A 57,671-nucleotide genomic window follows, 5' to 3' on the forward strand; every position below is an offset into this window, starting at 1 on the left:
TACTCCCACGGGCAAATAATATATAAAGCCCACCTTAACTTATAAAAATTTGTGTCTTGACAATGGGGTCCACTTTACCTACCCTAACAGCCAATATCGGGATAGGTTATGGAAAAACTGTCTTTGGTGCTGAACAAAATGCATATATTGCGCTTGATTATTCAAAACTACAGGGGAAAAATATTGCCATCTTAGCAAATGAAAATGGGGATTTAGAGGGGCCATTGCATAATCATGATAGTCTTTCTTTTAGTTATCGTTCTGATAATTTAGCTATTATTGAAAAACTTAGAAATGCAGGTGTAAACCTAAGCACTTATAATAAAATCATTTCCATACAGGATAAGATGGGACAAGGCCCAGTCAGCGCTAATGATCTAGCAACTTGGCTCGATATGACACAACGTAACGCACGAAGAATTTTGAGCGACCTAGAAAAACATAATCTTGCTAAGGTTGTCGGAGCTGAAACACCTGGAACAAGGGGAAGACCTAGAAAAATATATAGGATAGGAGCATTACAAAACACTCAAAATACAGACCATTTATAATTAAGGTTACATGTTTATTTAAGTATTTAATAAGACTTATAATCTAAATAGTATTCCGAAACGTAAGTAGCAATAATTTAAATAAAGTATAATCAAAACCATTTAATGACCCTCATGAGCGAGGAATGGTCCAGGAAATGAATAATGCGGAAATTGGAAGTTTCAAAACACTGTCATTGCCAGTTCAATTTTCAAAGATCCCAAGACAAATCCAATCGTTTCCACCAAAATTAGGGGAACATACAATTGAGATTTTGGAACAACTAGGGTTGGATAAAGAAGACATCGAGCGGCTTATCAACGAAGGAGTGGTGAATTCGAGTAATGAACGCATTTTAATTAAGTAAAGGGATAATGGGAGGTAGATACCCTCCCCCTTATCCTTAATTATCAAACGCCGCTACTGCCTCCTCGACATTAACGCTATGCCCCATCTCTTCCAATGTCACACCAATCAACCGCACTGCTTCTTTTAACATATCTTTCGTGGTATTTCCCATATGCCCAATGCGGAAGGCTTTTCCGGCTAAGTGTGCTAAGGCACCTGCCACGACAACTCCTTTTTCCGCTAGTTTGGCACGAAATTCTGCGTCATCCACCCCTTCAGGATACAAGACACATGTCAATGTAGTTGCCGCAACATCCTCGCTTGCCAGAGCTTTCATGCCATATACTGCAAGGCCTGCCCGTACAGCCTTGGAAAATTCCTTATGGCGTTCGATTCGTTTTTCCATGCCTTCCTCAAGAACAAGTTTCATTCCCTGTTCATAGGCGTAGACTAGGTTTACTGCAGGTGTTGCAAAATATTTCTTTGGATCGTGCATAATCGGTATCCAATTGTTAATGTCCGTATAATATGCAGGTACATGTTCCAATTGTTTACGAACATCCAACGCACTTTGATTGAAAGCAACAACAGCGAGGCCGGGTGGTACGCCGATTGCTTTTTGCGATCCAGTTAGAACAACATCAATTTTTGCATTATTTTCGCCATAACCCTTGCTCATATCCTCTTCCATGGCCGCAGTTGCACATACCCCATCTACAATCACCAGTGCATTGTGACGTTTAACAACTGGAACCAGCGCATCCAAATCGGCAGCGACCCCGGTGGACGTATCCGCATGGGTGATGGTTACTGCTTTAAATGTATCTTCCGCCAATTTTGCCTCTAGCTCGTCTGCAGTGACAGATTTTCCCCATTCGGCCTGGATTACTTCAATTTCAATACCAAACGCCTGCCCCAGTTTAATGAATCGATCACCGAAAAATCCATTACTAACGATCAATAATTTCTCCCCAGGAGCTACCGTATTGATTACTGCCATTTCCATCGCCAGTGTTCCGGAACCTGCAATTACAAAAACCTCACCATCTGTTTTAAGCATGTCCTTTGTTTGATCAATCGCATGTTTATAAATTGCCGCAAATCGTGGATCGGTATGACTCCAGGTTTCTTGTGCCATCGCATCATAAATCGAATCAATAACTGGTGTTGGCCCTGGAATTAATAACATTTCCTTATTCCTCATGTTACATTCCCCCCCAAAATATGATAGTAATACTATCATATTTTATGTGGCGGTTGAAAGCAAATGAATTGCCCTAGGTGTAGATACTATTCTAAAAATTATAATTGATATTAAAGTGCACGAGATTAATTGCATCCAATCCATAACATCAAAAAAAGGCCTCGCAGCATTTCTAACCACAAAGCCTTAATCACTCGTATATCTAGATCAGAATTATGTCCGGGAAGTTTTACTTTTGCCCATCATTTAATCTTCTTGCTTCTTCAGGACCAGACATTTTGGTCGCTCCTTTATAACGCAATCCCACATCACGGTCTGATTCTACTTTTCCGCTTTCTTTTAACTTTTTTTCCTGACGATCTCTACCCATGGTACACACCTCCTTCACTTAACATGCGTTTTTTGGAAGATTTTATGCATCGGGGATCTATCGTAATTAGTTTTTCCGCATTTATTTGTTTTATCCCTGAAACCCCACAAAATTCCTGTTATAATCTAACTACAATACGACAGAAAGCAAAGGAGCGAACACATTGATTGAAGTATACACAGACGGAGCAGCCAGTGGTAACCCCGGCAAAAGTGGTGCCGGCATCTATATCAAAGCGGCCGAAGAGATATATGCATATACCTTTCCATTGGGCATGCTCTCCAACCATGAAGCGGAATTTCATGCGGTCATCAAAGCATTGGAAATTTACAAGGAACAATTTCCCGGTGAAATCCTGTCCTTTCGATCCGATTCACGGGTTGTTGTCGATGTGATCGATAAAAACTTCACCAAAAACCAAACCTTTCACCCCTTACTCAAAAAGATTCAGCAAGAAGCAAGCCACTTCCCCTATTTTTTCATCAAATGGATCCCCGCAAAACAAAATCACCACGCCGACCAACTCGCTCGAAAAGCCCTTCATCAATGAGACACGAGTCTACTATCTCAGATAAAGTGCTAATTATGGCGACTACTTAAAGGGCGCTTTCGATTGGGAACAAACATAAAATAAGCAAAATGTGGGGTTAATTGAAAGCAAGTCCGTACATTAGAGGATTAAGGACAAATATATCCGACCAATCCAGATTCCCTTCCAGCGCAAATTTAATCTTTCCCTGCCATTGACGATACACGCTTTTGTCGCATGTTAGGATAAAAATAAACCTCATAACAACCACTCTAATCTAGTGCTAGTATGAACGAGATCAGTTGAATTATATATGTGAATAAAAAATATGTAAAAACAAAATTCATCGTATATTCTCATAGAAAAAGTACTTTGTAACAGCAAAGCCCTTTTTTCAAACAAATTTAGTTCTCATCACTTTATTTTTCCCGTTTCTAATCCAATTTTGTCTAAACTTGCAGCACTTTCCTCAAAACCAATTATCGGTTATAATCGATTTAACAGAAAGGAGGCCATCAAAAATGGAAGACTCACAGTTAAAGGAAATTTTAAATGCACTTCATTTACATTCTGAGCACATCGACAAGAAATTAGATGAAAGGTTTCAAGCACATTCCGAGCAATTTGACAAAAAATTGGATGAAAGATTTCAAGCACACTCTGAGCAATTTGACAAAAAATTGGAGCAGGTGAAATCGGATTTGGAAAATCGAATGAATGAAGGTTTTGAGCGCGTTGATAAACGTTTTGAACAGGTTGACAAACGTTTTGAGCAAGTCGACAAACGTTTGGATAACCTTGACAAAAAACTTTCTGGTCATCGGGTTGAACTCTCTGAAACCCAGGAAACTGTTAACTTCTTAGCAAGTAAATCCGCCCAACACGAGAAAAAGCTACAAAACATCTCCGGATCGCACTATTCATTTTAAATTTTCCTAGGATGCCCCCATGTTACGCCTATTTAAAATAATAGAAGTAATCATGGAGGCATCTGTATTTGGAGCTTTCTTTTATGACTTCCATTTCGTTTGCTTATATCCTCCGACAAAATATCTTTCTATATCTTTAGATAACTTTAGATAAACAAGTTGCTTTTTATCAAACCATAAAGTTCATTGTTAGATATATTACATTAAGTAAATGTCACTATTTCCCGGGAAATATAAAAAAATGCCTCTAATTGTCTAAATCTGCATTTTTTATATTATGTATAAATCTGTACTCATGAAAACGGACCAACTCTACAATTTATCGATTATTTCCTTCTTTTTAACCTCCTCACCACTAGTAAAGCCATACCAATCCCGACACATGCACCAGCACTATCAATCAACACATCTCTAATTTCACCAGATCTCCCCGGTACAAATAATTGATGTACCTCATCCGTTGAAGCATAGAGCACAGAAGTTAATAGAGCAATCAAAGTAATCCGATATCCATACATACCGCTTCTTCGCAATGCATGAAAAACCAACATGCCAAGCAGCAAATAAGCAAGGAAATGAGCACACTTTCGTATGATATGGTGAAATTCGACCATGTTAAATTCCGAATGTGGAGCAACCTTTTCGACAACACTTACTACAGCATCCAATACACCCGTACTAAGCTCATTGGAATCGGAAGCCGGTTCATGTGATAAATAAAAAATAATAGCCATCCAAACAACAACAGCCGCCCAAAATAAAAATCGAGCCATTAACCTCATACTCCTTTTTGAAACATACTTCGCTTCTAGCGATGAGATAAGAGAACATAAGAGAGCCTAATCTGCTGAAAAAGTACTCTGGTATTTGTCATATAACTCACTTCACGCCCATCTTCATCAACTTCGCGCCACTTTTAGTATACCACTGTTTATCAGTTTTAGGATTTTACTACTACACTCCCATCCTCTGTCACGATAAAAGCGGTGAATTCAGAATCACATGCGCTAGAAACTAAACATGGCTTGAAATGCGGAGTCTTCCCGCCTTCCAAGCCACAAATCTTCAATTAAATGGAACTTTATGGTGTTACAATGCCCCTGTCCCCAGGTCACATCACAACAACGGCACAATCAATCCGGCAATTAACAAGATCAATGCTCCGCCAAGCCTCGATGATATCTGTGCAAATGGCATGAGTTCCATCCGTCTTGAAGCAGAAAGTACAGCCACGTCGCCAGTACCACCCATGTTGGCCATGCACAATCCTGCAGTAATCGCTGCTTCAATTGGGTGAAAGCCAACCAGCTTCCCAACTAAACCAGCGCCAATTATCGCACCTAATACAACACTAACAACAAGCAGGACATATTCCAGTGTTAACGCGTGAATGACTGAATCCAAGTCGGTATACGCCACCCCAATACCAATTAATAGTGCAAGCGTCCAGTTTTTTGCAACAAATTGATACCATTGGGCCGCTCCATTTTCCACAATTTCGGGCAACCATCCAGCAAGTTTAAATATAGCTACAACAATAATCATCAGTGCATACGGATGCAATGGAATAAAATTACCCAGCAATTGACCTATTATATAAAAAGATAATGCGGCAACAACTCCTACTCCCATCTCACCAATATGATAATCCAACTTTTTCGTCTCTACATGAAAGCCAGCCATTAATTGGCCATTCCCAGTTAATTTAGGGTACTTATCGCCTAATTTATTAAGTAAACCAGCGAAAATAATAGCCAGAACGTTACCAAGTGCTAAAGCAGGAACCAATATGGAAATATAATAAGCTGGATCATGTCCAAGAATTTCTGAATACACTTGAGACATCGGGACAGCTCCTGCTCCCATTCCACCACCCATGATCGGCATAGCGATAACAAGGATCGCTTCCTTAAAACCATAACCAATGACAAGTCCGGTAAATCCAGCCAGTAACATAGAAACAATTACCGCAGCAAGCAATGGTAAGGCAAATTTCGCACCTGCCTGTTTCAACGTTTTCGAGTTCATTCCTAAGATACTACCTGTAATAAGTGCAGCAATATAAAAGTTTAAAAATCCACCTGACTTCATAAAATCCGTAATAAGCGTAACTGTGTGTTCTGGCATTAGATGCGAATAAACCATAAAGGCGGCACCAAAAATGGCCAGAATGGCACCTCCACCTAAATAACTTTTAATGATTGGGGTGTGATCACCAATCCAGCCAAACAACTCTCCCAATACCATCATAATTAACAGGCCGCCAATCATTCCAGCAGGCAGATTATCCGTATACATCGCAACCAATGCTAAAACTGTTATGACCGCGAACCAGATGATTGGTATATTAAAGATACTTACCCGACGCCAAAAAGACCTCGATATTGTATCAACTTGTTCATTCGATTGAACTTGAGTTTGTTCCATCCCAACTTACCTCCTAGTGATTTCATTTACTAGATTCATATGCATCAAGAATCCGTTGTGCCTTGTCAATAATCGGTTTATCAATCATTTTCCCATCTAATTGAAAAGCACCTTTTTCTTTAACAGCTTGTGCGATCAATCGTTTTGCAAAGGCCATTTCCTCTGCCGTTGGTACAAATGCCGTGTTTGCCATCTCAATCTGGGCTGGGTGTATAAGTAGCTTACCTCCAAAGCCCAACGATCTTGCAAATGCACAATTCTTGCTAAACCCCTCACTATTCTTAAAGTCTGTGTAGACCGTATCAATTGGCTGCCCAATGTCCGCACAACGAGAAGATACAATAATTTCTGAACGGGCATAAAGTAATTCTGTTTCGTCTGTAGTAACTTCTGCACCAATATCATTGGTGAAATCAACCCCGCCGAACGCCAGCCTTGTTACTCGTGGGTCTGCAGCGGCAATTTCATACGCGTTCTTTACACCTAGTGCACTTTCAATTAGTGGGATAATCCTCAATTTCGCAACTTGTCCAGCGGCCTCCAGATACTTTGCCAGTGTTTTAATGTCTTTTTCTGATGACGATTTCGGTAACATAACCCCTTGTAACGCCCCGCTATGACTTAATTGCTTAAGTAAAAGCATATCCTCTTGAAATGCATTCGTTTCAATGCTGTTTACCCGAATAAAGACTGGCTTTTTCCACTGATCAATATGCTTTCTAATCAGATCTCTGCCACTTGGTTTATCATCAATTGCAATCGCATCCTCTAAATCAATGAGAATAATATCGGCTGCTAATTGATTTATTTTCAATAACATCTTTTCTTTATCCGCCGGTACAAATAATAATGATCTATTTAGCATTTGAATCCGTCCTTTTAAATAACGTTGGCATCTTTTAATTTCTCTATTTTCATTTCAGTTAACCCTAATTCTGCCAAAATTGCCGTAGTATGCTGCCCCACGTCCGGTATAGGAGTATTTTTAATATTTTCACTACCTTTAGCAGCTGGGGGCAACAGGGACTTAATTTTGCCTACCGGTGATTCCACATCTATCCACCGATTTCTGGCATCAAGCTGTTCGTGCTTGGCAAACTGTTGCATCCCTTTTAATTGGGCATTGGCAATCTTATTTGCTTCTAATTCACGGATGACTTCCTGTACGTTTTTTTGCAAAAGAACCTGTTCAATTTCTCCTTTTAGACTCTCCTGATTTAACACACGCTTGGAATTTGTGTTATAGCGTGCATCGATGGCCAAGTCAGGATTATAGAGAATATTCTCGCAAAAATTCACCCATTCCCGCTCATTTTGGATAGCAAAGAAGACCGTTTCATCACCAGCCGTTTGAAACGGACCATACGGATATATTGTTGCATGCTGTGCGCCTGTACGCTTAGGCTCGGCATCGCCATACATCGAATAATAGAGCGGATAACCCATCCATTCCCCTAAAGCCTCTAACATGGATATGTCAAGCACTTCCCCTTTACCGGTTTTCGATCGCTTAATGATACTGCTAAGAATACCACTATACGCATACATCCCTGCTGCAATATCAGCCACGGAAATTCCAGCCTTGGCCGGCGTGTCTTCTGTTCCCGTTATAGAAAGTAAACCTGCCTCGCATTGAATCAGCAGGTCATATGCTTTCTTATTTACATAAGGTCCATCCGATCCAAAGCCTGAAATGTTACAAATGATTAACTTGTCATTTATATCGTGAAGCTCCTCATTACTAAAACCAAGGCGATTCATAGCACCCGGAGCCAGATTTTGAATAACAACGTCGGCGTCTTGCAACAAGTCTTTGAAAATAGCTTTTCCTGCATCCGCTTTCATGTTAAGTGTAAGTGATTCCTTGGAACGGTTAATCCAAACAAAGTGACTAGACATGCCATTGACAGATTGATCATAGTTTCTGGCAAAATCACCAACTCCAGGCCGTTCAATTTTAATCACTCGTGCACCAAGATCAGCAAGTTGCCTAGATGCAAAAGGAGCAGCAACTGCTTGTTCCAACGAAATAATTTTGATACCTTCTAACGGCAACATTTTATTCCTCCTCTTGGATATTGTATAATGTATTTTGTATCCAATTTTATTAAGGTAATTATATTCGCTATCTATTAAATTGTCAAATCGTTATAATATAAGAAAGCGTTATCGTATAAAACAAGCCGTCTGTTAAAGATAGCATATCGACAACTAGACGCTACCCCTTAACTCAAAATTAATATAAATCTAATTCATCATTACGAAAAAGGAGCATGATCATCATGGAAAAAATCAAGCGTTTATCAACGAAAGAACAAGTTCTTCAATCACTACGGCGTTCTATCTTTAATGGAACACTAAAGCATGGGCAGGAAATAACTCAGGAGGAAATTGCTGATTTGCTAGGTGTTTCGCGCATGCCAGTCCGTGAAGCCTTTCAAGTGTTAGATCGGGAGGGGCTTATCCATATTCAAAGTAATCGCCGGGTCGTTGTCATTGGTTTAACAAAGGAAGATGTCGAGGATCATTATGATATTCGTGCTTTTTTAGAGGGAATGGCAGCGGAAAAAGCTTGTGACCATCCGGAGTTTTTTGATGAACTGAAACAGATCCACCAAAAGATAAATGCATCGGATGGAGCGAACTATGTGCAATTAAATGAAGAATTACACCGATTAATCTGGAAAGCATCCAACAGTCCACGATTATATTCGCTACTGTCAGATTTATGGAATGGTCTGCAACCACAATTTCCAGATTTCGTTTCCTTCCAAACCAGTAAATCGGCTGGTGAGCATGAACAGTTGGTAAAGGCTATTTTAGAACAAAATAAAGCAGCTGCCCGCAACCATGCTAGCAACCATGTATTACGGACAAAAAAAGACTTTTTAACCACCATCCATTTACCAAAAGGTTAGAAAATCAATCGGGCAAGATAGATAGTACCTGTAACTGTAATCGCACTAAAGATCGTTGAAAATAAAACAATTTGTGCTGCCAAATGCGGATGATTATCGTATTCCTGGGCAATCACCGAACTATTTACCGATGTCGGCATGGCTGATGCAATTAATAATGCCTGTGCAGCAATGCCTTCAATATGGATAAGTGAAATAATTGCGATCGCAATTAACGGCCCGACGACCAGCCGTAATACGATACTAAGATAAACGGATGACAGTTCCGATTTGAATTGCAGCTGAGCCACCTGCGCACCAAGTAATATCAACGCAATCGCAATCATTGCATCCGCAATATAATTTACCGGCACCCAGATAAATTGAGGTAACGTAATGTCGAATGTATTTAATAGAATTGCCGCTGCTAAGGCGTATATTATAGGCATTTTAAAATATCCCAAAAACGCCTTCCACTTGCCGATTTTAACCGATTGCATAGCAAAAATACCAAACGTAAACGTTAAAACATTTTGCATGGTGAGAACGACCACCTGGATCGACATCGCCAACGGGTCACCTTTAAACACCAAATCATTAACAGGCACACCATAATTACCAGAGTTAAAGAACATGACACTATTAGAAAATGTTGTGCTTTTTGAGCGTTCATATCCTTGTAATTTGGCAACCCCTTTTGAGATAAAAAACAAGATGAGAATATATAAGATAAAAAATAGGATAACAAACGAAAAAACCTTTACAGAGAATTGTGTACTGTAAAGCTTCACAAAAATAAATCCCGGAACTAGAAAATAAATGTTTAGTTTAGCAAGTGTCTCTAAGTTAAGTCGGAATTTCTTTTGCATTAAGTAGCCAGTTCCCATAATTATAAATACAGGCAGTAAGATGTCTTTTAAAATATGTAGTAATTCTAGCATGTGTTTTCCCCCAGTATTCGGATATATTAACCTAGTATAGATTAAAACATCCGAATACTGCAAAGGGAATGGACTGTGTGAGGCACGGGACAGACCAGAACAGACCCGTTCTCCCCGTAAACCGCCCTCACTAATTAATTCCACGCATCAGTCCGTGAATTTTTCTCGATGCAACAAATAGTAACAGTCCAAGCACAATCGAAATTCCACCGATCACACCGAAATACACAACCTCAGTATCAAAAGAATATAAACGAACGACCTGAGCATTAATGGCTTGTGCGGAGGCATTGGACAAAAACCAGAGACTCATCGTTTGTGCCGAAAATGCAGCAGGTGCAAGCTTGGTTGTTGCCGATAGCCCTACCGGTGATAGACATAGCTCCCCTAGGACAACCAAGAAGAAACTTAGCACGAGCCAAAACGGATTTACAAGTGTATCTGTCCCGTTCATAAGCGCAGGTATAATCATTATAATAAATGACAGACCTGCAAAAACCAAGCCAATAGAGAATTTTTTTGGTGTTGTTGGCTGCCGATTCCCGAGTTTAATCCAAAGCCACGCAAATACTGGAGCAAGTGCAACAATAAATAATGGATTCAATGATTGAAACCAGGACGATTGGATTTCCAGACCAGCAAAATGAAGCTGTGTGCGCTGATCCGCATAGCGAGCCAATATGATTGACCCCTGTTCCTGAATCGCCCAAAACATCATCGCAGCAATAAACATCGGAATATACGCAAGTAACCGCGAACGTTCCACTTCTGTTGTTTTTGAACTTCGATACATCACAACGAAATAAATAGCCGGAACAATAATTCCCAAGACACTGACAACCATTGTAAAACGGTCAATCGTTAAGAGACCAGTTTTAATTGCAATAGCTCCTACAATAACGACAACTGCAGCGGCAATGCCAATTCGGCTGAATACTACTTTACGTTCCCCAGCTGTTAACGGATTAGGAACTTTTGTGCCAGCTGGCCCCAGATATTTTCCCTTGGTAAAAATAAAGATGATCAGACCGATAAACATGCCAATCGCGGCTAAACTGAAACCAAGGTGAAAGTTGTATTCTTGTCCAATTGTTCCGACAATAAATGGTGCAATAAGGGCACCCATGTTAATCCCCATATAAAAAATACTAAAACCTGAATCACGACGATAATCTTCCTTACTGTATAAATCACCAACAATATTTGACACGTTTGGTTTTAACAGCCCCGTACCAATCACAATTAATCCCATTGATACGAACAAACCGGTTATACTCCCCGGAAAAGAAAGAACAATATGGCCAAACATGATCAAGATACCACCGTAAAAAGTGGTGCGTGCACTTCCTAATAACCGGTCAGCAACCCAGCCGCCAATAATCCCCGACATGTAAACGAGCGAACCATATACAGCCATAATTGACGCCGCGGTTCCCTGATCCATGCCCAAACCGCCTTTGGACAGCTCGTAATACATATAAAATAACAAAATAGCGCGCATGCCATAATAAGAAAAGCGCTCCCAAAATTCCGTAAAAAATAGCGTAAACAACCCTTTTGGATGTCCAAAAAAACCTTTTTGCGGGATATCACCAATCCCCTGGTCATTTGTTGTCATTGTATAACCTCCTTGTTGACAAATACATTATACTATTCATAAACGACGATGAAAAATTAATATTTAGTTACAAAAAACTAAATTATCTAATAATCATAGAACGCATACAAAAAGCCTCACCATCTCACAGTGAGGTCTCTTCAAAACTATTTTATCTGGCGCATCCCAATTCGGCTTTTTGGTGTTAGGGTTTCACATTTCCTATGTTGACTAGTAATACTGACCACTACTCCATGATCCAAATTCATGCCTATTATTTCATGTAACTTAACCAGCTAGTATGCCTGCTCCATTTAACTCCACGGTATCCGGGCATCCTCCCAAATCAATACGCCTCAATCACACCACAACCGATACGTTTCCCAGAATTTCCCGACGGCTGTGAGCGAAAATCATCCGGGTTCTGGTGAATAATAACTGACTTACCAATGATATCTTTACTTTTAAATCGGTTGGTAAAAAAAGTCATTTTGGAATAACCATTATTGGAAAACAGCACTGGAAAATCACCGGGATGATTACCATGTGGCTGATTTTCCGGATTCCAATGTCCGCCAGCCTGTTTAAATGGATCCGTAGCATCGCCAACCGTGCAATCACCATGTTCATGAATATGGAACCCATGTGGCCCAATTGGTGCTTTATCATCCTGTGCAGGCTGATAACGCGGTAATCCATTCACTTCTACTGTTACTTCGGATCCACCAGGAACATCGGTAAACAGGACATAACCGCGTAAATTTGGAGCCAATTCACTTCCCACGATCTCCGCATACGCATGGTTCAGCTCGTTTCTTACTGGATAATACATGTACGATGGAAAATAAACATATGGATATATTTTAATCCCCTCCTCACATATACCAGCTTATGCCCAGCAAGAATATTTTGTGCGAAATAGAGGAACAGATCAAGATTGCTGAAAAAGTGAAATGGATTCGTTTTAAAAACTTCCTTGCCCGTTTTGGGTGGGCATCGGCCCGTTTCAAGTAGGCTCCAGTCCGTTTCAGATGTGCTTTGACCCACTTTCTACCAAGTGAGATTATATCAGGTGCTTTTTCAGCTATCTTGAACAGATCCATCATCCTATCATTTAACGGAAGCCCCGCGGACAGTTTTCTTCAATAATAATCGCTTCGACTTTACCGCATCTGCACCATAAAAATGATTCCTGTGATACCTTTAATGTATTGAAATGAAAAAAACAAAGGAAGCTCTATCCACAAGTTTCCTTTGTTCCTTGAAGCTATTATTTAAAAAAGTCAGTCAAAACACGATCAATCTCTTGAAAATACGCCCTGACCGGAATCGGCTCAAGCGTCACTTCATGGTTAACTTCCACGTTCTGATAATTCATATGCCAAACAAAATGATCACTTGGAAGCAAAAATTGAATTTCATCAAACTCCGACTGATCCTTTACATAATCGGACTTCATGAAGGATATATTATCAAATTCCTGTCCATTCTGTAAAAAGTCACCAGCAAACGCACGTAATGCCGTTGCCTGATTTTCGTCCTCTTTCATGGCAAGCAGTACTTCAGGCTCTGACGTATGTAATTCATCGATCAAATCATCTGTCATCTGAATCGGCTGCTGATCCGCAACCTCCATTTCGAAATCCTCCATACCAAAGTGTTTCCGAAGCATATCATAAAAGCCATCGCTATTCTGGTGAAAGGAAAAAGCATGCTCCCCTCCGCTAACTGCCTGCACTAGCGAATGTTTTTTATTAAGCGAATGAATCAGCAATACGTTTCGTTTGCGCATATGAATGCAGCGAATTTTTTTCTTGGCATGAACGAGCAAATAAAGTAAATCCTCCAGCCCCTTGGCAATGCCGTTTTTCCTATTATCATCCCAATATCCCTTTTGCCTGAGTTTCGTTTCCGTTTCCTGAACAAACCGGGTAAACTCTGATTCACTTTTAATTAATTCTTGCTCATTCAAAATCTGACTCGCCATTTTGTCATAACCACAAAGGGAAAGTGCAGCAACCATTTCGTTGAGGGTTAGTTTGATTTGCTCTGTTTTTTGCATAGAAATCCTCCTTTGTATGTACCTTCTTCTAATATGTAAAAACAGTACCAGCAATAATAAACTGCATGGCCAATATAAGCACAAAGATAACGGCAATCGGTTTATTAAAAATAAGCGGCAATTTTTGTAAGGTTACTTGAACACGATAATTGAAGCCTGAAAATAGTACTGCGATATATTTGAACGTATAATCCATGATTCCATCTTTTTCTTCAAAAACATTCTGTTCATATATACCGATAGCCACTTTATGAAAAATAATTGAGTAGACCGCAGCAAAAAAATTAATGGCTAACACAACAAAGATAATCGTACTCGGAAATGGAATGCCCGCAGGAAGCATAAAAAGTGATAATAATGATGTTGCAAGAAGTGCAATAAGCATCCCACACCATTCATTCTTGAAAATCTTCTTATCTACCTGATGCTTCACACTATCCTTCTCAGGTTTTAAACAGGCACATATGGAAAGTAACACATAAAAAGACATTCAAACAAGAAAATGAATGTATCAACCTTGTCCCCTCCATCTGATTTCCATTCGGCCTTATTTAACGTAAACAATGTAATTAGAATTGCCAGCATAATGTTAGCCTTCAGAAGAAACCATAAACCGTTCTTTATAGAAATATGAGTTCTCAACGTTTTATTGCCCACAACCTTTCCACTAAGAAAAAATTGATTCTTCACACAACCCACTTCATGTTAGAACCTATCAAAAATCGCAATTACCCCAAACCATTGCCATAGTAAAAAGAAGGCAAAAACAATAGCAATTACTTTATTGACCAGCAACGGAAGTCTTAACAATATCATCTGCACATAATAATTTATCCCCGATAAAAAAATAGCAACATATTTAAAAGTGTAATCCATCACGGTTATTTTTTCTTGAAAAACGTTTGCTTGATATATTCCTAAAGCAACCGGATGAAAAACAATGGAGTACAAAGACACCATAAAATTGGTCATTAATATTAAAAAAATTAATGTACTTGGATAGGGAATGTTTGCCCCTAAGAATAAAAGTGAAAATATAGAAAGTGCTATAAAGGTAATTCCAAAGCCTAACCACTCTTTGTTTCTTTCCTTTTTATTCTCTTCTAAATCCTTCCCAACATAAGGTTTAATGCATGCTAAGAATGACAAAAATACAATGAAAATTTCCGCAAATACAAGATACATCATAACGTAACCCAAGCCGTCGTCATAACGCCACTCACTTTTGTTAATCACCAAAACAAGAATAATAAGTATTAATAGCATGTTTGATTTAATAAAAGCAAAAAATCCGTGTTTAAATGAAAAGTATTTCTGTTTGCTCATGTGTATTCAATTCCTTTTATTTGTTAACCAAATGCATAGATAAAAATACACGTCATTCATATGAAAACCCAATCCCGAGAAAAACCATTATTGTTACCGAACTTCTTGATCCTTAACCAAATTGCTTTGCAACTTACAAAATCGCCTATAAATCACTTGTCAAATACAATAACTAACACACTCCCTTCCCACACTAAAAATAGTACAAAAACAACGGCAATTGGTTTATTTATCAACAATGGAAGTCTTAACAATATCATCTGCACGTAGCAGTTAATCCCCGATAGAAAAATAGCAACATATTTAAAAATGTAATCCATCATGGTTATTTTTTCTTGGAAAACGTTCGCTTGATATATTCTTAAAGCAACCGGATGAAAAACAATGGAGTACAATGATACCATGAAATTGGTCATTAATATTAAAAAAATCAACGTGCTTGGGTAGGGAACAACCGCACCTAAGAATAAAAACGAAAACAAGGAAAGGACAATAAAGGTAATTCCAAATCCCAATAACTCTCTACTATGACTTTTTTGTTTGTCCTTTTCAAAATTTTCTCCACCCTTTGTATTAAAACATGCTAACGAAGAGAATATGACTATAAAAGATTCAGCTACCAAAAGAAAAAGAATAACAAAGTTCACCCCATCATAGCGCCACTCATTTCTGTTAACCATAAAAATCAAGAAAAAAAGTATTAAAATAATGTTTGATGTAACAAAAGTCAAAAACCCACTCTTTAACGAAAATCTTTTTTGTTTATCCATGTGCTACTCCATTCCTTTTACCTAAGACACCATCACTTACTACCCGCACTATGGAATGCTTTTTATTGAGAAACAGATCAGTAGTACATTACGTCTTCGCTTATTAATACAGCGAATTTTTTTCTTGACATGAACTAGCAGATACAATAAATCCTCCAGTCCCTTGGCAATGCTCGTGTTTCTACCGTCATCCCAATACCTCTTTTGCCTCGGTTTTGTTTCTGTTTTATGCACAAACCAGGTAAACTCTGCTTCATTATTAATTAGTTGTACGGGGATTAAAAATTGCTTTTCAAATCATCTGTCAAAAATTTTAACTACACCAAACCATTGCCACAGCAAAAACAAGGCAAAACAATAGCAATAGGTTTATTTATAAGTAGGGGGAGTCTTAATAATATCATCTGCACATAATAATTTATCCTCGATAAAAAAATGGCAACATATTTAAAAATGTAATCCATCATGGTTGTTTTTTCTTGGAAAACGTTTGCTCGATAAATACCTAAAGCAATTGGATGAAAAACCACGGAATAAACTGACACCATAGCATTTGTTATTAATATTAAAAATATTAATGTGCTTGGATAGGGAATGTTTGCACCTAAGAATGGGAGTGAAAATAAAGAAAGAAAGATAAATATTATCCCAAATCCTAACCACTCTTTTTCATTGTCCTTTTGATTACCTTTAAGACCCTTCCCAACAATAGGTTTAATACATGCAAGTAGCGATAAAAATACAATAAAATTTTCGGAAAATACGAAAAATACGATAGCGTAACCCTTACCATCATATCTCCACTCACCTATGTTAATCACAAAAACAAGAAGAATAAGTATTAATAGCATATTTGATTTTACAAAAGTCAAAAATCCGTTTTTAAACGAATAGTATTACTGTTTACTCATGTGATATTCCATTCCTTTTACGTGTTGAATAAGAACAAAGATCATTTATTCAAAAACGCTGATCACCAAAATACTTTGCCACAATAAAAATAGAACAAATACAATAGCAAAAATTTTATTAACCACTAAAGGAAGATTTAATAGCTTGGTTTGAACATAAAAATTAATTCCCGAAAACAGAATAGCAATATATTTAAACGTAAAGTCCAAAACGCCACTTTTTTCATCATAAACATTTGCTTTATACAATTTCAGGGCTATGGTATGAAAAAGAATAGAGTATAAGGCGAACATAAAATTTATTACCAAAATTAATATTACGATTGTACTCGGGAACTTAATACCAATACCTGTAAAGCCAAGCGATAACAGGGATGTTTTAATAATTGTTAATAACAATCCGATCCATTCTTTATTAGAAAAACTACTTTTGTTTCCCGAAATCGCATGATGATTTTGTCGGTTAAAACAAGCTATAAATGACAGTAAAACTATAAAAATCTCTGCAAAGAATATAAATATAAAAATAGGCGTTTTCGATCCATGATTAATCACAAAAACAACTGCAGCAAAAACAAGTAGCAAATTAGACATTATGAATGACTGAAATCCCTTTACCAAAGAAAACCCCCATATTTTGGTACAATTAGCTTTCATATGTGTCAATGATTTGTCCAAAGATTTCCTGCCTATTCATAGTTCTCGTTCCAAATTAATGAAAAAACGCCAAGTACCAAAGCAACGTCTCATAATAAGGACAACACGTTTCTGTTTTACTGTATGCCTTGGCTTAAATAAACTACTATATGCTCTCAAATCACCTGTCAAAAATTTTACCCACCCCAAACCATTGCCACAGCATAAATAAAACAAAAACTATGGCAATGACTTTATTTACTAGCAACGGAAGCCTTAACAATATCATCTGTACGTAATAATTTATCCCCGATAAAAAAATGGCAACATATTTAAAAGTATAATCCATCATGGTTGTTTTTTCTTGGAAAACGTTCGCTTGATAAATACCTAAAGCAACGGGATGAAAAACAACAGAAAACACTGATGCCATAGCGTTTGTTATTAATATTAAAAATATTAATGTGCTTGGGTAAGGAATGTTTGCCCCCAGGAATAATAATGAAAATATAGAAAGTGCTATAAAGTTAACTACAAATCCTAACCATTCTTTGTTACTTTTTTCTTGATTCTCTTTCAAATCTTTCCCAACATAAGGCTTAATGCATGCCAGGAATGACAAAACCGCAATGAATATTTCCGCAAATACAAGAAATATGAGGACGTAACTTGATCCATCATAGCGCCACTCACTTTTGTTAATCACCAAAATGAGAAGTACAAGTATTAATAGGATATTTGATTTAAGAAAAGCAAACAATCCGTGTTTAAATGAAAAGTATTTCTGTTTGTTCATGTAATATTCAAATCCTTTTATTTGTACTAAGCACACATCTTTTTCAAATGCTTAATTGAAAATACCTGAAATAAAACTTCCAACTCCTGAAGTCAAATCGTCAACTTTATCACCTACCCAATCGCTCGCCTTTTCGACTACTTTCTTTGTATCCTCATAAGTATTATCAACCCAGCGACCTGCTTTTTCACCTAAGTCCTTAACTTTGTCTTCTGCAAACCAGGATCCTACAATCCCAACACCTGCGCCAATAGCTCCGCCTATAACAGTACCAACTCCCGGACAGATCATTGACCCAATAACAGCTCCGCCAGTTGTGAGTCCAGCAACCCCAAGGTCTAGTCCAATGCCTCCAGCAAATCTACCTGACTTTTCAGCAAATGTTTTGTGCTTATTTTCATCACTAAAATATTCACCCGAATTTGTTCCTACCGAAAATAGTATTCCGGCATACGGTATCCTCTTTGCAAACTTCATTACACCCTTCGCATCGGTAAATTGCTTTGCTGTGCTCTTCACATCCACTTTCATTTTATAATTTTTCAATTCAGTTTTATCAAACTCAAGGACACTAGAATAGCTATTGGCTACTTTTCCAAAACTGATTTTATTCGTTTTAGCATTAAGTCCAATGATTTCCCGCAAAACCCCACTAGGTGCCTTTCCCGATTTGGCAATATATCGTTTAAGTGGGTTCGCCGAATTTTTATCGCCATTTTGCAATAACTTATAAATGTTACCCGCTAGCTTTGATTCATATTTTCCACTCGACCCTTGCTTCCACTTAGAAGACGCTTTAACAATAAAATTCCCCTTACCGTCTTTTGCCAAATCAAGCATACCGCTATTCATCACTTTAAATGCTAGTGCCCCTTTGGCAACATTATAGGCTCCATTTGTTTTCCCTAAATCCGATAGCCACCCAGCGATATCTCCCTGAATGGTCGAATCACCTTGTTTAACAGACAATTCCATCGCACGATCGATCATGTCATCGATTACCTCTGATTCCATGAAATAATTTTCAACTTCACCAATTTGTGAATCCGTTAAAAAGACCCCATTTTTCGTCCAGCCTTGAATCTTGGTGATAAATTGAGCAATTTGATCGACTGAATCAGCAGAATCACCCAATTTGGAAGTGCTGTCTTCATCAAGTTCGGCAAATTTTGTGAGTGTATCTTGAATAAGAGAGCGTGCTCCAGACAAGTGAAAGTCAAAGTTCGTCGTTTCCACGGAATCGTAAGAAACTAAGTCACTTACCTCATTATAATGATTATTAATATCGTCCACGATTTCGTGTGTTAAGTCATCCAGTTTATTAAGAGCATTTGTTACATCATCCTCAATGAATTCTTCACGCACAAGCCCATTATCATTTTCAAACGATTCGACCGATCCTTTTATTTCTTTTAAAATAGTAATATATTCTTCCAAAAACAAGTTAAATAGAATGATTGCCGGGAAATGAAGTGTCATAAAATGTTCTCTAATTGCATTTCCGCCTTCACCTTTTAGTGCGTCATCAAGATCAATTAGTTTATTCATGGCATCGCGAATAGAGAGAATTTGTTCCTTTTCCTTCTCCTTTTGCTTGACGACTTCATCTATTCCATTTACAACCTCAGACACCTTGATTACCTTCATCATGTTAACTCCTTCTTACATACTGACTGTTTTTTATTTTACAGGCAGTGGTCCAATTTGATTGGCAATGTTTTCATCTGTTTCTACATACGCCTGAATGGATTCATCCACATTTGTTTCCACTTTGGTCAATGCTTGCTTATAATCATTTAACGCCTGATAGTATTTTTTCTCGATGGCTTGCATTTTTTCAAGGAAGTCTAGTGAAGATGTGGAAAAACTCGGGTTTGGATTTGTTGTTTCTAACTCCTGTGTTTTTGTTTTTAAATTGCTTAATACCGGGGTTACTTTTTCCGGCTGCACATTAATTTCTGGCATGCTTAATCATCATCCTCCATTGCTCTTAATTGCCTTATCCGGTGACGATTTGATTCAATTGAATCGGAAAGGTCCGTGTTGGCATTCTTTAATCGTTGGATTGCATCAGAAATATTATCAAGAAGGCGCTCTGTTTCAGTATTCTTAATGTTATTATATTCCTGTTTCAGACTTTCCTGTTTATCTAAGAAATCATCTGCATAATTACCCCGCCATGTTTCGCTCGAAAGTTCCGGCTGGTTTACGGCACCCTTCTGCATACTAAGCTCATCTTGGTCACCAACTATTTTTGTACTAGAATCTTTGAGTCTGTTGATTTTCTCATTATTAGCCTGAATCGTACTATTAAAACCCGAAATTTCATTTGACAATTGATTTATTTGAAAAGAATAATCCATCGCAAACCCCTCATTTTGTAATCATTAAGTCCCGCATCCGGACAATTGTAATATTATTTTATAGTATAGCGGATTTGGAGGAAGTATTGAATTGATATGTGAAAATTTGGTGCTTTTATCCTTGTTAATTTCCGGTAAATGGATAATATACAGGCTTGTCTCTGTATCTCAGGTCTTTTGATACTTTTTCGTGACTTTAGAATTATAATTTACGCTGTAACACATCGTACGCTTGGTGTGTTATAATATTGAGTTAGTAAAACGATTAGGGAGAGAATGAAATGCCAGAGAATATTTCAAGAACACTGTACCAATCCTTATGGAATTCTGCGGATATACTAAGGTCAAAGATGGATGCCAATGAGTACAAAAGTTACTTATTGGGTTTGGTTTTTTATAAATATCTATCAGATAAAATGTTATTTAAGGCATCTGACTTATTGGAGTTGCAAACGGATGATGTCAATGAAGCACAAGAAACCTATGAAGCAGCTTACAATAATGATGAGTTGCACGATGATTTAATTGAAGCTGTAAAAGATGATGTTGCCTATATTATTGAGCCAAAACTAACATTTACAACCTTGGTGGCAAACATACATAAAGGTATTTTTCAATTAGAAGACTTAGCACAAGGATTCCGCGATATTGAGCAATCCAGTGAAATCTTTGAAAACCTTTTTGAAGATGTGGACCTGTATTCAAAAAAGTTGGGAGCCACGCCACAAAAACAAAACCAAAGTATTTCTGATGTCATGAAGGAATTGGCTAATCTGGATATTGCGCATGAGGGCGATGTATTGGGTGACGCCTACGAGTATCTCATCGGCCAATTTGCCTCTACTTCTGGTAAAAAGGCCGGAGAATTCTATACACCTCAGCCTGTATCGGAATTAATGACACGTGTTGTACTGCATGGTAAAGAGAATCAAAAAGGCTTTACAGCATATGATGCAACAATGGGTTCCGGCTCATTACTTTTAAACGTCAAGAAGTATTCAAATGAAATCGGAACAATATCATACTTTGGTCAAGAACTGAATACTTCGACTTTCAACTTGGCCCGTATGAACATGATATTGCATGGGGTAGATATAGCCAATCAACATCTACATAATGCCGATACATTAGATCAGGACTGGCCAACGGATGAACCAACCAACTTCGATGCCGTCCTAATGAACCCGCCATATTCGGCAAAGTGGTCTGCCGATAAAGGCTTTTTAGATGACCCACGGTTTTCCATGTATGGTGTACTAGCGCCGAAGTCAAAAGCTGATTTTGCATTCTTGCTTCATGGCTACTATCACTTGAAAGACAGTGGCGTGATGGCGATTGTCCTACCCCATGGTGTACTATTCAGGGGAAATGCAGAGGGTAAAATTCGCAAAATTTTACTTGACAGCGGTGCCATTGATACAGTCATTGGATTGCCGGCTAATATTTTCTTTAATACATCCATTCCAACAACCATTATCGTGTTGAAAAAGAATCGCCCAACGAAGGATGTACTATTTATTGATGCGTCCAAAGAATTTGAAAAAGGCAAAAATCAGAACTTATTAAAGAGTGAACACATCGAAAAGATACTAGATACATATGTTGATCGCACTGATGTAGAGAGATACGCACATCTTGCCAGCTTTGATGAGATAAAGGGAAATGACTATAACTTAAATATCCCGCGTTATGTCGATACATTTGAGGAAGAAGAACCCATTGATATCGTTGCGCTGGGAAAAGAAATAGTCTCTCTCAATGACGAAATCAAGGAAGCGGAGCAATCAATTTTAACGATGCTTGATGAGCTTGAAGTTACCGATGAGAGTAGAGACATCATTGCAGCAACGAAAGAGGTGTTTCGGCGATGAATAAAAACGAAAAAAGGGTCCCTGAGGTGCGGTTTAAAGGGTATGTTGAGGATTGGGAACAGCGTAAGTTGGGGGAGCTATGTGAAAAATTACAAAGTGGAAAGAATATTAAATCGCAGGATATTTGGGAGGAAGGTAAATATCCTGTGTTTGGTGGTAATGGATTTCGTGGATACACAAACACTTACAACCACAATGGATTTTATGCACTTATCGGAAGGCAGGGCGCCTTATGTGGAAACATGAATATCTCCAATGGGAAGGCTTATTTTACGGAGCATGCTGTCGTCGTAAAAGGTAACAAAAACAATGAAACAAGGTTTTTATTTTATCTTTTAGGCAAGATGAATCTTGGTCAATATTCAGGTCAATCTGCACAACCGGGATTGGCAGTTAGTAAACTTATAGAACTAACCGCTTTTATTCCGACTTTTGCAGAACAAGCTCAAATCAGTGGGTTGTTCAAACAACTAGACGATACTATCGCTCTTCATCAGCGGAAATTAGATCTATTAAAGCTGTTAAAGAAAGGGTTTATGCAGGTGATGTTCCCGCAAAAAGGGGAAGATGTACCGAGGTTGAGGTTTGCAAACTTTGATTCAAAATGGAAACAGCGTAAGTTGGGGGAAGTATCCACTTTTATAAATGGAAGAGCTTATAAACAGAACGAATTGTTATCATCGGGAAAATATAAAGTATTAAGGGTAGGAAATTTTTATACTAATGATTCTTGGTATTATTCTGATCTAGAACTAGACGAGAAATATTATGCTCAAAAAGGAGAACTACTCTATACTTGGTCGACAACTTTTGGTCCACATATTTGGGATGGTGATAAAGTTATATATCATTACCATATTTGGAAAGTTGAATTATCTGAGGAACTTGACAAACAATTTGCGGTTCAATTGTTGGAATATGATAAGACCAAGATTACTAGTGATAAAAACGGTACAACAATGGTACATATCACAAAAAAAGGCATGGAAGAAAAAAAAGTAATCCTACCAAATATTGCTGAACAACGGAAGATTGGTAAATTCCTTAAACAACTCGACAATACAATCGTACTTCACACAACAAAAATATATAAATTACAGACGCTCAAAAAATATTTTCTGCAAAAAATGTTCATTTAGCCCATCTTTCCAAAAATAACAATCTTTCTGATAATAGAATTGGTGATTCATTTACTAACTATTATTAGGAGGTTTTTATTATGCCAAGAAGGAAAAAATCAACACAATTGTTCTATGAATATTTTGAGGAATGGATTGAATTGTACAAAGTTGGAGCAATTAGAGATGTTACACTGCAAAAGTATTATATCAGTCATCAACGAATTGAAGAGTTGGCCCCTACTTTAAAGATGAGTGAGTTAAATCGAAAAAACTATCAAAAATTACTCAACGATTATGCACTTACACATGAAAAGCAAACAACAATGGACTTCCACCACCAACTAAAGGGAGCTATTCTTGATGCAGTTGATGAAGGGATACTAGACACAAACCCCACTCGTAAAATCGTTATCAAGGGAAGAACACCAAAGGAGAAAAAAACAAAATTTCTTAACCAGTTTGAGGTACAGGCATTGTTAAAGGGGTTAAACCTTCACAATGAGATCAACTGGGATTGGTTCATTCTTTTAGTCGCAAAAACAGGACTGCGGTTTTCAGAAGCTTTAGCACTCACACCAAGTGATTTTGATTTCCCGAAGCAAAAGATTTTTGTCAAGAAGACTTGGAATTATAAGGTAACAAAAGGAGAGTTCCAGCCAACCAAAAATGAATCTTCTAAAAGAAGAATTCAGTTGGACTGGCAAACAGCGATGCAGTTTTCCCAACTAATTAAAAATATGGACGTCAATGAACCGATCTTTGTAAAGGATAGGGTCTTTAACTCTACAGTGAATAATCGATTAAAAGCGTTATGCTTAAAAGCAAATATTCCAGTGGTCACGATTCATGGTTTGCGTCATACCCATGCATCGCTGTTACTCTTTGCAGGTGTATCTATTGCAAGCGTGGCTAGAAGACTTGGACACTCTAGTATGACAACAACACAGGAGACATATTTGCACATTATTCAGGAGTTGGAGAATCAGGATAATGATAAGATTATGAGACACTTGTCTACTTTAATGTAAGTACTATCTAAAAAGGCACGCTGGGTGCCTTTTTAGATAAACATTTTCTGCAAATATGCTTTTTTAAAAGATTGTAGTCTTCTAAGCTTGATTTGGCAAAGAGCGATAGACTTGTCAAGTTGCTTAAGAAAATGTCCAATTTTCTTCTGTTCTATTAAATCCTTTGGTTTATTAATTTTCTTTTCTAAAACTTCATTCTTAGTAATCCCTTTTATTGATGTTCCCTGTACAGCATTAAGTTCCTTTTGTAACTGGTTATACAATGAATACACACCAAACCATTTATCCACTTTCAGATAACTTAATGATAGAAAGTCTTGACTAGTTGTGTATTCAAATGGTATTAACGCAACTTTGCCAACTCCTACTCTAGTTACTACGGCTATTGAATTTTTAGGAATTAATTTAGCAGGAGAGTTTTTTAATCCTTCATCAGTTATTTTTTTATTGGCAATAACACCAGAAACTTGATGTTCACGAAAATCAGAACTTTGAATCCAGGGTATCTCACCATTCCAATACGCATTAGTCGACGTCTTAGGGGTTCCTCCACCAAAAGATTTCTCTGAAAGGTCCATTACGTTAAGTTTTTCCCATTCTGAGTCAAAATCTAAAAATCTTAACTTCGGTACATTCTCCTCTTTTTGCGGAAACATCACCTGCATAAATCCCTTTTTTAACAGCTTTAATAGATCTAATTTCCGCTGATGAAGAGCGATAATGTCATCTAGTTGTTTGAGGAACTTGCCAATTTTCCTTTGTTCAATATTTGATGGAAATACCCCATAATACTTTAGGAGGTTTGTAGCGCTAATTCCAAATACTTTCATTCCAGTGCCAACCTTATAACCATACCTTTTAAAAGTAGGTGAATTGAATAAATAGAAGAGAAATAAAGAATCAGCTTTTCTAGGTCTTAAAGCAATTGTATGAAGTCCAGAAACTAGTTTATATGTCACATTAATGGTAATTACAGCAGGGGAAGCTATCCCTTTATAATCTTCTGAGGCATCAGCTAATACTAAATCGCCATTTTTCAAAAGTTCATAGTTTCCAATTTTTATATTTGGTAAATTACTAGATTCATCAATTATATGAGCAACTTTGGTATGGATATCACCATAATGTATATATTTATAACCTGTATAATCGGTTGATTCAACATTACGAGATAAGGCGTATGATTTTACTCTATTTACAACCTCCCCCAACTTACGCTGTTCCCAAGTAATCCTCCAACAACCTATGTTATACTAAAATTATCTATAAGCACAAAAATCGGGGTGTAAACATGATCTACGAAACCACACCAGAAGCAGAACTAGAAAACAATCTCATTAAACAATTAATAAATGGCGAATCACAGTGGACATATCGCAAGGATCTACATACAGAGGCAGATTTATGGAATAATTTCAGAGAAAAATTGGAAAACAACAATAAGGCCGTTCTGAATGAAATACCTTTAACAGAGCAGGAATTTCGCCAGGTGCAAAACCAACTAAACTTTGTGAATTTCTATGAAGCGGCACGTTGGTTGTCAGGCGAAAATGGAGTCGCAAAAGTACAGGTGCAGCGGGAAGATGCAGCGCTTGGCACGATTCGCCTGCGTGTCTTAAATCGTGCAGATATTGCTGGCGGAATGTCATCCTATGAAGTAATCAATCAAGTTGCAAGTTCAAAACGATCATCAGAAGATCAAAATCGCCGGTTCGATGTCACCCTATTAATCAATGGCTTACCCATGATACATATTGAATTAAAAAATCGAACCCGCCCATATATGGATGCTTTCCGGCAAATTGTGAAATATCTAAAAGAAGGAAAATTTACGGGGATTTATTCTTGTTTGCAAATGTTCGTTATTACTAATGGAACAGATACCCGCTATATCGCGACAGCTTTGGATACCAAGTTAAACGAACAATTTTTAACGAAATGGGTGGATAAAAACAATAAACCCGTGGACGATTATTTGGAATTTACACGTGATGTTCTATCAATTCCGCAAGCGCACAAGATGGTAACACAATATACTGTGATAGATAGCGAGAAAAAAGCCCTGATTCTATTACGACCATACCAGATCCATGCCATTGAAGCAGTGAAAGAGGCTTCAAAACGGCAGGAATCGGGCTATATTTGGCATACAACAGGATCTGGTAAAACGCTAACCTCTTATAAGGTAGCACGTAATCTCCTGCAAATTCCATCGATTCAAAAGACCATCTTTATTGTCGACCGTGTAGATTTGAATCAGCAGACCACGTCGTCATTTACTTCTTATGCCGAAAATGATGTGATTGAAGTTGATGAAACAGATAATGTTAATGATTTGATTAAGAAGCTATTATCGAATGATCGTACTGTCATTGTTACCACCATTCAAAAACTAAATCATGTCATGAAACGATTTAATGGGAAGGAAGAATCCAAACGTTATCGTGCCCTTACACAATTAAAGGTAGCTTTTGTTGTTGATGAATGCCATCGTGCTATTTCCCCACAAAAGAAACAGGAAATCGAACAATTTTTTGTACGTTCATTGTGGTATGGTTTTACGGGGACGCCTATTTTTGCGGAAAATGCCAAACAAGCAATAGGCAATCTGCCAAGGACAACGCAACAGCAGTACGGTAAAAGATTGCATGAATATACCGTTAAGGAAGCGATTCATGATCATGCTGTATTGGGATTTCAACTTGAATATAAGAGTACTTTTTCTGAGGAGGAATTGGATCATGTCGTTGTAAACTTAGTGAGTGAAAACAAGATGGATATCGATTCCATGTCGGTGTCCGAAAAAGAGAGCAATTTGCCAAAAGATGTTTACAAAGATGAAAAGCATATGTTGCAGGTCATTCACTCGATTGTTAATAAATCTCGTCAAAAGCTGGGTTTCAAAAAAGGAGCAGGACAAACATATGAAGCAATTTTGACAACTTCCTCCATCGAACAAGCACAACGTTATTATGATTTGATTAAAAAGGTGGAAGCTGGAGAAACGTCTGTTCAAATTAGTGAAGAAACAAAACGCGTTCTACCAGATTTTCCTAAAGTAGCGATTACCTATTCTATTTCGGAAAATGAAGAGGCCTCTTCGTTTAATCAAGACAAAATGAAAGAATCGTTGCGAGATTATAATGCAGCATTCGGAACAAGCTTTACACTGGAAACGATGAAGGCATATAACAGCAACGTGAATGATCGCTTGGCCCGAAAGAAAGAGAAGTACCTTTCCCGTTCTGAACAATTAGATCTAGTGATTGTTGTCGATCGATTATTAACGGGGTTTGATGCACCAAGTCTGTCTACTTTATTTATTGACCGGCCACCAATGAAGGCCCATGATTTGATTCAAGCATTTTCTCGAACCAATCGTTTATTTGATAAACCAAAAAAGTATGGCCAAATCGTAACGTTCCAAACACCCAAAACATTCGAAGAGAAAGTTAAGGAAGCGTTGGTTTTATATTCAAATGGAGGAGAAAACGATATTTTAGCGCCAGCATGGGACGAAGCCAAGCAATCTTTCTTAAAAGCCGTCCAAGAATTGCGGGAAGTAGCACCTTCACCAGAAGAAATAGAAATAGATGCAGATCATATTCCTTTCTTGAAAAAATTTGCGAAAGTTTATCAGGCTTTCGATAAAACCTTTTCTGCTGTCCAAGTATACAGCGAATTTGACGAGAACCAATTAGGAAGTGTTTTTTCCATTCAATTTGATGAAATCGAAAACTATCAAGGTAAATACCAAAATACATTAGAAGTAATCAAAAGCGAAAATAGAAATGATCCAGTTGAACCCGTGGAAATTGATATTGAATACGAATTAGAATCCATTAAAACAGAAGAAATTAACTATGAGTATATCTTGATGCTTATACAATCCTTTGTGCCATCGGGAAATGACGAATACGAATTAATTCCTGATATGAACAACAAAGCTATAACAGAAGTGAATAATTATATTAATAATTTGGAAAAAAGCAATCCGAAATTGGCTGGTTTAATGAGTCAATTGTGGGATGACATCAAAGAAAGTCCCGAAGATTACCGAAATCAAAATGTATCCGTATTGTTAGAAAATATGATCCAAACAACGAAATATGAACTGATTGAAGACTTTGCTCAAAAGTGGTGCGTGAATGAGGATGATCTTGATTATGTCGTTTCCAATTACAATCCTGGCCGCAAACGCCAAAATGGTGAATCAGAGCTGAAGGAAAACAGCGACTATGATAAATATAAAGAAACACATCATGATCCGGTAAGCAAATTGCGGTATTGGAAAACTGTGCGTCAAGATTTGGGTGAATTGATAAATAATGAAATATTGCCATTGAGAAAGAAGTAATGTGTAGTGGCGGAATTTATCTATTTCTGCCGTCCGTTCCCCTACCGAGCCTCTACTGCTATTTGGGGGATTAATCCGTAATTTTCGCAAAAGATCAACCCCCCAGATCCTTCTTAACTTGGTCTTGTGTTATCCATTCATCACCCGTTTTAATGGCCTTTTCAGCTTCCATAAGTTTGGATAAAAGTTTCATTGTAGCTCGGCCTTTTTCGTATTCTTTCATATCAAGAAGGGCGAATCTGCTCAGACCATTATTTGTTAGAAAAACTGGCTCTCCTATAGCGGCATCCTTAACACATCATTATAGTTTTTCAAATCATATACAGGCCTAATATTTGGTGTCATATCAACTCTTTTGAGTAAACTATTTTGATCGTATTAAGTGCAAAATCAGACATGTTGTTCTTCTGTTTATTTAAAGAGTAAAACACATGAAATATCATAATATTCATGTTACAATTTACCTAAATAAAAAATTCTGATCGGAGTCATAATGTTGCATATTAATTATAATCCTAATCTTCCTTTATATCATGGAACAATCAATTTGTATTCCGACAGTATCATTAAATATGGTGTAAAGATATTCCCACGCAAAAAGGTGGCGTGGATTTTGGGCCAGGCTTTTATTTAACAACCAATTTTAATCAGGCCAAAGAATGGGCAATGCGTAGAACTACAAAACCAATTCCAAATAAATCAGCATTAGACTTATTTAACATAACTATTCGTGATTTTCTAGCGATGAAAAAAGAGTTCCAGCCGGTGGTACTCCAGTTTGAGATTAAAGACATATTAAAATGGGAACAATTAAATTGTAAGGTATTTGAATATGATAATGATAACTGGAAACATCTTGTATGGAATATGCGTCAAGATAATGGACATTTATCACAACCTGTGCAACGCAATTTTGACTGGATTATGGTCCCATGGCTGATGGAGGGCTAGTATCACTTAATTATAAAGACATAAAAGCATATAATGATAAAAATCAGCTGGCTGTATTAACGAGTAAAGCTACTGAAAACATAAAAGTAATGGAGGCGATAAAATGTTAAATAAAAATGTTAACGCAGAACTTCGTAGTGAAATTGACTTAATAATTAATCGGATTGCCCATGAATTAGTTAATGAGTTTGGCAAAAGTCAATATGAAGCAATGGAGTTAATAAAAAAGTCAGGTGTAGAAAAATCTTTAATAAGGGATAGAATGGGATTTCATGAATCACCTTATAACTGGGCATTAAGTATTTTGACGGATAATGATGACTTTGAGGCATTAGAGAAATATTTATATCATTAAGGGCATAAACCCTGTCAAGCCTCTGTCTCCACTACCATTACCGGATTTTCCGCAAAAATGCGATGTAATAAATATTATTTTATTGCATTACCAATTGACTACCTCCCCCCCCATTCATTCTAGGCCACTGAAAAACTACCACCTTTTGAAAATTAATTCCTAAATCTAATTCAATAATTAGTATGAAGTGGGGATTGAAGTATATTTTCACATCCGATTTACTATAAACCTGCTTATAGAACTTGAACGCCTTATCAATTCTGATCACCTTTTTAAAAACGGCTATAAAGGGAAACCTTTTTCTGCATCCCCCGTGTTATCCTCCCCTTTTTGGACACCCTACCAAATAGGTGATTTAAAAATGAAAGCAACCGAATTAGAAACCAAACGATTTGATAAGGCCTTAGACGAGTTTATCGAGCTGTTCAATAATCTGGAACAAGATGAGCCGATCATTCATTTTGGCGAGGATGTGGTCAAAAATATTGAGCTTGCCAAGAAAAAGTATGGGGATGATATGGTGGATGGAAAAATAAATACCGTGGTGCGTGAAATGCTATCATGGCTTGATTTGGATGATGTTGACACGGAGGAAGAAGAAGGAAATCAGGAAAATCAGGATGGCGACGGGGAGGATTAGACCATTTTTAATGCTTTTTTTCATTGTGAAATCCATTTTGGAACAGGCTCCCTAAGTCTAATCCCTTCCATTGCCAACCCGCACTTTATATCAAATGCGAATCGTCAATAGACTTAAAAGCCTACACTTCATTCCTTATCCCAAACTGCATTCTCCTGTCTTTTCTCATTAACCACCAACTGAAAAACATCCGGTCGTGCATAATGCCCTACCACATCAAAATCAAATTGTGCCCCGGCGATTTTATCCATATCAATATCCACATAAATGATTTCTTCCTTGCCAAAAACCGGCTCCGCAATATACTGACCTAATGGATCCACAACGCAGCTGCCACCCCTGGACAATTCATCTGGCAACTTGGCAAATTCTTCACGAGCTGCTATGTCTTCGGGGAACATATCCTTTGTCGTGTATTGATTGCATGATAAAACAAAACATCTGCCCTCTGCCGCAATGTGTCTCATCGAAGCAAGCCAGGTATCACGGGGATCTGCAGTTGGTGCGATATAGATTTGCACGCCCTTCGCATACATAGCAGCTCTGGCAAGCGGCATGTAGTTCTCCCAACAAATGAGCGAACCAATTTTACCGTATGGCGTATCGAAAACCGGCATGGTACTGCCATCCCCCTCACCCCAAATCAATCGTTCCGAGCCAGTAGGTTTCAGCTTTCTATGCTTGCCGAGCAGCTCCCCATCCGGTCCGAAAAATAATGCGGTGCAATACAGGGTACCATGACTGGAATCGCTGTCTTTCTCAATCACGCCAATCACAACGTATGCGCCAACTTGTTTAACCGCCTTCCCGATTTGTTCTGTCTCAGGACCCGGAACCTGGATCGAGTTGCGCCAATACCTGGCAAAATCCTTCCTTCCCTCATCGGATCGGCTTCCCACCACCGCTCCAAATGACATGCCGCGGGGATAGGCTGGGATAAAAGCTTCCGGAAAAACAATGATCTTTGCGTTGTTTGCACCGGCTTCTCCAATTAAGCGAACGGTCTTTTGTATCCCCTTTTCCTTGTCCATCACCTCTGACCCTGCTTGTACGACTGCAACTTTGTATTTGTCAATCTCAATCAAGTGTGATCATCCCTTTCTGAAAACGTATGCATTAACATTTTCTAGATAACTTGCGGAATTTCCTTCCTACCGTATTGTTTTTGTTGGTATGTTTAGTTTGTGGATTGCTTTTGATAAGAATAAAAGACACGAAGAGAATTAGAATTGGAGCTAGCGGTAATCGATCGTTCGGGGGCCTTATCTAATTTTGACTTTTGATCTTACCTCCATATCCAAGAAATCCTTGGAATTTAAACAATCTAAGACAAAACCCTTTATCTCGTCTTGATATTCTTTACTATGATTCCTGTTTGTCTCTAATTCACGTAAAATAGTTAGTCTATCTTCCCAATTCACTTCTGTTTGGTGGGAAACTGGTTTCATCTGATCACTTCCTTTTGCTAATTATCTAATGATTACAATATCTAGTCAAGCATTAAAGCAATCATATTATAACCGTTGCACACAACCTTCTTCACACCCTAAAAAAACCTTTTGTAATCGGATTATAATACAACATCAGCTGCTCGCTATTCCCTCTGAAATGCCGGTCAACAGTATATTCCAACAATGGTACAAAATAGAGAATCGCATTATCCAGGCTAATTTCCACTTCTCCGTTCGCTTTGTTATAAATTTCATGTAGCTGCTTATCACGCTCTAATTTGATGGTTTCCGTTTTGCTGATAATTTCCTGTCGCTTTTCCTCACTCAGGCCCTTGCGATTGATACGCTTGTCATTTTCTGCTATAAGCGCAGCATAGTAATGATTGATACGCTCGATATCTTTGCCTATTTCCCGATCATTGATTTGCTCTCTTTTTTGTTGTTCGCTTTTTTTCTTTATCGTTAAGGTGGCGTTCTGAAACGCTGCCTCCATGTCAAGGGCAACCGGGATTGGATACGAAACAGGTGCATCCGATTGGTACATGATTCGATTTTGCTCCTGGTTCATGACCATATCAACATCGTTCGTTACCATGTTCATCCATATTTGTTCCGTGCTTTCTATGCGTTCATCGGCCAGAATGGCGACATGATAGTGAAATACTGCCCAGACCCCATAGACAGCCCTTTCCGCCTTCAACTCCAGTTTGCCATGCTCATCCTGTAAAAAGGCAGCAATCTTTTTCTCAGGATTGCCGAGCTCCAGCCGATCAACTACGGCATATCGTACAGCTGTTTTTGCCTGTTGGTGGACGATGGCCAATAATTGTTCCAGCACATAACTTCCAAAGGTGACGAATTCGGACTGCGGGTTTTCTTGGGCGACTTCAAAATCGAAGGAAAGCTCCATCTCTGTTTTATTCTGAAAATACGGTGCATACGCTTCAGGGATCAGCACATGACACAATGCATATTCCACGGGCATCACTACACCACCAAGGTTTTCGATCGTTTCCGTTACAAATTGCTGCAATTGCATACTTTTTTGTCACCTCCATTTAAAATAAGGTATCATCCAACTCGCGATGTTTGATTAGTTTTTGTTTGTTTTCGAGCATTTTGTCGCCAATCTCGTCCAATTCTTCTTCCACTTGCTGCTTGTTTTCCGATTCAACCCAAGCCTTCATCACTAGATCGGAAAAATCTTCTTTTTCTTCCAAGTCGCCAAGAATCGCATCCACTTCCCCTACGACAAGTTCAAACATATTAATTTTGCGGTCCAGCAGATCCAGAATGTAATATTCAATCGTATCCTTTGCGACCAAGTTGTAGACGAACACATCTTTTTCCTGGCCAATACGATGAATCCGGCCAATGCGTTGTTCAATCGCCATCGGGTTCCATGGCAAGTCATAGTTAATCATCCCATTGCAAAATTGCAGGTTCCGGCCCTCACCGCCAATCTCCGTACTAACCAGCACATCTGCTTCATCACGGAAATAAGTGACCTGTTCTTCCTTGTCTTTCCGCCTTAGTCCACCGTGAAATTCCGCAACCTTAAACCCTTGTTCCGTTAAAAAATCACTCAAATACCGCTGGGTAGAGGCAAATTTGGTGAAGACAATCATTTTCCCCTGAAATTCCTGCAAAATGGCTGCCGCTTCTTTTGCCTTTTCATGGCCACTATCCTGATCAGCCACAATCATCCGTGCCTCATCCAAAAATCGCTGCATCGCCTTCTGGTCAAACGCTGTTAGTTTCTCATTGACCACCAACTTTTCCAGCGATGGGATGAGCGCCGTTATCGTACTGCCAATTTGCTCCTGAAGCCGTTTCAAGCGGAAACGATTCAACACACTATGCTGGCGCTCATAATTGTTTCGAATATACGTGCTCAAGTTATCATACAACTGCTTTTCCCGCTCCGGAATGGTAACCGTTCTTGTATAAGCAGACCGTTTCGTAAACGTGATATCCACGTTACTTCGTTTGTTGCGAACCATAACATCCGCAAGCAAACGTTTCAGCCTGTCCGCATTTTTCACCTCAATACCTTCTTTATCTTGCACAAAGTTTTTCCGGAAATAGCTGTACGTGCTTAACTGTCCCGGTTTCAGCAGTGTAATCAAGTTATAAAGCTCCTCCAGATGATTTTGCACTGGTGTTGCGGTTAGAAGAAAAATATATTTTTTATTAATCGCATTGACAAACTGCCATTTTTTCGTCTGTCTATTTTTCAAATGATGGGCCTCGTCCACGATCACCAGGTCATAGTACTGTTCATTAATGGTAGCCTGATGATTTTTCCGTTTCGCCGTATCAATCGAAGCAATTACTTTCTGATAGTGTCCCCAAGCATCGTTACCCATCTTTTTAAACTGGGCATCATCCGCACGAATAAAGTCCTGATTAAATTTCCGCTTCATTTCGTTTTCCCATTGCTGCACAAGGGATGGCGGCACTAATATCAAAATCCGCCTTGCCAATCCACGCATAATATATTCCAGCATCGCCATGCCAGCTTCCACCGTTTTGCCAAGTCCTACTTCATCACTCAGCATGACACGTCCTTTAAAATGTCCCAATACGGACTGAACTGTTTTAATCTGATAATCAAACGGCTCCATCTCACGCGTATATGGCAAGCACAGTAATTCATTATCATTCGGATTCATCTGAAACTTCTCTGCTGATTGATAGAGTTGAAACCACGTATCTTTATGATTGACAAAGCCAGTCAAATCCTGCAATACGGACTGCGCATGGTCCGGGTTAAATAAGAACTGATTCTGATCGGCTGCTACTTCATTTTGTGCAGCCACCATGATTTGTCCATCCTCCTGGCAACCAATCCACAAATAGTCTGCATCATATTTAGCAAAGAATCCTTTAATCCCTCTGCCCTGTAGCAGTTTGTCGTCCCAGTTAATCGTGAACTTCCGGCGCAGCCCCCGATCATTTTCCATCTCAAAGGTCTTATCTGTTATATCCATTTTCTGAAAGAAGGCATATAACGCCTCATCCATCTCCATGGCTTGCAAATCAAGCAGTTCCCTGTCTACCTTAAATAGATACCGTTTCATTGGGCACCCCAGCCTTTTTTCGAGATTTCATACTATTATTCTATCATATTTAGTGAGAAGAGGAGACAAGTCCCGTATCCCACCTTTTCTGGAAGTAGAATTCACTTTAAAAACGTTTTTTAACGGAGTTTTCATGGCTTTTATCGGCGGCTTCGCTTTTTTAGCAATCCTGACAGACCGTGTCCCACCTTCTGGATATAAAGCAAAATCGATTGGTTCATTTTCAATCCTGACATCCGTTCTAAAAAGCAACTGATAAAGTGAAACCTGCATCGTGCCGGCTGAGAACAGAATCCGACCTTTGTCATGCAGCTGACCCCCATTTATCTTTTTTATCTGCCCCTCAAAATCTTGAAATGGGGGTCTTAGGCGGAATAGTTTACATTTGTTATATTATCTAAATATATTGACATATCAAATCACTAATGCTACATTTTATTTAACCAGGTTTACGCTAACGTCAACTTAAAACCTCTCGAAAGGAGAAACATATGAAAAAAACATACGCCATTCATGAAATCGCTTCTATGTTTGATATTACATCCCGGACAATTAGGTACTATGAAGAAGTCGGATTATTAAAAGCCGAAAACAGAAAACACCCGAACCAACAACGTTATTTTACAGATGCAGAGCGACGAAGACTGAAACTTATTTTACGTGGGAAGCGACTAGGTTTTAAGCTCGATGAAATTAAAGAAATGATCGACTTATATGAACAGAATCCAACCGGAAAGAAAGAAAAACAGCGAATAATAGAATACTCAGAGCAAAAGCTGCAGGAAATAGAAGAAAAGATAGACGAATTGGAAACATTAAAAGCTGAAATTCTCGTAAACCGGCAACGACTGATAGAAGACAAATAATAAGGAAAGGAAGTTGATTTATGAAAACAATACATGGCATGTTAGAAAATAACGCTAAAAAACACCCCAATAAGGATGCATTAATCACCGCGACGGTCCGAATGAGCTATCCTGAATTAAATGCAAAAGTAAACCAAATTGCCAGGTGCTTACAAGAATCTGGTGTCCAAAAAGGTAACCGAATAGCGATTATCTCAACAAACAACGAGCATTTCTTTTTTGCTTATTTTTCATTACTTAAAATAGGTGCCATACCTATGCCTGTCAATGTGAAATTAACATCGCCGGAAATACATGCAATTTTGACGAATGTAGATGCGGATGGAATCATCTTTGAACATGAATTCAACACCACGATCAACACAATTCTAGAGACATGGTCATCTGCACTAGTATTTACCATTAAACAGTTGTTAGATCAATCACGTATACAGGATCAGACCAACTTAAATTTGCCAATTGACACCAATGACATTTGTGAAATTTTATTCACCTCGGGAACTACCGGTGTGCCTAAAGGTGTTGTATTTTCACACAAAAATGTGCTAACGCTTACACAAGCAATTGCAACTGAGTTTAATTTTACAGCCAAGGATAAAGCACTAACGATCATGCCTTTGTCCCATTCCGCACCATTAAACAATTTTACATTGGCACCAATCTATGCCGGTGCATCTGTTGTTGTCGATAATTTTACCCCCCAGGCTTTTTTACAATGGATCGATGACGAAAAAACAACATTTACATTTGTAGCACCCGTCGCCTATTTATTAACAGCAAAACAGGAAAATATGAACGACTATGATCTTTCCAGTATGCGTGTTTTTGCGTATGGTGGAAGTGCCATGCCGCTTGCTACATTTAACTATGTCACAAAGCGCTTTGCTAATAAAAACTTCTATCAAGTCTATGGATTGACAGAAGCAGGTCCTAACGGGTCATTACTTAGACCGCATGAACACATAACCAAAAGTGGTAGTATTGGTAACAAACCCGTTATCAATATGGAACTGAAGATAGTCGCAGAAGATGGGAAGGAGACAGCCCCAAACGAGTATGGGGAGATTTTATTAAAAGGCGATTCTGTGATGGCGGGTTATTACAACAATCCAGAGGCTACCGCGAACGCCATCAAAGACGGCTGGCTTTATACCGGTGATATTGCATACAAAGATGAAGACGATTACATGTATATCATCGATCGGAAAAAGGATGTCATCATACCCGGAGGAGTCAATGTTTACCCACGTGAAATTGAAGAAGTGCTGACCAATCATCCAGCTATTTACCAGGCATGTGTGGTCGGTGTCCCTGATGAAAAATGGGGGGAAACCGTTAAAGCGGTTATTGTATTGAAGGATGATCAGCTTCTGACGGAAACAGAATTACACGAGTATCTAGCAACCTATTTAGCCGATTATAAACAACCCCGGATTTATCGCTTTGTTGACGAACTGCCACATAGTGCAAGCGGTAAAATTTTAAAACAACAAGTAAAGGAGATGTAACGCGATGAATAAAGCAGCAGTCAGGGAAAAGTTCGCCATTAATTACAGCAAATGGGAGAATGGGAATGATGCGAATTGGTATAGTGACGATCCCATTTTAACCCGATATGCCAGACGTTACTTATCAGAGAAAGTACGCGAATATGTGGAAGCGTCCTTTCAAAAAACAGGTGCCCTTGCATCAGGGCCAATGGATAAACGGGCTGTTCATACCGATCGGGAGGGACAACCGCGGTTAATTCGCTATAATAAAAAAGGGGAAGAAATTAATGAAATCTGGTACAACGAGGGATATAGACAAACCGTTAAAGATGGCTATGGCACGGGAGTAGTCGCCTATCGTTATGATGCGAATGCCCCGGAAAAAATCCCATTCGTGGTAAATGAAATCTTGCTTTATATGATGTGTCAAGCGGAATCCGGCTTTACCTGCCCTGTTGGGTTATCCCAATCAGCCGCTTTCGTACTCGAAAAGTTCGGTTCAGAACAGCAAAAGGAAGCATATCTATCCCGCCTGGCATCATGGGACCCTGAAACACATGCAGAAGGAGCAACATCGCTTACCGAAATTCAGGGTGGATCAGATGTCGGTGCTACAAAAACTACGGCTGTTAAGAATAGTGATCATTACTTGTTATCCGGAGAGAAGTGGTTTGTCAGCAATTGTGATGCCGAAGTATTAATTGCGTTAGCGCGTGTAAACGATAAACCATCAACAAAAGGGCTTGGCCTATTTTTGGTACCACGCAAATTAGAAAATGGCGGTAAAAATAATATAACCATTCGCCGTCTAAAGGATAAATTGGGTGTTCGTGCTGTAGCCAGTGGAGAAGTGATTTTCAATGATACCGTTGGCTATTTAATTGGTGAAGAAAACAAAGGATTTAAGTATATGGCCGAAGCGTTAAATGTATCCCGGCTAGGCACAGGTCTAGCAGGAATTGCTGTTGCAAAGAGAGCGTTCCTTGAGGCCGCAATTTATACAACACATCGGGAAGCTTTTGGAAAATCAATAAATAAGTTTCCAATGGTTCGAGAAACACTCGTTAATATGATCACAGCAATCGAAGCAGCCTGGGCTACTCTTGCACAGGTAATGACGTGCTTCGATAACGTACACACGTATAACAATGAGAATAAAGAAGACTATGATCTATTGCGGATATTACTCTCATTAAACAAATACCGCGGCAGTGAATTAGGCGTTCAAGCGGCTAAAGAAGCTTTGGAACTCCATGGAGGCAATGGTTACATTGAAGAATACGTCACCCCTCGTCTGCTTCGGGATGCCATTGTTAACCCAGTATGGGAAGGAACAGCAAATATACAAGCACTCGAAATACTAAAGACAATGCAAAAAGCTAGTGGTGAGCGATTTATTCAAGATCTCCGGAATACATTAAACCGTGTACACCATGAAAAACTGACATCGTTAAAAACGTTCTTCCAGGAAAAGGTAATCAAGCTAGAAGATCTAATTAACCATACCTTAAGTCAGGATGAATATACGCAAACCGCTTTAGCAAAAAAGTTATCTGACATGATGTATGATGTTTTTTCAGGTGTTCACCTGTTAGATGAGGCCCAGTACGATCTCGAAACGAACGATGACGGCCGACGTGTACTTGTCGTAAAGCATTGGATTCAGATGACATTGGATACATCAGTGGAAAAAGACATTTTATCCAATTTTGCAATTTCAGATACGGTGTTTGATTCTCTTGTTTGTTTTGAAAAAGCAGAAATAGAATAGAAATCTCCTGAACAGCTTGATGATTACGTGAGATGAGATGGGTCAGCGTAGATTAGCAAACCTGCAAAAGGTGATATTCCGGTTTTGCGGGTTTGTTTCGCTTTTATTCCCACTACCGGATGTTTTGCCTGTCTGGACTACTGAAAAGTGCTATCGATTACGGAGCAAATTTGTACTTTGGAGGGCTCTGGCTCGATTTGACGCGCTCTCTCCCGACTTTGATGTGCTCTCTCCCGTTCTTGACACGCCCTCTCCCGACTTTGATGCTCTCTCCCGATTCTGGCTCACTCCTACTTCTAATAATTAACATTCTTAGCTGTTCCTTTGTTCCTTAACGTGCTACACTTAATCATAATTAACATCTATTCCCAAGGGGGGGACTGTCATGAAGAGGTTAGGCTTTGCCATCACCACGTTTACAGCAGTAGCAGCTGCTTGTTGCGCGAATATCTACCGCGAAACGCATTATTTCAAACAAAAACACGTTACATTTAGCAGCAACAAACTTCCAGCGGGGTCCAGCTTTACCATTTTACAAATCAGTGACTTACATAACCACGTTTTTGGTGCGGATAACGAACGATTAATTCATACTGTGGAAACATCTGGCGCTGACATTATTGTGCTGACTGGTGATCTCATCGATAAAAAAACGAAAAACTTGAAACCAATTTTTTCGTTCATCAGTCAAATAACCGCCCACAATCCAAACGTCTTGTTTGTATCCGGTAACCATGAGTGGGCAAATAGCCGTACAGGTGAATTCTTCCATGGGTTGCACGAGCGTAACGTGACGATCCTGGACAATTCGAACATGCAATTCACAAAAAATGCAACGGCCCTTAACATAGCTGGTATCGCTGATCTCTCAACAGCACACGAAGATCTCCATCAAGCCTTTCATCATATTACCGACGAGCACTACACCATTTTACTGTCTCATTCCCCTGACATCACAGAAACCTGTCATACCATACCGGCCGACCTTATTTTGAGCGGGCATACACATGGCGGACAGGTACGGTTTCCTTTTATTGGTGCATTCGTGGCGCCTGGGCAGGGTTTTTTTCCAAAACGAACAAAGGGGACATATCCGATTGGACCGAATCAATATTTATATATTGACAGCGGACTTGGCACGACAAGACTTCCAATGAGGTTTTTGAATCAGAGTCAGTTGAGTTTGATTACGATTGTTGGAAAATGATTAATAGAAAAATCCGCTCTATTTTTCTTTTTTCGCGTTTATATTTCAATGCTTTGCCTATACTCCCATACTAAGAAGAATGATGGTGAGGGATTTGCAATGGCTGAAATAATCGTAATAGCGGCAATTTCTGCAGCAATAATTTTTTTGTTTAAAGAAAGTGATAAATATGTGACAGCCTACAGTGGGAATGAATCGGATTTAAGTGAGGCGAACAATTTTTATTGGTTGCTGCGAAACAACAACATCCCAGTTTCGTACGTGATTCCATATAACTGGGAAAATTTCTCCCGATTTGGCTACAAAAGAAGTTCTGTCTATATAAAGGTAGCTAAAAAGGATATAGAAAAAGCAAGAGAAGTAATGATGTATTATCGGGCAGAGAGATTGAAAATGAAACGAAATATGGAAGCAGTGAGAAATAGATAGAGATGGCGAGCTCAGGGGGGGCATTACTTGAAAAAATATTCGATTATTGATTACTTTTGCGTTAACAACCACAGAAAGCCGGCCTCCCCAGCCGGCTTTCCACCCCTGCTTAGTAAATAAAGTGAAACTTCATTCAGTAGAGGCTGCTGAAAAGTGAAATAGATTCGTTTTGAAAACCTCTGCACCTCGGACGTTTCAGGCCTGCTACCGCACGTTTTGAGTCTGTTCTCGCACGTCTCAGTCCGTTTTCTCCCAAACAATTATGAAAGGTACTTTTTTAGTGATCTCATTCAGTGGGGGGCGACGCAGGACGTGCTATGCAGGCGTGTTGTTACAGGACGTGACGGTTTTGGCCTGCCCTTTCACCCCCACTTAATGTTAGCCACTTCATGCACATTTCAGAGTATAACAATCCCCGATAGACTGTATTCCAATTATTTAAAGCCTCGAAGTATTAGCTTAATTTTATCTTATTCTACAACGAATCACTAATTTCAAACCATGCAGGAATTCCAGCCGTAAGAATACAAATATAACCAGTATCTGCTAATTCTGCTTCCGTTACACCGATAAGTCTTGCTTTATCTATCCAATGGACTGCATCTTTTCCTCTTAATTCCGTAATGTAGTTACCAACCATGTTTATATATTTTTGCTTGGAAGAAACCTGGCCATCCATAAGTATTTGTTTTTCTATTTTTTTGGAATCGCCCATTTTCGCCATATCCAGTAGTTTTTCTAAGAAGCTTGTATCTTCATCACGCAGCAAACCTATTATCGTTTCTAGCACTGCCTTAAGTGTTTTAAGTTCTGTATCTCCTTTTGCAACAGATACACCCTTTAATTCCAATGCATAGGATATTGCATCTAAAGACATGTGAAGTGCTGGAATTCCCTTATAAAGGTAAGCTACCATAAAGTACTCCACCAATTCTGGAACAGTTAAGCCATGATCAATGGCTCCTTTTGTATGATATAGCATACTGCGGGAATAGAGGCGCGCTGCATTCATACTGGCGATAAGTGTATCCTTTTCCTTACGCGTTAAAGCACTGTCTTGCATGACTTCGCTCCGTATATTTGTATAATGGTCCAACACATTCGGACTGTAATCATGCATTTTCTGGACCCATCGCGGTACTTCATCATATACCTCTTTAAAGTAGGCCAATCCATTACTCATTCGCTTTTCACTCCTGTCATCGATTACCGTTTATGCATACCATTACTTTAATAATTTCGCCCCTTCTGCCCATGCTGGCATACCTGCAGTCAACATGGCTATCAAATGACATTCCGCTAATTCAGCCATTGTTGCGCCACAAGATTTTGCACCCTCCGTATGAATCCTTACTCCCTCTGGATAACGCTCAGAAGTATTGATTGCCACTAAAGTCAGTTCCTTCAATTTTCGCGGAACGTTCCCATCATTTAAATTGCCATTCCTTAAATTTGTATAATGTAAAAGGGTTGCTGGTTGATAATTTGCAAGATCCATCACCCATTGCGGTTTTGAGCCAAACGTATGTTGATAATAATTCAGGCATTCATCAAGGTCAAAAAAGGCATCATCTCTCATTGCAGACGTCGCTTCAACAGTTTTTCCCTCGGCGACCTTCTGAGATTTCCCAGCAAAAGCCAATGCCTTGATCCCTTCCAGCCATGCCGGCAAACCACGTGAGAGAATACAAACAGAAAGAATTTCCGCCAATTCTTCCAACGTCGTTCCGGCTTCGAGTGCCGCTTTGGTATGGTGAAACATACCAGCCTCATAGCGTCTGGCCGCATTGACTCCAACAAGAATACATTCCTTTTCCTTCCTCGATAGCGCGCCATCTTTCAAAATCACCTGCTCTAGTCGGGTGTATGCCTCAAGCGCGTCTGGCGCATATTCCTTCATCTGGCGCACCCAACTTAGCAGTTCTCCATCCGCTTCTTGATCATAGGTGTGATGATTGATCATGTATGTCACCTCCAAAAAGTTACTATTTAAACGTAACTACCGTTTTGCCTGGTGCTTTATCTAATGCATTTTGAAAACCTTCCTTAACCCGCTCATATGGAACACTTTTTGTAATAAGATTGGCAAATGGGAATTCCGGATTTGCTGCATAGTCTACCGTTTTACGTAAACTGTCACTCGTAATACCGTAGCTTCCTTTTAGTTGGATTTCACCTCGAACAATTTGATCCATTGGTAACGAGACGTCATTCGTGGAGATACCTACTAACACCATTTCTCCACCTTTTTTCAAAATCTTGATCCCTGTTTTGGGAACGGAATGATGACCGGAACTGTCAATGATCGTATCATACCCATCAGGATTAATGTGAAGCAAATCACCTGCCCCATTTTCACTCAATAGGATCGTTTCATCTGCTCCAAGTTCTCTTGCCTTCTCTAACCGCTGTTCATCGCCTGGAACTCCAGCAACTACAAGCTTTTTCGCATGCAGGCCAACAAGGATACTCACAACGCCTAAGCCAATCGGACCTGGACCAAAGACGACTATTGATTTATCATGTATGGCGTCAATTTTATCAGTAGCTGTTACACCGACACCAATTGCTTCTAAAATGGACCCAACCTCGTTTGAAATAGTATCATTAATTGGGAGCACATTTTTCTCAGGTACGACAATATATTCCGACATCCCACCATTTCTTCTAAAACCGTATTGTAAGGATTTAGGTGGGAGTTTATCAACAAAAAGCTCCCCTGCATCACAACGGTTTTCCTCTCCTTTTAAACAGAATTCACATGTCCCACAGGGGATATATGGATTAATAATCACCCGCTTGCCGACCAGTTTCTGATCAGCATCAACACCAACCTCTTCAACCGTTCCTGTGACCTCATGTCCAAAAACCAATGGATAATGAATCCAATCATAGCCGCTGTGCCCGGCATACATATGCAAATCGCTTCCACAGATCCCTACAGCAGATACTTTAATACGTACATCCTTGTTCCCTACGGCTTCTTCTTCGATATCTTTAATAGAAATATCATAGGCTTTCGCTGAATTCTTTACAACTGCTTTCATTTATCAACACTCCTCTAGTTAAACTCTTTTTAGAATGGTTGCAATGCCTTGTCCGCCTGCTGTACATAACGTAGCTAAGCCTAGTTCTGCTTGTCGTTTCATCATGGCATGGAGTAACGTGACACAAATACGTGCCCCGCTATTCCCGATTGGATGTCCCAATGCAATCGCCCCGCCATTTACATTCACTTTTTCTTTTTGTAAGCCAAGCTCCTGAATAACCGCTAAGGATTGGGCCGCAAAAGCCTCATTTAATTCAATCAAGTCGATATCGCTTAATTGTAGATCGCCCATCTGTAACGCTTTTTTGGTCGCCTCTACTGGACCGATCCCCATACGATCTGGAGCCACCCCGGCAACACCCATTCCTACAACTTCAGCTAATGGTTCTAAATTGTACTTGTTCACCATTTCTTCTGAGACAACCAGTAACATGGAAGCACCATCATTTAATCCGGACGCGTTTCCCGCAGTTACCGTTCCATTTTCCTTAAAGACCGGCTTTAAGTTAGCTAGCTTTTCAAGACTTGTATCCCGCGGGTGCTCATCCACATCAAACTTCAATGCAGTTTTTTTCCTCTGTGGAACTTCAACCGGAACAATTTCATCCTTAAACTGCCCGGACGTAATGGCTTCTGCCGCTTTTCGTTGACTTTCTAAAGCAAACTGATCCTGTTCCTCTCTGGTGATAGAATAATCTTCGGCCAGGTTCTCCGCTGTCATGCCCATGGTAAGCCGTCCGTATGGGTCTTCTGGCTGTGATCCCGGTTGGCTTTCTTTATTAGGATCAAGTAATAAGGCATTTCCCGCTCCGTAGCCATACCGGGCATGACGCAAATAATATGGAGCTGTACTCATACTTTCTACACCACCAGCTATCACCACGTCATTCATTCCACTAACGATGGACATATAAGCATTTTGAATGGCTTGCATTCCTGATCCGCACTGACGATGTACGGTATACCCTGGTAACGATTCTGGTAAATTCGCCTTTAGTAATGAATATCTGGCAATGTTTGATTGATCTTGACTTTGTTTTGCTTGGCCAATAATTACTTCATCAATTGCCTCTTTGGGAAGACCACTTTTCTTGAGCGAATCTTCATACAATGGTACTAATAACTGATCGGGGGTGAGACTTTTTAAAGTTCCTCCCATCTTCCCTACGGCGGTTCGCTTTGCATGCGCAATAAATACTTTACGTCCCATTATTCTACTCCTTTCGTTTGGTTCGTACGTACGGATTCATCTATTTCAAACGTAAATTCCGTATGTTCCTCCACTTGTTCCAAGGTCGTATCGTTCATTAATTCAGCCAAATGCCATTTTCCGTCTCTTTGCTCAAATACAGCAAAATCGGTAATAATCATGTCGACGATTCGATTAGAGGTAATCGGATAGGTGCATTTTTCGACTAGTTTTGCTTCGCCTTTTTTATTGACATGGTTCGTGGTAACAATGATTTTTTGGGCACCAACAAGCAGGTCCATCGCTCCGCCTACGCCCATGATGTTTTTTCCAGGAATAGCCCAATTAGCGATTAGACCATCCCCATCTACTTGCAAGGCACCTAATATAGCAACGTCCACATGTGCGCCGCGAATCATGCCAAAGGAGGTTGCACTATCAAAATAAGATGCGCCTATTCCTTCATCAACCGGTAGTTTACCAGCATTAACTCTTAATGGATCATACGCACTTTCGTCAACTAATTCCGTTACACCTAGTAATCCATTTTCGGTATGGAAATGAATCGATTCGGAATCAATATACTTGGAAACCAATGTAGGAATTCCGATACCCAGATTTATAATCGAACCTTCCTTTAATTCAGCGGCCGCTCGTTTGGCAATCATTTCTTTGGACGTCATCATCTCTTTATTCATTTCGAAACTACCCCTTCCTTCGTTAACACTTTCTCGCTTGCAACAATGGCATCAACAAACAAATGCGGTGTCACAATTTCCTCTGGTGATAGCTCTCCATTTTCGACAATCTCGTCAACTTCAGCGATCACGATTTTACCCGCTGTCGCCATGATCGGATTAAAATTACGACCGGTTTTATAATAGGTTAAGTTCCCCAGTCGATCGGCCTGATGCGCCTTAATCAGTGCCACATCTGCATGTAAGGCTGGTTCAAACAAATAACGTTCACCATCGATTTCACGTACTTCTTTTCCCTTGCCAAGTTCTGTATCAACCCCGGTTTTTGTATAGTAACCACCTAAACCTGCTCCACCAGCTCTAATCGATTCCGCAAACGTTCCTTGAGGCAATAACTGCAAATCTAGCAACCCTTCATTATAGGCAGCTCCCACTTCACGATTACTTGTAAAATACGAGCCGACTGCTTTTTTGAGTTTCCCTTGCCGAAGCAATATGCCTAATCCCTTACCAGGTTCACCGATGTTATTACTCATAATTGTTAATCCATCTACGTTATGCTGTGTCAACGCCTCGATTAATGTCAGTGGTGCCCCAACTAAGCCGAATCCTCCGACCATAAGCGTTTGACCTGATTTTACTTTTTGAATTGCTTCCGCTGTATTCATTACCTCTGCCATATCAATCAATTCTCCTTCAACTATTTTCAGTTTATTCGCATACAAAAATAGCCCACCCCAGAAAAGAAATTTTCCTTCCAGGATAGACTATATAATCTTAACTTTAATAGAAACGGTAGGTCCCTATGATTAAGATTCTGGCTCTCCTACTAATCGGTTTACCATTCTTCTATCGCGATTGCACGGATTGGAGATCCTGTCATCCCCTTTAAATTTAATGGTGTTCCGAAAAAGTAAAATCTGTTTTTATTTAATTGATCTAGATGAACGATATTTTCCATAATCAGAATGTTTCTGCCTAATAACTTTAAGTGAACATCCCGACGCATGTTGTCATTGATATCAGCATTTGGCAGATCCAAACCGATCGCTTTTATGTGGTGATCGACAACCCAATCACCGACAGATCCATCCAGTGCTTTGCAATCAAAATAACCATCTTCCTGCCATTCCCCCGGCCAGCAGCGAAAGAAAACAATATCCCCCTCTTTAAGCGTCAGGTTATTTTCTTTCACTTTGGCTTCCACCATTTCTCGGGTAACCGGCTGATCAGGATCTTTGTCAGATACATCAATTAACACAGCTTCTCCAACGGTAGCATCTAACGGAATGCCCTCAATTGTTAACCCATCCTTAAAGAAATGATAAGGTGCATCCATATGGGTTCCCCCGTGATCAGACATCATGAATACTTTACTATTAAACCCTTCACACGGTGCAATATATCTTGCTTTTGATCGTTCCTGTGTTTCATAATCCATGATGGTAACCTTCGGATGAGATGGAAACGATACGAGCCCATCATATAATAATACAGATAAATCGACAATTTTCATTCTTGTCTCCTCCTTTTTTTCACGAATCATTAACCTAGATAGCCCCACACTAGCACAGCACCTATATAAATGATACCTACCCAGAACATGGAAACAACAGTATAACCCATGACATCTTTTAGTTTTAATCCTGACAACGCTAGGGCTGGTAAAATCCAAAACGGTTGTACTAGGTCATTCCAGGCATTCCCAAGCATGACGGCCATCGATGTTTGACCAAGGGATGCTCCGATTTGGTGAGCCGCATCGATCATAAACGGCCCCTGAACAACCCAATGTCCACCGCCAGATGGAGCGAAAAAGTTGATAACAAATGAGCTAAGTAATCCCCAAAATGGTAGTGTTGCTGCACTTGAAATATCAACAAATATTTTTGAAATGGTTACGACTAACCCAGAAGCAGCCATTATCGCCATAATTCCAGCATAAAATGGATATTGTAGAATAATACCTGAAATCGTTTTAATTCCTTCGTTTAGTTTGGCAACGTAATTCGCCGGATTCCCCAAAAGAATAATGCCAAGGAATAAAATCATGAAATTTATCAGGTTTAAATCCATTGAACCGTGAGAAACAAAATGATAAACCACATAAACGATTCCGACGATACCAATAACCATACTTAATAACCGGCTATTGTTTAGCTTGGTTGCAATCGTGTTATTTTCCAGAACTTCTTCAGATGCTGCAGCAGCTTCTTTGCCCTTTTCAACAGCTGGATCATATTCAATGATATCCTCCGCTTTCTTCGGATGAAGCCATGCGTTTAACAATGGCAATGTAATAATGACAATCAAACTCGTAATAACCATCGGCAGTGAAAAGATCGTATGGGATAGGCCAATCACACCCATTGCCTCTTCCATCGGGTGCCCCGGTGTTGAGACCAAAACAGGAATACTTGCCGATAATCCCAATCCATACAACGTAAATCCGCTATACGCAGCAGCGATGATCAATGGATAATGCACGCCTTTTACTTTTGCAGCCAGTTTTTTAGCCATGATACCACCAATGACAAGTCCAAATCCCCAGTTAAGATAACTGCCGATCCCGCCAACCAAAGTTGCAATAATAATTGCCGTTCTTGGTTTCTGAACTCGATTGGCAATTTTTGATAAAAACTTATCCACAATTGGTGCGCTGGCTAAGACATAACCCATGGCCAGGATAACCGCCATCTGTGTTGTGAAGGCAAGTAAATCCCAAAAACCATCTCCCCACGCTTTCGTAGTATCCAGAAAGCCTTTTCCTTCCACTACCATTGCTAACACTAATGTTAATAATGTAAGACCTATCGCAAAAACAAATGGATCAGGTAAATATTTACGCATTAGATTTGTGAAAAATTTTGTAACCTTTACCATCTCTAAACCCCCTGTGACAAACTATTTTTCAAGCCAATGCATCAATTCATAGAGTTGTGCATTTTTTCGTTGTAATACTGCTTCTGGCTCCTCATCCCATTCATAGAAGCCCTTACCTGTTTTTATTCCCAGTTCGTTATTTTCCACTTTCGAAGTTAGAAGATCAGAGGGACTGCTGCGATTTTCTAGATTGCCATATAAATAATTCGCAATATCATAATGAATATCCAATCCGTTTAAGTCTCGCTGTTCCAATGGCCCAGTGAATAATAGCCTTACTCCTAAACTATAACGAACAACGGTATCAATATCTTCAGCAGAAGCTACACCAGACTCGGCCAGGTACAATGCTTCACGCATCAAGGCATGCTGAATTCGATTGGCAATAAATCCCGGAATATCCTTATGAATAAGTACAGGCTTTTTATTGACTTTTTTTAGTATGGCCATGATACGATTTGTCGTTGAAGATGACGTGTATTCACTTTTTATTACTTCCACCAAAGGTATTACATCCGCAGGCATAAAAAAGTGTGTGCCTATTGCTCGTTCCGGATGCTCTAAAGCGCATACAATCTGATTAATAGATAGTCCCGATGTATTGGTTGAAATAAGTGTTTCCCTACTGCAATAGCTTTCAATTTCTTTAAACACATCTTGCTTCAATGACAGCTTTTCTGGAACAGCCTCGATAACAATATCTGCTGTTGAGACGTTCGAGATCCGTGTGGATAACGTTAAGTGCTCCATCGTTTCACTTATCATATTTTGATCAAAGAGACCATATTGCGATAATTGTTCCAATTGACCAATTATTTTTTGTCTTCCTCGTGTAAGTGCACTTTCAGATGCATCAATCATGGTAACGTTAACATTACCTTGTAAAAATAATTGAGCAATTCCACTTCCCATCGTACCAGCTCCGACAACGGATACATTATTAATTTCTGGTACCACTTTACTCCCTCCCTTTTTTAACGAAAAGCTTTAAAACATAAAAATAGCTTTCCCATTAATAAATAAAGGTAATAGAGTCCACACCTTTATCGCTAATGGAAAAGCTATAATTTCCTAACGACTATAAAAGGGTTGCTTTTATAATTAAGAAACGGCTTTTCGTACGAATTTATTGAACATGTAATTTATATTAAGAATTCTACCAAAGCGTTTATTCATTTGTCAATGCCTATTCCTTGCTTTTTCAACAAAGTTTGACATGTTTTTAACGCTAATCAGGTTGTTATATTCCTTTTGCCCTCTGTTCCCGATATCGTTGAAAAGCGGTTTTTAACGCAATAATAACAGAATTTGTCGATGGTGCAAAATAGTGCTGCTCAATTCGCTTGATTAAATCCTCGATCCCTTTTGATAAATCATAACCTACCAATAACTTCCGGAAAAAGTCCTGTGCCAAATCCGTAATTAATGTAAATTCAGCATCAACAATTATATTCGACTCGATATCAATTTCCAATACAATACCCGAATGCTTGTATTGTTCATACATTGCTGTACCCTGAGGGGCTTTAGCATAACCAGTCACTAAGACTGTTTCTAGTTCCTGAAGTTTTTTTGTCATTTCTGCAATCACCTCAAAAATATTCTATCATGAAAAGGTTTGAAAGCAACTAAAAGCAACCAAGCGCAAACTCAGCTTCCCCCAAATGCCTGCTTCGCCAACTCATCTGCCAAATCATTATATGTATCTCCAGAATGGCCCTTCACCTTCACAAATGTAATATCCATCCGTTTCGCCATTGCATCATAGTACCTTTTATAGGCAATCGTCCCTTCCTTTTTGGCTTGCCATTCGCCCGTACACCATTTTGCAATGCCTTCATAATCGTGATATATGGCAAGACTTTTCGCTCCATTTTCTGCAGCAAACGCCATGGCCTTTTCGGAACCTTTTATTTCACCAGCAACATTGCGCATGGCCGCCAATTCCGGATCATTGAATTTTTCCGAAAAATGATGCTCCTTTCCTTGAAAAAACACCACAGCACCACATGAGAATTCTGAAGTCACTTTATTAAAACTGCCATCCACATACGCTACTACCTCCGATTTGGAGGGCGCTTCATTTGTCTTACCATTTGTTCCTTGCAAGAAATTTTCTGCATCTGATTTATTTGTAAAGCTTTTATACACTGCCCCCGATACTCCGAGCACATTGCGCTTGCATTCGTCCCAGCTTGTAAATATGCCTGTTTTCTTTCCCTTTTTTACCGCATAAAACTTTTTTGCCACTTAAATCATCACCATTCCTGTATATCATATTTGGGGTTTAATAATAACTTTAACACCTATAAATAAAAGAGCACCCCATTAATACAGTGCCCTGCAAATTCATCATGTCCCTATACTTTCTCTCCCAAGAGACCCACCATTGAAGAACATGAAAGGACCAATACTTCTTTAAAAAGAATGTTCATTTACCATAAAAAGCATTCATATACAAAGCCTATTTACGAAATGATTGTTCAACCTGTTTAACCTCTTCGATATCGAGTTCCAAGATATTCGCCACTTTTTCAGCATCCATGCCATTTCTAAGCATTTTTTTTATCGACTCATCCCGCCCCACTTTACGCCCTTGCTCCATTCCTTGCTCTATTCCTCGCTCTAATCCTTGCTCCATTCCTTGCTCTATTCCTCGCTCTAATCCTTGCTCCATTCCTTGCTCCATTCCCTTTTTGACTCCTTTTTCCCAACCTCTTTCAAGTGCTTCTTTTTCCCGCAGCTCCGCCTCTCTAACAATCGCTTCTTCATCAAGTACTCTCTTTAATCGTGCCTCGTATGCCAATCTTTCCTCTTGCGTTCCACTCAGTGCATCCCAGCTTTCAAAGGCATCTTTTAGTTTTTCATCTTTCATAGCAATCGCCTCCAATTCAGAATAAATATCCTCATACAATTTACCGTTACGATGGTCGACAATCCCGAGCAATAGCATCCATCTGGCAAGCAAGTCACTTCGCGGATCCAGTTTTTCCTTTTTCCAATCACTGATTAACTTTGGCATTTCCAGGAAGTGAAATTCCATGACATCTGTTAACGGAAAAAGCGCTTCGTCTTCATATAGTTTATAAGAAGTGTGAAAACGCTCCGTTTGATCAAATAGGTTAAAGTTCGTGATGTTAATAGCTATCACGGGATTCAATTCTTTATATGCCATTTTTTTCTTCATCGGACTTCTGTACACGCCAGCCCAGTAATAGATAGATCGTTTAATCATATCGTACGGGTTTGTGAATTGAATTTCAATGTTAATGGTTTCATGATTATTTGTAACTGCCAGTATATCCATTCTTGATTGCTTATCTTCCTTATATTCAGCACTATTTTCGGTATTTCCAAACATAATATCTTTAATACACTCATTGCCGCTTCTTTGCAATATTGCATTCAAAAAGACAACCGTAATATCTTTATTTTTTTCTGTTCCAAAAAGCTGCTTAAAAGCGTAATCCACTTTTAAGTCCATTAAGCGATGGAGAGGCACTCGCTTCAGCAATCTTGATTTCATCGTATTCACCAGTCCTTTATTAACATAAAATGAAACTTCATTCAGTGGGGTTCCCTTTCTCCCTCACTGAATAGAAGAACAAAGGCTAAGTTCACAACATACTGTTGCAACGCCTTTGTGACCTGCATCATGCAGGCTGAGAACAGAATCGGACCTTTGTCATGCAGTTGACCCCTACTTATCTTTTTTAGTTTCACCTCAAAATCTTGAAGTGGGGGTCTTACTGCTCTTTAAGGCGGGATAAAATGTCTTTTTTGATTACGAATTTTCGCGATGTGTTTTATGATGATAGCGTAATTTCCCGTGGCAAGAAGATAAAGCGTGAATGGGTTAGGGAAAGGTTTCTGAGGGTAAAAGGTGATTTTATTAATACAAAGATAACCAATCCAGCAAAAAAAGTCAAGAACGTTTGTTTCGGTTAAAGCATCAATTTCTTCAATACAAAAATACAAAAATATAAAAATAACACTGAAAAAAAGCAACAAAAACAAATTTCTTTAAAAAATTACATTAGATTTACCTAAAGCAAGGATTTTTTGATTTATCACTCACGATGTTATAGAAATTGAACTATGGTGTTCCTTCTATATCTTCGTGTTGTACTGAATGTGCAAGGCAGAAGTGCTAGCACGACAAAAAAACGAGAAGCCTTCAATAACTCCTCGCCTTCATCCAATCATCTCTCCCTAACAAAAAACTAATCCTGAAGCTTAAAGCGCAAAATTCGTTCTACAGCATCGTCAATTTCGTTTTCTGAGATCTTCCCGTTTTCGACCGCATGTAAAATACCGTTATACACTTTCTCTTGACTTTCAAGGGTGTGGCAGACAAGCAAAAGATTGGCTCCAGCATTGACAGCCCGGTATCCCAATTCCTCATAACTATATAAATTGCTCACCGCCCCCATTTCCAAATCATCGGTTACAACGATCCCCTCATACCCCAGCTGTTCTCGTAACAGATCCTTAATAATAACAGGGGATATACTTGCCGGACGTTCCTTGTCGTAAGCCGGATAAATGAGGTGGGTCACCATCGTAAAATACTTGCTTTGGTCCACTTCTTCAATCATTTTTTTAAACGGATAAATATCACCGTTTTCCAAATCGCCTTTCTCTGCATCCACAGATGACGAGTCAACATGAGGATCGACTGTGCTTCGTCCGTTACCGGGAAAATGTTTCAGCGTCCCGGTAATAGAGGAATCAGCAAACCCTTCTAATACTTGTTTGCCAAACTGATACGTTTTTTTAGGATCTTCCCCAAATGAACGTGTATCTGTTGCCGATAAATCAAGGACAGGTGCAAAATTGACATTAAACCCCATGTCTGCAAGTTCCATTCCTGTATGCTTTGCAGTGGCGTAAATCTCTTCTTTATCGCCTGCTGCACCAAGCTTTTGCTGTGACGGAATAGGAGTGACTTGGTCCCGCATCCGGACAATCTCTCCCCCCTCCTGGTCCACACTAATAATAAGGGGGACCTTGTTCGTTGATTGCAGCGCCAGATCTTGCAAATCCGCATTTAAAGCCGTAACCTGCTCAGGAGTTTCCATATTGCGGTCAAACAGAATAATACCCCCAACATGGTAGTCTTCAATCATTTTCTTCGCGTTCGCATCTACTTCGGTACTAGGAAAACCGACAACCATCATCTGACCGACTTTTTCTTCCAATGTCATAGTTTTCAACAACTCGGCAATCCTTTTATTCGTATTCGGTTTCTCCGTATTATCTAAACTTGACTCGATTGCTTGATTGTTTTCTGTCTTCGTTTTCCGATTATCCTTGCCTTTTAATCCGCTCGTTTTTTCTGGTACATCTTCGGTAGAATCTGCTTGATCCGTTTTTTTAGATCCAGAACTGTGGAAAATACTGAAACCAACCGCACAAATTCCCACAATAACGAGGGTAAGACTAATAATCATGAACGTTCGCTTCATCATTCTGTCCAAGAATCCACCTTTTCCAAATCTGACTTATCTAATTTCCACTTGCCGTTTTCTTTGACCAATGTCCAATATCCTTCCCACTCCTGGACAAGGATCGAATCATCATCCTGATTATCATACGACGTCATTTCTATATACGCTTTCGCTGCGTCATCGTCAATACGTTCAATTTCCATAGCCGTTACATCATCACTAATATTGTCCGCCAATCCGCTTGCCCAGCCATCAACACCAAACTTGCTTTGCATACCAGAGGAAAACAAGCTATATGCCGATTCAAAGTCATCATTTGAAATTCGCAGGTAGTGGTCATTAATTGTCTCACTCACTTCATACGCTTCATCATCAAATGCTTCTTGCTCTGCTTCCTCCGCTTGGGCTAACGCATATTCTTCATCATAGTCATCATAATCAAGATATAACCCTGCATTGTCGGTATCTTTACCAATTATGGTTGTATCGCTCTTTTTAACACCTGTAGAAAATTCCTTTCGCGCGAACAATTCAATGGAGTCATCTTTTGGAACAGGGCCAAAGATGCCGATGTCGCCGATTTTTTTCTTCGTGCTCTTTCCATTTACATAAAGAATAGCATCATTGTTGTCTGAATACAATTCAACATAATTACTGGAAAAGTCAAAAGCCGGACTTACCCCTTCTTCATCCTTCTCGGAGAAATCTACTTCCTGAACGTTTTCCACTTTGCCATAATCTCCATCGATAACGGCTTTTACATTATAGATCCCCGGCAGGAAGGGTCCAAACTTTTTCTCCTTTTCGCCCCCAACTGTTCCAACTTCTTTGCCTCCGACGAAAATCGCCGTCTCATCCTCCGTTGAAGTGACCTCGATGTAAACAGGTTTAATGTTAACCACATAATGATCAAACAATAGCCACTTTTTGCCGTCCTTTTTTAAGCTTGCTAAAGACATGTCTTCTGCAGCTGAAGCAACATTCATGTAATCCGGATGATCCAGATACATCTGCACATCATGTTGCAACTGATCGGACATCGCCGTAATCATTTGCGGACGATCATCCAAAAATGTCAAAAAAGCCTTTGTATCCGTGTTAGATGCGTCCATCTCCAATTGCCCGTCATTGATATATCGTCTCACTTGAGTTGCATCTTTTTCCTTTACCGCTTCCATAAATCGGCTGGTTACTGCCTCAGGACTCATTATCATCTTATTAATCGTATAATAGCTTCCAAATAAAATAATCCCAAGGATAACAATAATCAAGCCTAAAATTTTGGATCGTTTACGTTTAATAGCAGGTTTCTTCTCGCTGCTTTGACGAACTTTTGGGGTACTAGCAACAGCTTGAGATGACTGTTGTTTGGCGTTATTTTTCCTTGACAGTGGTTGTGATTCATTTATCCTTAATGGTTGTTCTAGTTCATTTTTCCCGGATAGCTGTTCCGGTTTGTTTTGCTCTGACAGCTGTTCCGATTCATTTAGCTTTGGCGATCCCTCTGCCTGCATAGATACCCCGCATTCCGGGCAAAACCGCGCCCCCTCTCTCAATGAATGTCCACAATTCTTGCAATACTTCATTCCTTCTCCCCCTTGACAATGTTATGCGGGCAGCGATTTTTATTTTATTTGTCGTGATCAATCAAAAAATGCCAAACGGATAGCATAAAACACGCTTATCCATATTTTTGCTCCTTGTTATTATGTATTTTCGCCCGCACAATTCCATTAATGCAGCATTAATTTGTTTAGATTATACCTCGAGAATGCAAAAAAGTGCAAATAAATAGTGATAAAATACCAGTTGAAAAAGTTAAGATAGGACTATCAACTCACTATTTTGCGGGAGTAACAGTGGGAGGGCTGGATACGTCACTGACCTCATAATTAGATCCGGTTACCTATTTCTAAACAAAGCAGACCTATACAATCCTGCCGTTTAAGGTGTATAGGTCCGATGTTAACGATTACCTCTATTAGTTTTGAATGGTAATATTCATTCCGTTTCTGCTCCATACATCTCAACTATTGCAGCGCAAACGCGAAGATGAATTTACTGATCGACTAGAAGCGACCATGCACTTTACCTTTGGTGTATAAAAAGATCCGATCAACCGCTCTGACAGACATCCTCAAGTGAAACCTTACAACCGCTTTAACGAGATAGCCTTGCGCATATCTTGTAATGCTTCCTTCCCTTTTTCCTTTCCAGCAATCATCACATTTGTATAGAGTGCATCCATAATACTCAATTGGGCAATTCGGGACGATAAGGCTTCCGAACGAAAATCCGTTTCCTCCGCTACCGTGTACAGTGAAATATCTGCTTCCTTCGTTAATGGGGACTTCGCGAAATTCGTAATACTGATCGTTTTCACCCCTTTTTCTTTTAAAACCTGCAAGACATCAAGTAAATCCTTTGTTGACCCTGAGTGTGAAATCAACACAGCAGCATCCTTTTTTGATAACTGTGATGCTGACATAAGCTGCATATGTGAATCAAGATTCGCATTTACCTTCAGACCACTTCGAATAAATTTATGGTACCCATCAAGTGCGATCAGGGCTGAGCCACCATTTCCAAAAAATTCAACCCGGTCCGCTTGCAAAATCATATCTACAGCCTGTTCAATCGCGTTACCATCTAATATATGCAATGTATCTTCCAAGGTTTTAATATTCGAACGAAATACCTTTTCAGAAACGGTTGCAATACTATCCCCGTCATTAATCGTTTCATGAATATCCTTCATTGGTGTGACAATCTCAGCAGCAAGTGCAATCTTTAATGCCTGATACCCCTTAAATCCGATCCGTTGGCAAAAACGAAATACGGTTGATTCAGCTACATGTAATTCATCTGATACCTGATTGATTGTATGATGGATAATATTTTGGGGATTGTGTAAAATGTAGTCTGCTATTTTCTTTTCCTTTTCGCTAAACCTGCTATAATTACTGCGAATGCTTGCTAAACCATGTTGATGTACGTTATCCATTGAACGTTCCCCTTACTTTTATTGTCTAAGTCTATTATAAATGAAAAAAGTTTTTTTAAAAGTATTGCTTACGGAAAAATATTTGATATAATTTATTTAAGATGAAAAAAAATTCTTCTATATGAGGAGGACATCATGAAA

General features: G+C 39.2%; 56 protein-coding genes (1 of these 56 running past the window's edge). 18 read left to right on the forward strand and 38 right to left on the reverse strand.

Going from position 1 to position 57,671, the window contains the following annotated elements:
- The first annotated feature begins 62 nt into the window (after nt 1-62).
- Together WMZ97_RS06820 and WMZ97_RS06825 are read left to right on the forward strand one after the other, a co-directional pair.
- On the forward strand, nt 63-551 hold the full coding sequence (locus WMZ97_RS06820) for a helix-turn-helix domain-containing protein (protein ID WP_343271342.1): 489 nt from the start codon (nt 63-65) through the stop codon (nt 549-551).
- Nucleotides 552-676: 125 nt separating this feature from the next.
- Entirely contained in the window at nt 677-898 is a 222-nt protein-coding gene (locus tag WMZ97_RS06825) for a hypothetical protein (RefSeq protein WP_343271343.1), read from the forward strand.
- Between the two features lie 36 nt (nt 899-934).
- Here the strand turns inward: WMZ97_RS06825 and WMZ97_RS06830 are convergent, their stop codons facing one another.
- Together WMZ97_RS06830 and WMZ97_RS06835 are read right to left on the reverse strand one after the other, a co-directional pair.
- Complete coding sequence (locus tag WMZ97_RS06830; RefSeq protein ID WP_343271344.1) at nt 935-2,083, reverse strand: pyridoxal-phosphate-dependent aminotransferase family protein; 1,149 nt, start codon at nt 2,081-2,083, stop codon at nt 935-937.
- A 229-nt stretch (nt 2,084-2,312) separates the two neighbouring features.
- Nucleotides 2,313-2,453: a YpzI family protein gene (locus WMZ97_RS06835; RefSeq protein WP_343271345.1), complete on the reverse strand. Its 141-nt coding sequence runs from the start codon at nt 2,451-2,453 to the stop codon at nt 2,313-2,315.
- A gap of 163 nt (nt 2,454-2,616) precedes the next feature.
- Between WMZ97_RS06835 and WMZ97_RS06840 the strand changes: the two genes are divergently transcribed.
- Nucleotides 2,617-3,003 (forward strand): RNase H family protein, encoded by a 387-nt coding sequence (locus tag WMZ97_RS06840; RefSeq protein ID WP_343271346.1) that lies wholly within the window; start codon nt 2,617-2,619, stop codon nt 3,001-3,003.
- 500 nt (nt 3,004-3,503) lie between these two features.
- A complete protein-coding gene (locus tag WMZ97_RS06845; protein WP_343271347.1) occupies nt 3,504-3,911 on the forward strand; it encodes a hypothetical protein in 408 nt (135 codons plus the stop codon).
- A gap of 326 nt (nt 3,912-4,237) precedes the next feature.
- On the opposite strand, the gene WMZ97_RS06850 is transcribed toward WMZ97_RS06845, so the two are convergent.
- The 4 genes from WMZ97_RS06850 to WMZ97_RS06865 all read right to left on the reverse strand — a co-directional run bounded on the left by WMZ97_RS06850 (nt 4,238) and on the right by WMZ97_RS06865 (nt 8,396).
- Entirely contained in the window at nt 4,238-4,684 is a 447-nt protein-coding gene (locus tag WMZ97_RS06850; protein WP_343271348.1) for a VanZ family protein, read from the reverse strand.
- 343 nt (nt 4,685-5,027) lie between these two features.
- A complete protein-coding gene (locus WMZ97_RS06855) occupies nt 5,028-6,338 on the reverse strand; it encodes a 2-hydroxycarboxylate transporter family protein (protein ID WP_343271349.1) in 1,311 nt (436 codons plus the stop codon).
- 22 nt (nt 6,339-6,360) lie between these two features.
- The gene (locus tag WMZ97_RS06860; protein WP_343271350.1) at nt 6,361-7,203 is read right to left on the reverse strand and encodes an HpcH/HpaI aldolase/citrate lyase family protein; all 843 of its coding nucleotides are present in this window, start codon (nt 7,201-7,203) and stop codon (nt 6,361-6,363) included.
- 14 nt (nt 7,204-7,217) lie between these two features.
- Nucleotides 7,218-8,396, reverse strand: coding sequence for a CaiB/BaiF CoA transferase family protein (locus tag WMZ97_RS06865; protein WP_343271351.1), 1,179 nt, complete (start codon nt 8,394-8,396; stop codon nt 7,218-7,220).
- 224 nt (nt 8,397-8,620) lie between these two features.
- Between WMZ97_RS06865 and WMZ97_RS06870 the strand changes: the two genes are divergently transcribed.
- A complete protein-coding gene (locus tag WMZ97_RS06870; RefSeq protein ID WP_343271352.1) occupies nt 8,621-9,256 on the forward strand; it encodes a GntR family transcriptional regulator in 636 nt (211 codons plus the stop codon).
- Here the strand turns inward: WMZ97_RS06870 and WMZ97_RS06875 are convergent.
- The 13 genes from WMZ97_RS06875 to WMZ97_RS06935 form a co-directional block, all read right to left on the reverse strand.
- Nucleotides 9,253-10,176, reverse strand: a complete 924-nt coding sequence (locus WMZ97_RS06875; RefSeq protein ID WP_343271353.1) for an AEC family transporter — start codon at nt 10,174-10,176, stop codon at nt 9,253-9,255. The two genes, WMZ97_RS06870 and WMZ97_RS06875, sit on opposite strands and share 4 nt — an antisense overlap.
- Before the next feature lie 130 nt (nt 10,177-10,306).
- Nucleotides 10,307-11,794, reverse strand: a complete 1,488-nt coding sequence (locus tag WMZ97_RS06880) for a peptide MFS transporter (protein ID WP_343271354.1) — start codon at nt 11,792-11,794, stop codon at nt 10,307-10,309.
- Nucleotides 11,795-12,119: 325 nt separating this feature from the next.
- Nucleotides 12,120-12,605, reverse strand: coding sequence for a superoxide dismutase family protein (locus WMZ97_RS06885; RefSeq protein ID WP_343271355.1), 486 nt, complete (start codon nt 12,603-12,605; stop codon nt 12,120-12,122).
- Between the two features lie 438 nt (nt 12,606-13,043).
- On the reverse strand, nt 13,044-13,835 hold the full coding sequence (locus WMZ97_RS06890) for a hypothetical protein (protein ID WP_343271356.1): 792 nt from the start codon (nt 13,833-13,835) through the stop codon (nt 13,044-13,046).
- 28 nt (nt 13,836-13,863) lie between these two features.
- Nucleotides 13,864-14,268: a hypothetical protein gene (locus WMZ97_RS06895; RefSeq protein WP_343271357.1), complete on the reverse strand. Its 405-nt coding sequence runs from the start codon at nt 14,266-14,268 to the stop codon at nt 13,864-13,866.
- A gap of 272 nt (nt 14,269-14,540) precedes the next feature.
- The gene (locus tag WMZ97_RS06900; protein WP_343271358.1) at nt 14,541-15,161 is read right to left on the reverse strand and encodes a hypothetical protein; all 621 of its coding nucleotides are present in this window, start codon (nt 15,159-15,161) and stop codon (nt 14,541-14,543) included.
- Between the two features lie 152 nt (nt 15,162-15,313).
- On the reverse strand, nt 15,314-15,931 hold the full coding sequence (locus WMZ97_RS06905; RefSeq protein ID WP_343271359.1) for a hypothetical protein: 618 nt from the start codon (nt 15,929-15,931) through the stop codon (nt 15,314-15,316).
- Between the two features lie 317 nt (nt 15,932-16,248).
- A complete protein-coding gene (locus WMZ97_RS06910; RefSeq protein ID WP_343271360.1) occupies nt 16,249-16,803 on the reverse strand; it encodes a hypothetical protein in 555 nt (184 codons plus the stop codon).
- Between the two features lie 84 nt (nt 16,804-16,887).
- Complete coding sequence (locus tag WMZ97_RS06915; protein WP_343271361.1) at nt 16,888-17,463, reverse strand: hypothetical protein; 576 nt, start codon at nt 17,461-17,463, stop codon at nt 16,888-16,890.
- A 196-nt stretch (nt 17,464-17,659) separates the two neighbouring features.
- A complete protein-coding gene (locus tag WMZ97_RS06920; RefSeq protein ID WP_343271362.1) occupies nt 17,660-18,274 on the reverse strand; it encodes a hypothetical protein in 615 nt (204 codons plus the stop codon).
- 51 nt (nt 18,275-18,325) lie between these two features.
- Nucleotides 18,326-19,924: an LXG domain-containing protein gene (locus WMZ97_RS06925; protein ID WP_343271363.1), complete on the reverse strand. Its 1,599-nt coding sequence runs from the start codon at nt 19,922-19,924 to the stop codon at nt 18,326-18,328.
- 30 nt (nt 19,925-19,954) lie between these two features.
- Entirely contained in the window at nt 19,955-20,239 is a 285-nt protein-coding gene (locus WMZ97_RS06930) for a YwqI/YxiC family protein (RefSeq protein WP_343271364.1), read from the reverse strand.
- A gap of 2 nt (nt 20,240-20,241) precedes the next feature.
- Entirely contained in the window at nt 20,242-20,637 is a 396-nt protein-coding gene (locus tag WMZ97_RS06935; RefSeq protein WP_343271365.1) for a YwqH-like family protein, read from the reverse strand.
- A gap of 281 nt (nt 20,638-20,918) precedes the next feature.
- Here WMZ97_RS06935 and WMZ97_RS06940 point away from each other — a divergent pair, with 281 nt between their 5' ends.
- From WMZ97_RS06940 to WMZ97_RS06950, 3 genes are all read left to right on the forward strand, one after another.
- Nucleotides 20,919-22,508 (forward strand): type I restriction-modification system subunit M, encoded by a 1,590-nt coding sequence (locus WMZ97_RS06940; protein WP_343271366.1) that lies wholly within the window; start codon nt 20,919-20,921, stop codon nt 22,506-22,508.
- Nucleotides 22,505-23,647 (forward strand): restriction endonuclease subunit S, encoded by a 1,143-nt coding sequence (locus WMZ97_RS06945; RefSeq protein WP_343271367.1) that lies wholly within the window; start codon nt 22,505-22,507, stop codon nt 23,645-23,647. The genes WMZ97_RS06940 and WMZ97_RS06945 overlap by 4 nt, the downstream gene beginning before the upstream one ends.
- A gap of 80 nt (nt 23,648-23,727) precedes the next feature.
- Nucleotides 23,728-24,657, forward strand: coding sequence for a site-specific integrase (locus WMZ97_RS06950; protein WP_343271368.1), 930 nt, complete (start codon nt 23,728-23,730; stop codon nt 24,655-24,657).
- 32 nt (nt 24,658-24,689) lie between these two features.
- Here the strand turns inward: WMZ97_RS06950 and WMZ97_RS06955 are convergent, their stop codons facing one another.
- On the reverse strand, nt 24,690-25,904 hold the full coding sequence (locus WMZ97_RS06955) for a restriction endonuclease subunit S (RefSeq protein WP_343271509.1): 1,215 nt from the start codon (nt 25,902-25,904) through the stop codon (nt 24,690-24,692).
- Between the two features lie 44 nt (nt 25,905-25,948).
- On the opposite strand from WMZ97_RS06955, the gene WMZ97_RS06960 reads away from it, so the two are divergent.
- The 4 genes from WMZ97_RS06960 to WMZ97_RS06975 all read left to right on the forward strand — a co-directional run bounded on the left by WMZ97_RS06960 (nt 25,949) and on the right by WMZ97_RS06975 (nt 30,960).
- Nucleotides 25,949-29,014 carry a type I restriction endonuclease subunit R gene (locus WMZ97_RS06960; protein WP_343271369.1) on the forward strand — a complete coding sequence of 1,022 codons (3,066 nt, stop codon included), beginning with the start codon at nt 25,949-25,951 and terminating at the stop codon, nt 29,012-29,014.
- A 585-nt stretch (nt 29,015-29,599) separates the two neighbouring features.
- The gene (locus WMZ97_RS06965) at nt 29,600-29,965 is read left to right on the forward strand and encodes a DUF3990 domain-containing protein (protein WP_343271510.1); all 366 of its coding nucleotides are present in this window, start codon (nt 29,600-29,602) and stop codon (nt 29,963-29,965) included.
- Between the two features lie 103 nt (nt 29,966-30,068).
- Nucleotides 30,069-30,320: a hypothetical protein gene (locus WMZ97_RS06970; protein ID WP_343271370.1), complete on the forward strand. Its 252-nt coding sequence runs from the start codon at nt 30,069-30,071 to the stop codon at nt 30,318-30,320.
- A gap of 361 nt (nt 30,321-30,681) precedes the next feature.
- Entirely contained in the window at nt 30,682-30,960 is a 279-nt protein-coding gene (locus WMZ97_RS06975; protein ID WP_343271371.1) for a hypothetical protein, read from the forward strand.
- 128 nt (nt 30,961-31,088) lie between these two features.
- Here WMZ97_RS06975 and WMZ97_RS06980 read toward each other — a convergent pair whose 3' ends face one another.
- From WMZ97_RS06980 to WMZ97_RS06990, 3 genes are all read right to left on the reverse strand, one after another.
- Nucleotides 31,089-32,045, reverse strand: a complete 957-nt coding sequence (locus tag WMZ97_RS06980; protein ID WP_343271372.1) for a carbon-nitrogen hydrolase family protein — start codon at nt 32,043-32,045, stop codon at nt 31,089-31,091.
- A 454-nt stretch (nt 32,046-32,499) separates the two neighbouring features.
- Entirely contained in the window at nt 32,500-33,450 is a 951-nt protein-coding gene (locus WMZ97_RS06985) for a hypothetical protein (RefSeq protein WP_343271373.1), read from the reverse strand.
- A gap of 19 nt (nt 33,451-33,469) precedes the next feature.
- Complete coding sequence (locus tag WMZ97_RS06990; RefSeq protein WP_343271374.1) at nt 33,470-35,494, reverse strand: DEAD/DEAH box helicase; 2,025 nt, start codon at nt 35,492-35,494, stop codon at nt 33,470-33,472.
- Nucleotides 35,495-35,985: 491 nt separating this feature from the next.
- Here WMZ97_RS06990 and WMZ97_RS06995 point away from each other — a divergent pair, with 491 nt between their 5' ends.
- The 5 genes from WMZ97_RS06995 to WMZ97_RS07015 all read left to right on the forward strand — a co-directional run bounded on the left by WMZ97_RS06995 (nt 35,986) and on the right by WMZ97_RS07015 (nt 41,257).
- Entirely contained in the window at nt 35,986-36,360 is a 375-nt protein-coding gene (locus WMZ97_RS06995; RefSeq protein WP_343271375.1) for a MerR family DNA-binding protein, read from the forward strand.
- Nucleotides 36,361-36,380: 20 nt separating this feature from the next.
- Entirely contained in the window at nt 36,381-37,868 is a 1,488-nt protein-coding gene (locus WMZ97_RS07000; protein WP_343271376.1) for a class I adenylate-forming enzyme family protein, read from the forward strand.
- Nucleotides 37,869-37,872: 4 nt separating this feature from the next.
- Nucleotides 37,873-39,621 carry an acyl-CoA dehydrogenase family protein gene (locus WMZ97_RS07005; protein WP_343271377.1) on the forward strand — a complete coding sequence of 583 codons (1,749 nt, stop codon included), beginning with the start codon at nt 37,873-37,875 and terminating at the stop codon, nt 39,619-39,621.
- A gap of 385 nt (nt 39,622-40,006) precedes the next feature.
- Entirely contained in the window at nt 40,007-40,828 is an 822-nt protein-coding gene (locus WMZ97_RS07010; protein WP_343271378.1) for a metallophosphoesterase, read from the forward strand.
- A 99-nt stretch (nt 40,829-40,927) separates the two neighbouring features.
- Nucleotides 40,928-41,257: a hypothetical protein gene (locus WMZ97_RS07015; protein WP_343271379.1), complete on the forward strand. Its 330-nt coding sequence runs from the start codon at nt 40,928-40,930 to the stop codon at nt 41,255-41,257.
- A 475-nt stretch (nt 41,258-41,732) separates the two neighbouring features.
- Here WMZ97_RS07015 and WMZ97_RS07020 read toward each other — a convergent pair whose 3' ends face one another.
- From WMZ97_RS07020 to WMZ97_RS07090, 15 genes are all read right to left on the reverse strand, one after another.
- Nucleotides 41,733-42,440 (reverse strand): carboxymuconolactone decarboxylase family protein, encoded by a 708-nt coding sequence (locus WMZ97_RS07020; RefSeq protein WP_343271380.1) that lies wholly within the window; start codon nt 42,438-42,440, stop codon nt 41,733-41,735.
- A 42-nt stretch (nt 42,441-42,482) separates the two neighbouring features.
- Nucleotides 42,483-43,220, reverse strand: a complete 738-nt coding sequence (locus WMZ97_RS07025; RefSeq protein ID WP_343271381.1) for a carboxymuconolactone decarboxylase family protein — start codon at nt 43,218-43,220, stop codon at nt 42,483-42,485.
- 22 nt (nt 43,221-43,242) lie between these two features.
- Entirely contained in the window at nt 43,243-44,304 is a 1,062-nt protein-coding gene (locus WMZ97_RS07030; RefSeq protein WP_343271382.1) for a zinc-dependent alcohol dehydrogenase, read from the reverse strand.
- Nucleotides 44,305-44,322: 18 nt separating this feature from the next.
- Entirely contained in the window at nt 44,323-45,516 is a 1,194-nt protein-coding gene (locus WMZ97_RS07035; protein WP_343271383.1) for a thiolase family protein, read from the reverse strand.
- On the reverse strand, nt 45,516-46,193 hold the full coding sequence (locus tag WMZ97_RS07040) for a 3-oxoacid CoA-transferase subunit B (RefSeq protein WP_343271384.1): 678 nt from the start codon (nt 46,191-46,193) through the stop codon (nt 45,516-45,518). Before WMZ97_RS07040 ends, WMZ97_RS07035 begins: the two co-directional genes overlap by 1 nt.
- Complete coding sequence (locus WMZ97_RS07045) at nt 46,190-46,873, reverse strand: CoA transferase subunit A (protein ID WP_343271511.1); 684 nt, start codon at nt 46,871-46,873, stop codon at nt 46,190-46,192. The genes WMZ97_RS07040 and WMZ97_RS07045 overlap by 4 nt, the downstream gene beginning before the upstream one ends.
- Before the next feature lie 158 nt (nt 46,874-47,031).
- Nucleotides 47,032-47,709 (reverse strand): cyclase family protein, encoded by a 678-nt coding sequence (locus tag WMZ97_RS07050; RefSeq protein WP_343271385.1) that lies wholly within the window; start codon nt 47,707-47,709, stop codon nt 47,032-47,034.
- Between the two features lie 29 nt (nt 47,710-47,738).
- Nucleotides 47,739-49,076 (reverse strand): short-chain fatty acid transporter, encoded by a 1,338-nt coding sequence (locus WMZ97_RS07055; RefSeq protein WP_343271386.1) that lies wholly within the window; start codon nt 49,074-49,076, stop codon nt 47,739-47,741.
- A gap of 21 nt (nt 49,077-49,097) precedes the next feature.
- The gene (locus WMZ97_RS07060) at nt 49,098-50,033 is read right to left on the reverse strand and encodes a 3-hydroxyacyl-CoA dehydrogenase NAD-binding domain-containing protein (RefSeq protein ID WP_343271387.1); all 936 of its coding nucleotides are present in this window, start codon (nt 50,031-50,033) and stop codon (nt 49,098-49,100) included.
- Nucleotides 50,034-50,316: 283 nt separating this feature from the next.
- Nucleotides 50,317-50,655 carry a DUF3870 domain-containing protein gene (locus WMZ97_RS07065; protein ID WP_343271388.1) on the reverse strand — a complete coding sequence of 113 codons (339 nt, stop codon included), beginning with the start codon at nt 50,653-50,655 and terminating at the stop codon, nt 50,317-50,319.
- Nucleotides 50,656-50,726: 71 nt separating this feature from the next.
- Nucleotides 50,727-51,326 carry a ribonuclease H family protein gene (locus tag WMZ97_RS07070; RefSeq protein WP_343271389.1) on the reverse strand — a complete coding sequence of 200 codons (600 nt, stop codon included), beginning with the start codon at nt 51,324-51,326 and terminating at the stop codon, nt 50,727-50,729.
- Nucleotides 51,327-51,540: 214 nt separating this feature from the next.
- Nucleotides 51,541-52,602: an Rpn family recombination-promoting nuclease/putative transposase gene (locus WMZ97_RS07075; protein ID WP_343271390.1), complete on the reverse strand. Its 1,062-nt coding sequence runs from the start codon at nt 52,600-52,602 to the stop codon at nt 51,541-51,543.
- Between the two features lie 697 nt (nt 52,603-53,299).
- The gene (gene nagZ / locus WMZ97_RS07080) at nt 53,300-54,547 is read right to left on the reverse strand and encodes a beta-N-acetylhexosaminidase (protein WP_343271391.1); all 1,248 of its coding nucleotides are present in this window, start codon (nt 54,545-54,547) and stop codon (nt 53,300-53,302) included.
- On the reverse strand, nt 54,544-56,112 hold the full coding sequence (locus tag WMZ97_RS07085; protein WP_343271392.1) for a TcaA 3rd/4th domain-containing protein: 1,569 nt from the start codon (nt 56,110-56,112) through the stop codon (nt 54,544-54,546). The genes nagZ and WMZ97_RS07085 overlap by 4 nt, the downstream gene beginning before the upstream one ends.
- 563 nt (nt 56,113-56,675) lie before the next feature.
- Complete coding sequence (locus WMZ97_RS07090) at nt 56,676-57,530, reverse strand: MurR/RpiR family transcriptional regulator (RefSeq protein WP_343271393.1); 855 nt, start codon at nt 57,528-57,530, stop codon at nt 56,676-56,678.
- Between the two features lie 135 nt (nt 57,531-57,665).
- Between WMZ97_RS07090 and gnd the strand changes: the two genes are divergently transcribed.
- Nucleotides 57,666-57,671 carry the beginning of a phosphogluconate dehydrogenase (NAD(+)-dependent, decarboxylating) gene (gene gnd, locus WMZ97_RS07095; protein ID WP_343271394.1) on the forward strand. It continues 891 nt past the right edge of the window, so only the first 6 of its 897 coding nucleotides appear in the window; its start codon is at nt 57,666-57,668; the stop codon falls past the right edge of the window.

This window comes from Lentibacillus songyuanensis, from assembly GCF_039548255.1.
Taxonomy (GTDB): Bacteria; Bacillota; Bacilli; order Bacillales; family Amphibacillaceae; genus Lentibacillus_C; species Lentibacillus_C songyuanensis.

Bases quoted from the DNA above. Each gene is read 5' to 3' on its own strand.
- WMZ97_RS06830 (WP_343271344.1), bottom strand. From the start codon at position 2,083: ATGAGGAATAAGGAAATGTTATTAATTCCAGGGCCAACACCAGTTATT.
- WMZ97_RS07020 (WP_343271380.1), bottom strand. From the start codon at position 42,440: ATGAGTAATGGATTGGCCTACTTTAAAGAGGTATATGATGAAGTACCG.
- WMZ97_RS06940 (WP_343271366.1), top strand. From the start codon at position 20,919: ATGCCAGAGAATATTTCAAGAACACTGTACCAATCCTTATGGAATTCT.
- WMZ97_RS06990 (WP_343271374.1), bottom strand. From the start codon at position 35,494: ATGAAACGGTATCTATTTAAGGTAGACAGGGAACTGCTTGATTTGCAA.
- WMZ97_RS06875 (WP_343271353.1), bottom strand. From the start codon at position 10,176: ATGCTAGAATTACTACATATTTTAAAAGACATCTTACTGCCTGTATTT.
- WMZ97_RS07035 (WP_343271383.1), bottom strand. From the start codon at position 45,516: ATGGGACGTAAAGTATTTATTGCGCATGCAAAGCGAACCGCCGTAGGG.
- WMZ97_RS07005 (WP_343271377.1), top strand. From the start codon at position 37,873: ATGAATAAAGCAGCAGTCAGGGAAAAGTTCGCCATTAATTACAGCAAA.
- WMZ97_RS06985 (WP_343271373.1), bottom strand. From the start codon at position 33,450: ATGCAATTGCAGCAATTTGTAACGGAAACGATCGAAAACCTTGGTGGT.
- WMZ97_RS06870 (WP_343271352.1), top strand. From the start codon at position 8,621: ATGGAAAAAATCAAGCGTTTATCAACGAAAGAACAAGTTCTTCAATCA.
- WMZ97_RS07010 (WP_343271378.1), top strand. From the start codon at position 40,007: ATGAAGAGGTTAGGCTTTGCCATCACCACGTTTACAGCAGTAGCAGCT.
- WMZ97_RS06880 (WP_343271354.1), bottom strand. From the start codon at position 11,794: ATGACAACAAATGACCAGGGGATTGGTGATATCCCGCAAAAAGGTTTT.
- WMZ97_RS07050 (WP_343271385.1), bottom strand. From the start codon at position 47,709: ATGAAAATTGTCGATTTATCTGTATTATTATATGATGGGCTCGTATCG.
- WMZ97_RS07000 (WP_343271376.1), top strand. From the start codon at position 36,381: ATGAAAACAATACATGGCATGTTAGAAAATAACGCTAAAAAACACCCC.
- WMZ97_RS06845 (WP_343271347.1), top strand. From the start codon at position 3,504: ATGGAAGACTCACAGTTAAAGGAAATTTTAAATGCACTTCATTTACAT.
- WMZ97_RS07025 (WP_343271381.1), bottom strand. From the start codon at position 43,220: ATGATCAATCATCACACCTATGATCAAGAAGCGGATGGAGAACTGCTA.
- nagZ (WP_343271391.1), bottom strand. From the start codon at position 54,547: ATGATGAAGCGAACGTTCATGATTATTAGTCTTACCCTCGTTATTGTG.
- WMZ97_RS07015 (WP_343271379.1), top strand. From the start codon at position 40,928: ATGGCTGAAATAATCGTAATAGCGGCAATTTCTGCAGCAATAATTTTT.
- WMZ97_RS06900 (WP_343271358.1), bottom strand. From the start codon at position 15,161: ATGAGCAAACAGAAATACTTTTCATTTAAACACGGATTTTTTGCTTTT.
- WMZ97_RS06935 (WP_343271365.1), bottom strand. From the start codon at position 20,637: ATGGATTATTCTTTTCAAATAAATCAATTGTCAAATGAAATTTCGGGT.
- WMZ97_RS07065 (WP_343271388.1), bottom strand. From the start codon at position 50,655: ATGACAAAAAAACTTCAGGAACTAGAAACAGTCTTAGTGACTGGTTAT.
- WMZ97_RS06885 (WP_343271355.1), bottom strand. From the start codon at position 12,605: ATGTATTATCCAGTAAGAAACGAGCTGAACCATGCGTATGCGGAGATC.
- WMZ97_RS06855 (WP_343271349.1), bottom strand. From the start codon at position 6,338: ATGGAACAAACTCAAGTTCAATCGAATGAACAAGTTGATACAATATCG.
- WMZ97_RS06890 (WP_343271356.1), bottom strand. From the start codon at position 13,835: ATGCAAAAAACAGAGCAAATCAAACTAACCCTCAACGAAATGGTTGCT.
- WMZ97_RS06975 (WP_343271371.1), top strand. From the start codon at position 30,682: ATGAAAGCAACCGAATTAGAAACCAAACGATTTGATAAGGCCTTAGAC.
- WMZ97_RS07040 (WP_343271384.1), bottom strand. From the start codon at position 46,193: ATGAATAAAGAGATGATGACGTCCAAAGAAATGATTGCCAAACGAGCG.
- WMZ97_RS06825 (WP_343271343.1), top strand. From the start codon at position 677: ATGGTCCAGGAAATGAATAATGCGGAAATTGGAAGTTTCAAAACACTG.
- WMZ97_RS06995 (WP_343271375.1), top strand. From the start codon at position 35,986: ATGAAAAAAACATACGCCATTCATGAAATCGCTTCTATGTTTGATATT.
- WMZ97_RS06865 (WP_343271351.1), bottom strand. From the start codon at position 8,396: ATGTTGCCGTTAGAAGGTATCAAAATTATTTCGTTGGAACAAGCAGTT.
- WMZ97_RS07075 (WP_343271390.1), bottom strand. From the start codon at position 52,602: ATGAAATCAAGATTGCTGAAGCGAGTGCCTCTCCATCGCTTAATGGAC.
- WMZ97_RS06925 (WP_343271363.1), bottom strand. From the start codon at position 19,924: ATGATGAAGGTAATCAAGGTGTCTGAGGTTGTAAATGGAATAGATGAA.
- WMZ97_RS06960 (WP_343271369.1), top strand. From the start codon at position 25,949: ATGATCTACGAAACCACACCAGAAGCAGAACTAGAAAACAATCTCATT.
- WMZ97_RS06905 (WP_343271359.1), bottom strand. From the start codon at position 15,931: ATGGATAAACAAAAAAGATTTTCGTTAAAGAGTGGGTTTTTGACTTTT.
- WMZ97_RS06820 (WP_343271342.1), top strand. From the start codon at position 63: ATGGGGTCCACTTTACCTACCCTAACAGCCAATATCGGGATAGGTTAT.
- WMZ97_RS06945 (WP_343271367.1), top strand. From the start codon at position 22,505: ATGAATAAAAACGAAAAAAGGGTCCCTGAGGTGCGGTTTAAAGGGTAT.
- WMZ97_RS06950 (WP_343271368.1), top strand. From the start codon at position 23,728: ATGCCAAGAAGGAAAAAATCAACACAATTGTTCTATGAATATTTTGAG.
- WMZ97_RS07030 (WP_343271382.1), bottom strand. From the start codon at position 44,304: ATGAAAGCAGTTGTAAAGAATTCAGCGAAAGCCTATGATATTTCTATT.
- WMZ97_RS07045 (WP_343271511.1), bottom strand. From the start codon at position 46,873: ATGGCAGAGGTAATGAATACAGCGGAAGCAATTCAAAAAGTAAAATCA.
- WMZ97_RS06920 (WP_343271362.1), bottom strand. From the start codon at position 18,274: ATGAACAAACAGAAATACTTTTCATTTAAACACGGATTGTTTGCTTTT.
- WMZ97_RS07085 (WP_343271392.1), bottom strand. From the start codon at position 56,112: ATGAAGTATTGCAAGAATTGTGGACATTCATTGAGAGAGGGGGCGCGG.
- WMZ97_RS06835 (WP_343271345.1), bottom strand. From the start codon at position 2,453: ATGGGTAGAGATCGTCAGGAAAAAAAGTTAAAAGAAAGCGGAAAAGTA.
- WMZ97_RS06930 (WP_343271364.1), bottom strand. From the start codon at position 20,239: ATGCCAGAAATTAATGTGCAGCCGGAAAAAGTAACCCCGGTATTAAGC.
- WMZ97_RS07090 (WP_343271393.1), bottom strand. From the start codon at position 57,530: ATGGATAACGTACATCAACATGGTTTAGCAAGCATTCGCAGTAATTAT.
- WMZ97_RS06970 (WP_343271370.1), top strand. From the start codon at position 30,069: ATGTTAAATAAAAATGTTAACGCAGAACTTCGTAGTGAAATTGACTTA.
- WMZ97_RS06860 (WP_343271350.1), bottom strand. From the start codon at position 7,203: ATGCTAAATAGATCATTATTATTTGTACCGGCGGATAAAGAAAAGATG.
- WMZ97_RS07055 (WP_343271386.1), bottom strand. From the start codon at position 49,076: ATGGTAAAGGTTACAAAATTTTTCACAAATCTAATGCGTAAATATTTA.
- WMZ97_RS06850 (WP_343271348.1), bottom strand. From the start codon at position 4,684: ATGGCTCGATTTTTATTTTGGGCGGCTGTTGTTGTTTGGATGGCTATT.